The sequence below is a fragment of the Thermocrinis albus DSM 14484 genome, from assembly GCF_000025605.1.
In the GTDB taxonomy this organism is placed as follows: domain Bacteria; phylum Aquificota; class Aquificia; order Aquificales; family Aquificaceae; genus Thermocrinis; species Thermocrinis albus.
In genome coordinates this window covers 1,116,796-1,173,871 of the sequence record NC_013894.1, presented here as the reverse complement: position 1 = coordinate 1,173,871, position 57,076 = coordinate 1,116,796, and the positions used below count along the sequence as shown (strand labels likewise).

Annotated in this window: 56 protein-coding genes (1 of these 56 cut by a window edge); 22 read left to right on the top strand and 34 right to left on the bottom strand. The window is 48.2% G+C overall.

The window, feature by feature from the left end:
* The 3 genes in view from THAL_RS06395 to THAL_RS06385 are tightly spaced (each overlapping or abutting the next) and all read left to right on the top strand, a layout consistent with a single transcriptional unit that may run on beyond the window.
* Positions 1-13 carry the end of a hypothetical protein gene (locus THAL_RS06395; RefSeq protein ID WP_148209101.1) on the top strand. 542 nt of this gene lie to the left of the window's left edge, so the window shows 13 of its 555 coding nt (coding positions 543-555); the start codon falls outside the window, past its left edge; the stop codon is at positions 11-13.
* Positions 10-1,419 carry a GspE/PulE family protein gene (locus THAL_RS06390; RefSeq protein ID WP_012992293.1) on the top strand — a complete coding sequence of 470 codons (1,410 nt, stop codon included), beginning with the start codon at positions 10-12 and terminating at the stop codon, positions 1,417-1,419. The genes THAL_RS06395 and THAL_RS06390 overlap by 4 nt, the downstream gene beginning before the upstream one ends.
* Positions 1,416-2,564, top strand: a complete 1,149-nt coding sequence (locus THAL_RS06385) for a cell division protein FtsA (RefSeq protein WP_012992292.1) — start codon at positions 1,416-1,418, stop codon at positions 2,562-2,564. The genes THAL_RS06390 and THAL_RS06385 overlap by 4 nt, the downstream gene beginning before the upstream one ends.
* On the opposite strand, the gene THAL_RS06380 is transcribed toward THAL_RS06385, so the two are convergent.
* Entirely contained in the window at positions 2,554-3,837 is a 1,284-nt protein-coding gene (locus THAL_RS06380) for an amidohydrolase (protein WP_012992291.1), read from the bottom strand. The genes THAL_RS06385 and THAL_RS06380 overlap by 11 nt on opposite strands.
* Positions 3,838-3,856: 19 nt before the next feature.
* Between THAL_RS06380 and queF the strand changes: the two genes are divergently transcribed.
* The 3 genes from queF to THAL_RS06365 are packed head-to-tail and all read left to right on the top strand — an operon-like array spanning position 3,857 to position 5,308.
* Positions 3,857-4,234 carry a preQ(1) synthase gene (gene queF / locus THAL_RS06375; protein WP_012992290.1) on the top strand — a complete coding sequence of 126 codons (378 nt, stop codon included), beginning with the start codon at positions 3,857-3,859 and terminating at the stop codon, positions 4,232-4,234.
* A 4-nt stretch (positions 4,235-4,238) separates the two neighbouring features.
* The gene (locus tag THAL_RS06370) at positions 4,239-4,880 is read left to right on the top strand and encodes a site-2 protease family protein (protein WP_012992289.1); all 642 of its coding nucleotides are present in this window, start codon (positions 4,239-4,241) and stop codon (positions 4,878-4,880) included.
* Positions 4,877-5,308, top strand: a complete 432-nt coding sequence (locus THAL_RS06365; RefSeq protein WP_012992288.1) for a hypothetical protein — start codon at positions 4,877-4,879, stop codon at positions 5,306-5,308. Before THAL_RS06370 ends, THAL_RS06365 begins: the two co-directional genes overlap by 4 nt.
* Here the strand turns inward: THAL_RS06365 and THAL_RS06360 are convergent.
* Positions 5,300-5,797 (bottom strand): bifunctional nuclease family protein, encoded by a 498-nt coding sequence (locus tag THAL_RS06360; protein ID WP_012992287.1) that lies wholly within the window; start codon positions 5,795-5,797, stop codon positions 5,300-5,302. The two genes, THAL_RS06365 and THAL_RS06360, sit on opposite strands and share 9 nt — an antisense overlap.
* Position 5,798: 1 nt before the next feature.
* Positions 5,799-7,112, bottom strand: a complete 1,314-nt coding sequence (gene miaB, locus THAL_RS06355) for a tRNA (N6-isopentenyl adenosine(37)-C2)-methylthiotransferase MiaB (protein WP_012992286.1) — start codon at positions 7,110-7,112, stop codon at positions 5,799-5,801.
* A gap of 54 nt (positions 7,113-7,166) precedes the next feature.
* Here miaB and THAL_RS06350 point away from each other — a divergent pair, with 54 nt between their 5' ends.
* Genes THAL_RS06350 through THAL_RS06335 form a run of 4 tightly spaced genes read left to right on the top strand, consistent with a single transcriptional unit; the run spans position 7,167 to position 11,086 of the window.
* Positions 7,167-7,667 carry an N-acetyltransferase gene (locus THAL_RS06350; protein ID WP_012992285.1) on the top strand — a complete coding sequence of 167 codons (501 nt, stop codon included), beginning with the start codon at positions 7,167-7,169 and terminating at the stop codon, positions 7,665-7,667.
* Positions 7,657-9,384: a bifunctional 3'-5' exonuclease/DNA polymerase gene (locus THAL_RS06345; RefSeq protein WP_012992284.1), complete on the top strand. Its 1,728-nt coding sequence runs from the start codon at positions 7,657-7,659 to the stop codon at positions 9,382-9,384. The genes THAL_RS06350 and THAL_RS06345 overlap by 11 nt, the downstream gene beginning before the upstream one ends.
* On the top strand, positions 9,384-10,040 hold the full coding sequence (locus THAL_RS06340; RefSeq protein WP_169301985.1) for a flagellar basal body L-ring protein FlgH: 657 nt from the start codon (positions 9,384-9,386) through the stop codon (positions 10,038-10,040). The genes THAL_RS06345 and THAL_RS06340 overlap by 1 nt, the downstream gene beginning before the upstream one ends.
* Positions 10,001-11,086: a flagellar basal body P-ring protein FlgI gene (locus THAL_RS06335; RefSeq protein ID WP_012992282.1), complete on the top strand. Its 1,086-nt coding sequence runs from the start codon at positions 10,001-10,003 to the stop codon at positions 11,084-11,086. Before THAL_RS06340 ends, THAL_RS06335 begins: the two co-directional genes overlap by 40 nt.
* On the opposite strand, the gene THAL_RS06330 is transcribed toward THAL_RS06335, so the two are convergent.
* Positions 11,067-12,389, bottom strand: a complete 1,323-nt coding sequence (locus THAL_RS06330; RefSeq protein WP_012992281.1) for a UDP-glucose dehydrogenase family protein — start codon at positions 12,387-12,389, stop codon at positions 11,067-11,069. The two genes, THAL_RS06335 and THAL_RS06330, sit on opposite strands and share 20 nt — an antisense overlap.
* Positions 12,390-12,403: 14 nt before the next feature.
* Here THAL_RS06330 and THAL_RS06325 point away from each other — a divergent pair, with 14 nt between their 5' ends.
* The gene (locus THAL_RS06325; RefSeq protein WP_012992280.1) at positions 12,404-13,762 is read left to right on the top strand and encodes a 4-alpha-glucanotransferase; all 1,359 of its coding nucleotides are present in this window, start codon (positions 12,404-12,406) and stop codon (positions 13,760-13,762) included.
* Here THAL_RS06325 and THAL_RS06320 read toward each other — a convergent pair.
* Genes THAL_RS06320 through amrB form a run of 3 tightly spaced genes read right to left on the bottom strand, consistent with a single transcriptional unit; the run spans position 13,744 to position 16,799 of the window.
* On the bottom strand, positions 13,744-14,295 hold the full coding sequence (locus THAL_RS06320) for a class II aldolase/adducin family protein (protein ID WP_041434251.1): 552 nt from the start codon (positions 14,293-14,295) through the stop codon (positions 13,744-13,746). The two genes, THAL_RS06325 and THAL_RS06320, sit on opposite strands and share 19 nt — an antisense overlap.
* A 12-nt stretch (positions 14,296-14,307) precedes the next feature.
* Entirely contained in the window at positions 14,308-15,648 is a 1,341-nt protein-coding gene (locus THAL_RS06315) for an MFS transporter (protein WP_012992278.1), read from the bottom strand.
* Positions 15,645-16,799, bottom strand: a complete 1,155-nt coding sequence (amrB, locus tag THAL_RS06310; protein WP_012992277.1) for an AmmeMemoRadiSam system protein B — start codon at positions 16,797-16,799, stop codon at positions 15,645-15,647. The genes THAL_RS06315 and amrB overlap by 4 nt, the downstream gene beginning before the upstream one ends.
* Here amrB and THAL_RS06305 point away from each other — a divergent pair.
* The 3 genes from THAL_RS06305 to THAL_RS06295 are packed head-to-tail and all read left to right on the top strand — an operon-like array spanning position 16,791 to position 19,409.
* Positions 16,791-17,459, top strand: coding sequence for a peroxide stress protein YaaA (locus THAL_RS06305; protein ID WP_041434114.1), 669 nt, complete (start codon positions 16,791-16,793; stop codon positions 17,457-17,459). The two genes, amrB and THAL_RS06305, sit on opposite strands and share 9 nt — an antisense overlap.
* The gene (locus THAL_RS06300) at positions 17,456-18,430 is read left to right on the top strand and encodes a glycosyltransferase family 2 protein (RefSeq protein WP_012992275.1); all 975 of its coding nucleotides are present in this window, start codon (positions 17,456-17,458) and stop codon (positions 18,428-18,430) included. The genes THAL_RS06305 and THAL_RS06300 overlap by 4 nt, the downstream gene beginning before the upstream one ends.
* Positions 18,431-18,455: 25 nt before the next feature.
* On the top strand, positions 18,456-19,409 hold the full coding sequence (locus THAL_RS06295; protein WP_012992274.1) for a LysR family transcriptional regulator: 954 nt from the start codon (positions 18,456-18,458) through the stop codon (positions 19,407-19,409).
* Here the strand turns inward: THAL_RS06295 and mtnP are convergent.
* The 6 genes from mtnP to glgP are packed head-to-tail and all read right to left on the bottom strand — an operon-like array spanning position 19,342 to position 24,828.
* Positions 19,342-20,175, bottom strand: coding sequence for an S-methyl-5'-thioadenosine phosphorylase (gene mtnP, locus THAL_RS06290; RefSeq protein WP_012992273.1), 834 nt, complete (start codon positions 20,173-20,175; stop codon positions 19,342-19,344). The genes THAL_RS06295 and mtnP overlap by 68 nt on opposite strands.
* Positions 20,153-20,899: an ATP-binding protein gene (locus THAL_RS06285; protein WP_012992272.1), complete on the bottom strand. Its 747-nt coding sequence runs from the start codon at positions 20,897-20,899 to the stop codon at positions 20,153-20,155. The genes mtnP and THAL_RS06285 overlap by 23 nt, the downstream gene beginning before the upstream one ends.
* 1 nt (position 20,900) lies before the next feature.
* A complete protein-coding gene (locus THAL_RS06280) occupies positions 20,901-21,713 on the bottom strand; it encodes an NAD(+)/NADH kinase (RefSeq protein WP_012992271.1) in 813 nt (270 codons plus the stop codon).
* On the bottom strand, positions 21,713-22,285 hold the full coding sequence (locus THAL_RS06275) for a D-sedoheptulose 7-phosphate isomerase (protein WP_012992270.1): 573 nt from the start codon (positions 22,283-22,285) through the stop codon (positions 21,713-21,715). The genes THAL_RS06280 and THAL_RS06275 overlap by 1 nt, the downstream gene beginning before the upstream one ends.
* Entirely contained in the window at positions 22,257-23,165 is a 909-nt protein-coding gene (locus tag THAL_RS06270; RefSeq protein ID WP_012992269.1) for a ferritin-like domain-containing protein, read from the bottom strand. The genes THAL_RS06275 and THAL_RS06270 overlap by 29 nt, the downstream gene beginning before the upstream one ends.
* Before the next feature lie 4 nt (positions 23,166-23,169).
* Positions 23,170-24,828 carry an alpha-glucan family phosphorylase gene (glgP, locus tag THAL_RS06265; protein WP_012992268.1) on the bottom strand — a complete coding sequence of 553 codons (1,659 nt, stop codon included), beginning with the start codon at positions 24,826-24,828 and terminating at the stop codon, positions 23,170-23,172.
* Between the two features lie 26 nt (positions 24,829-24,854).
* On the opposite strand from glgP, the gene purC reads away from it, so the two are divergent.
* Together purC and topA are read left to right on the top strand one after the other, a co-directional pair.
* Entirely contained in the window at positions 24,855-25,556 is a 702-nt protein-coding gene (gene purC, locus THAL_RS06260) for a phosphoribosylaminoimidazolesuccinocarboxamide synthase (protein ID WP_012992267.1), read from the top strand.
* On the top strand, positions 25,553-27,172 hold the full coding sequence (gene topA, locus THAL_RS06255) for a type I DNA topoisomerase (protein WP_012992266.1): 1,620 nt from the start codon (positions 25,553-25,555) through the stop codon (positions 27,170-27,172). The genes purC and topA overlap by 4 nt, the downstream gene beginning before the upstream one ends.
* On the opposite strand, the gene THAL_RS06250 is transcribed toward topA, so the two are convergent.
* Genes THAL_RS06250 through uvrA form a run of 3 tightly spaced genes read right to left on the bottom strand, consistent with a single transcriptional unit; the run spans position 27,126 to position 32,653 of the window.
* Positions 27,126-29,318 (bottom strand): penicillin-binding protein 1A, encoded by a 2,193-nt coding sequence (locus THAL_RS06250; protein WP_012992265.1) that lies wholly within the window; start codon positions 29,316-29,318, stop codon positions 27,126-27,128. The two genes, topA and THAL_RS06250, sit on opposite strands and share 47 nt — an antisense overlap.
* 5 nt (positions 29,319-29,323) lie before the next feature.
* The gene (locus THAL_RS06245; RefSeq protein WP_012992264.1) at positions 29,324-29,854 is read right to left on the bottom strand and encodes a thermonuclease family protein; all 531 of its coding nucleotides are present in this window, start codon (positions 29,852-29,854) and stop codon (positions 29,324-29,326) included.
* Between the two features lie 6 nt (positions 29,855-29,860).
* Complete coding sequence (gene uvrA / locus THAL_RS06240; protein WP_012992263.1) at positions 29,861-32,653, bottom strand: excinuclease ABC subunit UvrA; 2,793 nt, start codon at positions 32,651-32,653, stop codon at positions 29,861-29,863.
* A 23-nt stretch (positions 32,654-32,676) separates the two neighbouring features.
* Between uvrA and tmk the strand changes: the two genes are divergently transcribed.
* Positions 32,677-33,276: a dTMP kinase gene (gene tmk / locus THAL_RS06235; RefSeq protein ID WP_012992262.1), complete on the top strand. Its 600-nt coding sequence runs from the start codon at positions 32,677-32,679 to the stop codon at positions 33,274-33,276.
* Positions 33,273-34,361, top strand: a complete 1,089-nt coding sequence (dnaN, locus tag THAL_RS06230) for a DNA polymerase III subunit beta (RefSeq protein ID WP_012992261.1) — start codon at positions 33,273-33,275, stop codon at positions 34,359-34,361. Before tmk ends, dnaN begins: the two co-directional genes overlap by 4 nt.
* On the opposite strand, the gene gcvPB is transcribed toward dnaN, so the two are convergent.
* The gene (gene gcvPB / locus THAL_RS06225) at positions 34,348-35,781 is read right to left on the bottom strand and encodes an aminomethyl-transferring glycine dehydrogenase subunit GcvPB (protein WP_012992260.1); all 1,434 of its coding nucleotides are present in this window, start codon (positions 35,779-35,781) and stop codon (positions 34,348-34,350) included. The two genes, dnaN and gcvPB, sit on opposite strands and share 14 nt — an antisense overlap.
* A 50-nt stretch (positions 35,782-35,831) precedes the next feature.
* Here gcvPB and THAL_RS08415 point away from each other — a divergent pair, with 50 nt between their 5' ends.
* The gene (locus THAL_RS08415) at positions 35,832-36,008 is read left to right on the top strand and encodes a hypothetical protein (RefSeq protein WP_012992259.1); all 177 of its coding nucleotides are present in this window, start codon (positions 35,832-35,834) and stop codon (positions 36,006-36,008) included.
* On the opposite strand, the gene THAL_RS06220 is transcribed toward THAL_RS08415, so the two are convergent.
* From THAL_RS06220 to THAL_RS06145, 16 genes are read right to left on the bottom strand one after another with little or no spacing between them, the layout of a single operon-like run.
* Positions 35,974-36,612, bottom strand: a complete 639-nt coding sequence (locus tag THAL_RS06220) for an MBL fold metallo-hydrolase (protein ID WP_012992258.1) — start codon at positions 36,610-36,612, stop codon at positions 35,974-35,976. The two genes, THAL_RS08415 and THAL_RS06220, sit on opposite strands and share 35 nt — an antisense overlap.
* Positions 36,606-37,994, bottom strand: a complete 1,389-nt coding sequence (locus THAL_RS06215; RefSeq protein WP_012992257.1) for an NADH-quinone oxidoreductase subunit N — start codon at positions 37,992-37,994, stop codon at positions 36,606-36,608. Before THAL_RS06215 ends, THAL_RS06220 begins: the two co-directional genes overlap by 7 nt.
* Positions 37,995-37,996: 2 nt before the next feature.
* Complete coding sequence (locus THAL_RS06210; RefSeq protein ID WP_012992256.1) at positions 37,997-39,472, bottom strand: complex I subunit 4 family protein; 1,476 nt, start codon at positions 39,470-39,472, stop codon at positions 37,997-37,999.
* A gap of 3 nt (positions 39,473-39,475) precedes the next feature.
* On the bottom strand, positions 39,476-41,290 hold the full coding sequence (gene nuoL / locus THAL_RS06205) for an NADH-quinone oxidoreductase subunit L (RefSeq protein ID WP_041434245.1): 1,815 nt from the start codon (positions 41,288-41,290) through the stop codon (positions 39,476-39,478).
* Positions 41,291-41,292: 2 nt separating this feature from the next.
* Positions 41,293-41,601, bottom strand: coding sequence for an NADH-quinone oxidoreductase subunit NuoK (nuoK, locus tag THAL_RS06200; RefSeq protein WP_012992254.1), 309 nt, complete (start codon positions 41,599-41,601; stop codon positions 41,293-41,295).
* A complete protein-coding gene (locus tag THAL_RS06195) occupies positions 41,582-42,112 on the bottom strand; it encodes an NADH-quinone oxidoreductase subunit J family protein (protein ID WP_012992253.1) in 531 nt (176 codons plus the stop codon). Before THAL_RS06195 ends, nuoK (THAL_RS06200) begins: the two co-directional genes overlap by 20 nt.
* Entirely contained in the window at positions 42,112-42,738 is a 627-nt protein-coding gene (locus THAL_RS06190) for a NuoI/complex I 23 kDa subunit family protein (RefSeq protein WP_012992252.1), read from the bottom strand. The genes THAL_RS06195 and THAL_RS06190 overlap by 1 nt, the downstream gene beginning before the upstream one ends.
* Positions 42,739-42,741: 3 nt before the next feature.
* Positions 42,742-43,788, bottom strand: a complete 1,047-nt coding sequence (gene nuoH / locus THAL_RS06185; RefSeq protein WP_012992251.1) for an NADH-quinone oxidoreductase subunit NuoH — start codon at positions 43,786-43,788, stop codon at positions 42,742-42,744.
* 26 nt (positions 43,789-43,814) lie between these two features.
* On the bottom strand, positions 43,815-45,533 hold the full coding sequence (locus THAL_RS06180) for an NADH-quinone oxidoreductase subunit D (RefSeq protein WP_012992250.1): 1,719 nt from the start codon (positions 45,531-45,533) through the stop codon (positions 43,815-43,817).
* 9 nt (positions 45,534-45,542) lie between these two features.
* On the bottom strand, positions 45,543-45,914 hold the full coding sequence (locus THAL_RS06175; RefSeq protein WP_012992249.1) for an NADH-quinone oxidoreductase subunit A: 372 nt from the start codon (positions 45,912-45,914) through the stop codon (positions 45,543-45,545).
* Positions 45,915-45,918: 4 nt separating this feature from the next.
* Positions 45,919-47,364 carry an NADH-quinone oxidoreductase subunit N gene (locus THAL_RS06170; protein ID WP_012992248.1) on the bottom strand — a complete coding sequence of 482 codons (1,446 nt, stop codon included), beginning with the start codon at positions 47,362-47,364 and terminating at the stop codon, positions 45,919-45,921.
* Positions 47,361-48,866 carry a complex I subunit 4 family protein gene (locus THAL_RS06165; protein ID WP_012992247.1) on the bottom strand — a complete coding sequence of 502 codons (1,506 nt, stop codon included), beginning with the start codon at positions 48,864-48,866 and terminating at the stop codon, positions 47,361-47,363. The genes THAL_RS06170 and THAL_RS06165 overlap by 4 nt, the downstream gene beginning before the upstream one ends.
* Positions 48,867-48,869: 3 nt before the next feature.
* Complete coding sequence (gene nuoL / locus THAL_RS06160; RefSeq protein ID WP_012992246.1) at positions 48,870-50,768, bottom strand: NADH-quinone oxidoreductase subunit L; 1,899 nt, start codon at positions 50,766-50,768, stop codon at positions 48,870-48,872.
* A gap of 3 nt (positions 50,769-50,771) precedes the next feature.
* The gene (gene nuoK / locus THAL_RS06155; protein ID WP_012992245.1) at positions 50,772-51,074 is read right to left on the bottom strand and encodes an NADH-quinone oxidoreductase subunit NuoK; all 303 of its coding nucleotides are present in this window, start codon (positions 51,072-51,074) and stop codon (positions 50,772-50,774) included.
* Positions 51,071-51,562, bottom strand: a complete 492-nt coding sequence (locus THAL_RS06150) for an NADH-quinone oxidoreductase subunit J family protein (RefSeq protein ID WP_012992244.1) — start codon at positions 51,560-51,562, stop codon at positions 51,071-51,073. The genes nuoK (THAL_RS06155) and THAL_RS06150 overlap by 4 nt, the downstream gene beginning before the upstream one ends.
* A complete protein-coding gene (locus THAL_RS06145; protein WP_012992243.1) occupies positions 51,550-52,155 on the bottom strand; it encodes a NuoI/complex I 23 kDa subunit family protein in 606 nt (201 codons plus the stop codon). Before THAL_RS06145 ends, THAL_RS06150 begins: the two co-directional genes overlap by 13 nt.
* Positions 52,156-52,238: 83 nt before the next feature.
* Between THAL_RS06145 and murG the strand changes: the two genes are divergently transcribed.
* Positions 52,239-53,294: an undecaprenyldiphospho-muramoylpentapeptide beta-N-acetylglucosaminyltransferase gene (murG, locus tag THAL_RS06140; protein WP_012992242.1), complete on the top strand. Its 1,056-nt coding sequence runs from the start codon at positions 52,239-52,241 to the stop codon at positions 53,292-53,294.
* Here the strand turns inward: murG and guaB are convergent.
* Positions 53,279-54,733, bottom strand: coding sequence for an IMP dehydrogenase (gene guaB / locus THAL_RS06135; protein WP_012992241.1), 1,455 nt, complete (start codon positions 54,731-54,733; stop codon positions 53,279-53,281). The genes murG and guaB overlap by 16 nt on opposite strands.
* Positions 54,734-54,746: 13 nt before the next feature.
* On the opposite strand from guaB, the gene THAL_RS06130 reads away from it, so the two are divergent.
* Positions 54,747-56,252: an AAA family ATPase gene (locus THAL_RS06130; protein WP_012992240.1), complete on the top strand. Its 1,506-nt coding sequence runs from the start codon at positions 54,747-54,749 to the stop codon at positions 56,250-56,252.
* Entirely contained in the window at positions 56,242-56,916 is a 675-nt protein-coding gene (locus tag THAL_RS06125; RefSeq protein WP_012992239.1) for an N-glycosylase/DNA lyase, read from the top strand. Before THAL_RS06130 ends, THAL_RS06125 begins: the two co-directional genes overlap by 11 nt.
* The last annotated feature ends 160 nt before the right edge of the window (positions 56,917-57,076 follow it).

Sequence of the window (57,076 nt, the reverse complement as noted above, 5' to 3'; positions counted from 1 at the left end):
AAGAGGGCCATGAACCTGCTTAAAGACTACCGTCTGATACCTGTGGAAGAAACAGAGGAGTACATAAAACTTTTAGCTCCGGAGGGCTATGACCCACTGGTTCTGGAGGAGATACGTTTCATCACCAACAAAGACCTACGTGTGACTTTCCTCTCTCAAGAAGAGTTCACACAACAGCTTCAGAGGGTTTTATCTCAACAGGAGATTCAGATAGAAGGCTACGACACCGAGAGGGAGGTGACAGATCTACTTCTGGAGGAATCAAGTGGACCTGCGGTGGACTTTGTCAACCAGCTTCTTATAAAGGGTGCCACCACAGGAGCTTCTGACATTCATATAGAACCCTACGAGGGTCAGTCTTACGTCAGGATAAGACTGGATGGAGTCCTTCATGACTATGTTCAAATACCCCTCTCCTTGCATCAGCAAGTGGTGGCCCGCATAAAGGTGTTGGCAGATCTTAACGTGGCCGAAAGGAGGACGCCCCAAGATGGTAAGATGAGGGTGAGGGTTGGTGGAAAAGATATAGACATAAGGGTTTCGGTAATTCCCACTGTTTTCGGAGAGAGGGTTGTTCTGAGACTTCTCTACAGGTCCGAGAAGATACTGAGTCTGGAAGAGTTGGGGCTAAGTCAAGAGGATCTTGCCAAACTTAAGAGGGCTGCCAAAAAACCCTACGGTATGATACTGGCCACGGGTCCTACGGGAGCAGGCAAGAGTACCACTCTGTACGCTCTCCTACTGGAGGTAAAGAACCCCACCAGAAACATTATCACCATAGAGGATCCCCCTGAGTACCAGTTGGAGGGAGTAAGTCAGATACAGGTAAATCCAAAGGTGGGTCTAACCTTCGCTGCGGGACTTAGAGCTATATTACGCCAAGACCCGGATGTCATCATGGTGGGTGAGATAAGAGACTCAGAAACCGCCCAGATAGCTGTCCACGCAGCTCTAACAGGCCACCTCCTTCTGTCCACCCTCCACACCAACGATGCTCCTTCCTCCATATCTCGTCTGGTGGATTTAGGTGTGGAACCTTTCCTTTTGGCATCTTCTTTGGATGTGGTGATAGCCCAGAGATTGGTGAGGAAGATATGTAACCAGTGTAAGGAACCTTACGAACCTACTGAGGAGGAGCTTAGGGAACTCTCTTTGGAGGGACACTATACCTTCTACAGGGGTAAGGGATGCCCTGCCTGCATGGGTACAGGTTACAGAGGAAGAACAGGCATCTTTGAGATCTTAGAGCTGACGGAGGATCTTAAGAAGCTCATAGTGAGGACCCAGGATGCACAGGCTATAAGAGAGGAGGCTGTAAGGAGAGGATTTAGGAGTATGTTGGAAGATGGTGTAAGAAAGGTGATGGAGGGTATCACCACGCCTGAAGAGATAATAAGGGCTGTGAGGACAGAGGCATGATAAAGAAGGTTTACACCGCTGTAGACAGCGGTAAGAGTCTCAGCGTGGAGATCAATTTACTGAGAAAAAGTTGGCGAGTTGTGAAAAAAAGGGGAGAAGAAATATGCGTCATACCTTCCTCCCAATGTTTGGTAAAGGTGGAAGAGGCCTTCACCAAGAAGTACAGAGAGTTAAAAAGTTACTATCGTATGCTGGTAGATTCCAAGTACGGACCTTTTCCTCACCAGATAAGTCTTTACGGTGATACCGTCTTTCTCTGTGTATGTAAAGAAAAACCTCCTTGCCAGCTGGTAGAACCTGAGGTGTTCGCTCTTGCCAGACTGGCATCCCTAATAGCCTCCACCTGTCTTTTGGTGGACATAGGCCAAAGAAAGACCACCTTTGTGAAGGTAGAAAACGGGATTTTAAGAGCTTACCGAGTTCTCATGAGGGGGCAAAACCATCTGGTAGACATCATATCCCATCGAAGAGGTGTATCTCACCAAGAGGCGGAAAATCTTCTCAAATCAAAAGGAACTCAGCTGGAGGAAGCTGCGGAGTTTTACAGAGAACTTATAACCTCTTCTGGTTTTGATATAAACATGCCGGTGGTTCTCACAGGTGGTGGTGCACGCACTCCCGGACTCAGAGATCTCTTCCCCCATCCTTTGGAAAACCCTTACTGTGAACCAGAGCTGGCCTCATGTCTGGGTGCCTGTCTCAGAAAAGTTCTTCCCAATCCTTATCCCGATATGGAGGATAGGGAGATAAGCAAAGAGGATCTTAGGGAGATAGCTGTGTCTTCTGCCGTGTTTTTGTTGCTTTTGGGTGTTTCTTTTTACGTAACAAACATGGCCTTTGACACAGATAAGATAAGGGAAGAGGCAAAACTTCAGTTTAAAAAAATCTTTCCTTCCGTACCTGCTGTGTCTGTGTATCAGCAGGTGAAGGCTATGAGTCTCCCGGCAGATCGGTTTCTCCTCACCGAGAAACTTCAGGAAGCATCCCGTTACACAAAAGAAGGTATGAAGATATACAGTATAGAGTACGATGGTACACGCCTTGTTATAAAGGGAGAAGCTTCCGAGAAGACCCTTCAGGATGTCCCTGTTAAAGCCATCAAAAAAACACCCTCAGGTAACGTAGCTTTTGAACTCAGTTTCTGATCTTTTGGAGGATCTTCTCCTTCCATCTTTTTGCCACAAACTTCACCTCCTCCTCGTCTATCGTTTTCAACTCCCTCTTCTCCATGAGGACACGCCCTTTACACACTACTGTGTCTATATCAGAAGATTTCGCACTGTAAACCAGCTGAGCTATCGGATCGTAGAGGGGCTGAAGGTGTAGGCCTGATGTATCTACCAGTATGAGATCCGCCTCGTAACCCGGTTCTATGAGACCGGCCTTTATGTTAACTGCCTGGAAACCCATCTGTGTGGCTACCTTCAGGGCTGTGGGAGCATCTATGGCACCGGGATCTCCCGTCACACCTTTTTGTAACTTCACCATGGTGCTCATCTCCTCCAACATGTCCAAATTATCGTTGGAGGCCGGTCCGTCTGTACCGAGACACACGTGAACACCCCTCTTCAGGTAATCGCTGACAGGTGCTATACCCGACCCTAACTTGAGATTACTTTCGGGACAGTGAAGCACCTTGGCTCCCCTGTGAGCTATCAGGTCCCTTTCAAAGGGCTCTGTCCAAACCACATGAGCCATCAGGAGGTTTGGTGCCAGAAGACCCAGGTGGTCCAGATAAGCCACGGGTGTTTTCCCGTATTGTTCTTTTATGGACTGAAACTCGTGGAGTGTTTCCGATACGTGTATGTGGATGTAAAGACCCTCCTCATCCGCCAGTGCCTTCACCTTCCTTAATGTGTCGGGACCACACGTGTAAGGGGCATGAGGACAGAGAACAGGAAACACCAGATCCTCTCCCTTCAGATTTCTGGCAAACTCCCTGGCTCTTGCCAGATACTCTTCCTGAGTTTTGGCCACTTTGGTGGGAAAATCCAGTATACCAAACCCAAGCCCTACCCTTATTCCCACCTCCTTAGCCACTTTAGCTATCTCCTCTTCAAAAAAGTACATATCCATAAGGAGAGTAGTTCCCGATTTTATAGCCTCCGCTATTCCCAAAAGAGCTCCATCTCTCACAAACTGGGGAGATACAAACTCACTCTCAAGGGGCCATATGACCTTCTGTAACCAGTCCATGAGAGGAAGATCCGCACCTATACCCCTGAGGAGACTCATGGAGATGTGGGTATGCATGTTGGCGAAGGAAGGAAACAGTAACTTACCCTCTGCTTTTATCGTGTAGCGAGCTTCTTCCTCTATGCCCTCTTCCACACGGATGATGACGCCATCCTTTACACCTACGTCCAAAACCTTTCCTTTCTGAGGTATGTAAGCTCCTTTTATCAAAAGGTCCAGCATGTGGTATATTTTAAATCTCATGGAGAAGAAGTACGGAGAACTGGCCATAGAACAGGCGCAGCTAGAACCGTGGGAAAACCCTTATCCCGATAGGGATTATATGATAGAGATAACTTTCCCGGAGTTCTCGTGCCTTTGCCCCAGATCGGGCTATCCCGATTACGCTACCATAAAGATAAGGTACATACCCGATAAGTACATTGTGGAACTAAGGTCTCTGAAGCTATGGCTCAACAAGTTCAGGAACCGTTATATATCTCACGAAGCGGCCACCAATGAGATCTACAACGCCCTCTACAGTCTACTGAGGCCTCGCTTTCTGGAAGTGATAGGGGACTTTAACCCAAGGGGTAACGTTCACACTATCGTTAGGGTGAGAAGCGACTCCCAATACTGAGGCTATGGATATACAGAGTCTTGTGGTGTCTCTTCCTGCTCTCATGATGGCGGTGGTACTCCACGAGTACGCCCACGGGTGGATGGCCTTCAAGATGGGGGATACCACCGCTTATAAGGAAGGGAGGCTTACCATAAACCCTATCCCCCACATAGATCCCTTCGGTACCATCCTGCTGCCTGCCATCCTCATGCTCTTAGGATCACCTATACTTTTCGGATGGGCAAAACCTGTTCCCATAAATCCTCTGAACTTTAGGGATCTCAGAAAGGGTACCTTCTTGGTATCGGTAGCAGGTATAGGTATGAACTTTCTGCTGGCTGTCCTGTTCGGCGTTCTTTACAGGCTTATAGATTCTGGTTATCTTGACTTCATGGGCAGTAGCATTTTGGTACCTCTTGCCATCTTCTCCGCCAAATCGGTGTTTATCAACTTGGTTTTAGCCATATTCAACGCTGTACCTATCCCGCCTCTTGACGGAAGTAGGGCCGTTATGAGTTTCCTTTCTTTCAGACACTGGGAGCTCTTTTACAGGTTTGAGGTTTACGGATTTCTCGTCATAAGCCTTCTCCTCTTTACAGGTGTGCTTCAGAAGATAATATATCCACCCCTCATACTCCTCTACAGCATAATATTAGGAGCATGAGGTCCTGGAGCTATCTGATACAACTCAGAGGATACACAGAAAGGGGTGAAGCTAAGGAAGCCTCCGCCCTATACGTAGTTTCTGTACCTATGGATGAGAATATTCTCAAAGCTACAGGTATGGAGTGCTACGCCACCCATTACCTTCCTCCCAGCGCCGCTGTCCTTCAGGGTATGGCCTACGCGGTAGGCATAGACAGAGTGCTTCAGAACCCGGAAGAATACAGGATTATGGGCTACAGAGAAGATATGGACCTATACATCTTCAAAGAGGGTGTTACCTTTAAGGAAGGCTTGGTGGAGGTCTTCCGACTACTCCTCGAAGAACTTTCATCACAGGGTGTAGTGGAGGTGATGCCGGTTTTGGATGTAGGATCACCTCCGGAAGATGTGATGATGGAGTGCCTGCAAAAGGCTCTCTCAGCTTAAGCCCTTCTCAAAATCTTCCGGTCGTAGGTTCTCCAACCACTCCCTCAGTTTCCTCTTTTCCTCATCCTCTCTCTCTTCTTCGCCTTCCGGTTTGGGCACCTTAGATTTTTCCAGAACATGTTCTTCCACAAATATGGGTGCTTCAAAGCGAAGAGCCAGGTTAATGGCGTCACTGGGTCTTGAGTCCAACACCAGCAGGTTGTTACCTTGCTGTATGTATATCTCCGCGTAGTAGGTGCTGTCTCTGAGGTCGTTGATGACCACCTTCTCCACTCTACCCCCCATCTCCGTTATGACTTTTTTGAGAAGTTCGTAGGTCATAGGACGCGGAGGTTCCACCTTCTGCAGTTCTCTTGCTATACTGTCAGCTTCAAAGATGCCTATCCATATAGGAAGCATAAGTTCCTCGTTATCCTTACCTCTCAGAACTACTATGGGCATCTGGGAAACAGGGTCCAGTGTTATGCCGTGTACCACCATCTCTATCATGTCAGGCCTCCACCTCTTCTAATATAATCCCCTCCATGCTGAAAGGCTGGGAGCGGGTGATCCTCACTCTAACTGTTTTCCCCAACATATCTTCCGAGCCCTCCACAGATACCCAGCGGTTTGTCCTCGTCCTTCCCACCAGTTTTCCGTCCTGCCAGGATTCTAATAGGACTTCCTGAACTGTACCTTCGTAACTACGCGCTATCTCTGCCAGAATCTCCTTCTGCAAGCTCAAGAGGCGAGACATCCTGTCTGTCTTCACTTCGTCCGGTATCTGTCCTTCCATGTAAGCGGCGGGTGTGTCTGGCCTCGGAGAGTACTTGAAAGAAAAGACCTGTTCGAACCTAACCTTACGCAGTACATCCAAGGTTTCTTCAAAATCCTCCTCTGTCTCGGTGGGAAAACCTACGATAATGTCGGTGGAGAAGGTTATACCCGGTACGTACTCCCTAAGCATATGGATCTTCTCCAGGTACTCCTCCTTTGTGTAGTTCCTCTCCATAAGTTTCAGAATTCTGTTGGAACCTGACTGCACAGGAAGGTGCAGATGCTCACATATCTGAGGTATATCTCCCATAGCTTTAGCTATCCTCTCATCCATATCGGAAGGGTGGCCTGTGGTGAAACGTATCCTCTCTACACCTGGTATTTCTGCAACTCTATACAACAGCTCCGAAAAGTGGATGTTTATGTCCTGTCCCCACGCCGTCACGTTCTGGCCTAAGAGATGTATCTCTTTAACACCATCGGCCACCAGCCACCTTACCTCCTCCAGTATGCTCTCTAAGCTCCTGGATCTCTGCCTTCCTCTGGTTTTGGGTACCACACAGTAGGTACAGTGTTTGTCACACCCCTTCATAACAGTCACATAGGCACAGTAGGCGTTGTCTCTCACTGTCTTGAACTCCCACATTCTGTCCTCGTCCTCTGGAGGTTCTTCCAGTATGGCTATGGCTCTGTAGCCTGCCTGTGCCTGCTGTATGAGTTCGGGAAGGTGATGTATGTTAAAGGAAGAAAACATAAGGTCCACCACGGGAGCCTTCTCCACCAGTTGCCATCCCATCCGTTGGGCCAAGCAACCGCACACACCTATGATGACCTCCGGTCTTTTCTCCTTTATCTTCTTGTACTCACCCAGATGGGAATAAACCTTCTGATCGGGTTTTTCTCTGATGGTACAGGTGTTTATAAGGATCAGATCTGCCTCTTCGGGGGTATCGGCCGGTTTGTAACCCATGTGATGCAATATCCCCTTTATGCGTTCCGAGTCGTTAAAGTTCATCTGACAGCCAAAGGTTTTTATGTAATACTTCATAGATAAGAAATTTAGATTTTCTCGGAAAGAGAGTCAAGGTATAAATTTTTTCCTATGTTTGTCAGAAAAGCCTTTGTAAAGGATGCGCCGGACATATACAATCTTGTCAATCTCTATGCCAGAGATGGGCTCCTCCTTCCCAGAAGTATGAGTTCCATATACGAGGACATAAGGGATTTCTGGGTGTGCGAGGAAGAAGGTAAACTGGTGGGATGTGCAGCCCTGCACGTGGTATGGGAGGACCTTGCGGAGATAAAAAGCCTTGCGGTAGCACCTCATATGAAGGGTAAAGGAATAGGTGGTCTTCTGGTGAGAGCGTGTGTAGAAGAGGCAAAGCAGTTAGGTATAAGGAGAGTGTTTGTACTTACCTATGCGGTAGGATTCTTTGAGAAACACGGCTTTAAAACCATACCCAAGGATAAGTTACCTCACAAGGTGTGGGGTGAGTGTATCAACTGTATCAAGTTTCCCTCCTGCGACGAGACCGCCATGTGGATAGAGTTGGACACTTGTGTAGAGGAGCTCGGTGTAGTGGATCTGAGGCATGAGGTTTGAGTACATAACCTCCCCTGAGGGACTTCTTAAGGTTAAGGAAAAACTATCTCCTGAGGCTGTGCTCTTCTTGGATACGGAGACAACAGGTGACAGACTGAGACTGGTACAGTTGGGAGGCCAAGGAGAGATCTTCCTTCTGGACCTTTTTGAACTGGGAGAAAGGGGTGTTCTGTTTCTTAAGGAGCTTCTCTCCCAGAAAGGTGTGGTGGGACACAACCTGAAGTTCGATCTTAAGTACCTCTACAGGTACCATATAGAGCCTTACGCTGTTTTTGATACTATGGTGGCCAGTCAACTGCTGGCGGAGCTGGACAGACACTCCCTCCAGAGTGTGGCCATGCATTACTTGGGTCAGGTTTTGGACAAGAGCCTGCAGTTGTCCGACTGGGGTAGCAGGGTCCTTACCAAGGCACAACTGGAGTACGCTGCCCTCGATGTGGTGGTGGTAAGAGATCTTTTTCCCATACTTCTTGAAAAACTCAACCAGTGTCCTGTAAGAGAGGAGATCCTTCTGAAGACACGTACTTCCCGTGTGTTCGGTCTTCAGAACCCCGTTGCCATAGTGGAGATGGCTTTTGTACAGGAGGTGGCCAAGCTGGAGCTGAACGGTCTTCCGGTGGATACTCAAGAGTTGGAGTCCGTCTTCAGAGAGTACTCAAGGAAAGTACAGAGAATGATCATGGACTTTATCAGCACGCACCGTGTGGATCCTATGTCACCTAAGCAGCTGGGCGAGTTCCTCACCAGACGGTTAGGTCTTGATCTTCCTAAGACAGAGAAGGGGAATGTGTCCACCGATGACAAAGCTCTGTCGGAACACGCTCACCATCCTGTGGTGAGACACATACTGGAGATAAGGGCCAGTAAGAAGATTTTGGACAAGCTGGAGGAGATAAGGGAGAATCTGAGGGGAAACAGGGTATACCCGGAGTTTAAACAGATAGGAGCTGTGACAGGTAGGATGGCTTCCTCTAACCCTAACGTCCAGAACATCCCAAAGGACCTAAGGAGGATATTCAAGGCGGAGGAAGGAAACCTATTTGTGATAGCAGACTTCTCTCAGATAGAGCTGAGGATAGCGGCCGAGTATGTGGGAGAGATCAGGATGATAAGGGCTTTCCAGGAGGGCAGAGATCTTCACAGATACACCGCCAGCATCCTCCTCGGTAAGAGAGAGGAGGACATCACAAAAGAGGAAAGGCAGCTGGCAAAGGCTGTCAACTTCGGTCTTATATACGGCATATCGGCCAAGGGGCTCTCCCAGTATGCCGCTACTTATGGCATAGATCTTCCGGTAGAGGAAGCGCAGGCTATAAGGGAGAGGTTCTTCAGCTACTTTGAGGGTTTCAGAGATTGGCACAACAGGGTAAAAGAAGAGCTTAAAAAGACAGGAAAGTCTTCCGGACACACCCTGCTGGGTAGAAGTTACGTGGCACACACCTTCCCGGACGCTGTCAACTATCCCATACAGGGTACCGGTGCTGATCTTCTCAAGCTGGCTGTCCTTATGCTGGACGCTGAGCTAAGAAAGGAAGGCATCCCAGCCAAGGTGGTGAACTTGGTCCACGACGAGATAGTACTGGAGTGTCCACAGGAGGTAGCTCAGGAAGTTCAAACCTTACTGGAGAGAGCCATGAAAAGAGCCGGCAGTATAATACTGAAGAGGGTACCTGTGGAGGTGGAGGTTACGGTAAAGGAAAGATGGGAAAAGGAGTGATGTGGCTGATAGGTTTGCTGTTAATGTTAGTCTCATGTGCCCAGAAGGTAGTATCAGTAGAGGAGTATGAAGCAAGAAACCCTTATCCAGGCCAAACTCAACAGGTACATTACTCTTCTATGGGGAGTATAATGCCCTCGGAGGGGTTCGTCTCCCTTTACTCGGACACAAAAGCCAGGAGAGTGGGGGACGTTATCTACGTACTGCTGGTGGAGAGTTTAAACGCCGTTGAGAGTGTCGCAAACCAAACGTCCAGATCGGCCACTTTTAAGGAGGGTGTGGCCAGTCTCTTTGGTATCTCTAAGGACGTCCTTGACCAGCTATCTGCGCAGGGTGGTGGTCAGATGAGTACTAAGGGGAGCGGTAAGTTCCAACAGTCAGCCGTCATCAGCACACGTATGGCAGGGAGGGTTATGAAGGTGTACCCTAACGGGTCTATGCTCATAGAGGCTAAGAAGAACTTTTATTGGAACAACGTAAGTAGAGAAATGGTTCTAAGAGGAGTGGTGAGAGGGGAGGACATAGATGCCACCAACACGGTAAGCAGTGACAAGATAGCCAATCTCGAAGTGATAGTGGAGGGAAGAGGGTTCACGGTGGACGGAGGTAACCCAGGATGGCTGGCGAGATTGTTGGCAAAGGTTTTACCCTTCTGATACTGCTGGTAACTGTTTCCTTTGCCGCCAAAATAAGAGACATAGCCACTGTAGAAGGTAACAGGAGCAACTACCTTGTGGGGTACGGTCTCGTAGTGGGTCTAAAGGGTACGGGAGATGGGAAGAGTACCCTCTTCACTGTAAGGAGTATAGCCAACATGTTACAGAGAATGGGTGTGAGTGTGGATCCAAGGAGAATGACTGTGAAGAACGTGGCAGCGGTCATGGTTACCGCCAAACTTCCCCCTTATGCAAAACCTGGTATGAGGATAGATGTGGAGGTATCTTCTATAGGTGACGCCAAGAGCCTGGAGGGTGGGACATTACTTCTCACCCCTCTGGTGGGTCCCGACGGCCAGATCTACGCCTTGGCACAGGGGCAGGTTGTGGTCTCTGGTTACGAAGCGAGAGGAGCTGCTGCAAGACAGGTACAGAACGTGCCCACCGTAGGTAGGATACCCAACGGAGCTATCGTGGAGAGGGGATTAAGCTATCCTCAGGATGTAAGGGAGATAAACCTTTATTTGGATAATGCCAGTTTTTCCTTGGCCAAAAAGATACAAGATATCATAAACGCACGGTTCCAGGCACAGGTAGCTCAGGCAGTAGATGCTTCCACCGTTAGGCTGAAAATACCGGAAGGTATGGATATGGTGAGTTTTCTAGCACAAGTGGAGGATTTGGACATAGATGTGCCCGCCGTAGCCAAGGTGGTGATAGACTCAAGGTCAGGCACTGTTCTCCTAGGGGGTGATGTTACCATAGCGCCCGTCAGTGTGACGGTAGGTACCCTTACCGTCACCGTAAAGGAAGCACCTGAGGTGGTACAACCGCCTCCCCTTTCGAGGGGGGAGACAGTGGTGGTACCTAGGACGGAGCTGAAGGTGGAAGAAAAGGAGAGGAGAATTATGGAACTTAGGGGAGCTACCGTGAGTCAGCTGGTGGAGTCTCTTAACAGGATAGGCGCCACACCCCGTGAGATAATAGCCATACTTCAGGCTATGAAGGCAGCGGGAGCCCTCAGAGCTAAGCTGGAGGTTCTTTAACACCTCTCCCCATACAGTGGTACTCAAAACCCAGCTGTTTCATAACGGAAGGTTCGTATATGTTTCTACCATCCACCACTATAGGTAGTTCCATGAGCTCTTTTACCCTCAAAAGATCCACATGTTGAAACTCTTCCCATTCGGTGAGGATAAGAAGAGCGGAGGCACCCTCCACCGCTGTGTAGGGATCGGGAGCATACTTTAGATCGTCACCTTCTGGAAACACACGCCTAAAGTTCTCCATAGCCTTTGGATCATACAGCACCAACCGGGCACCCTCTTTCAGAAGGAGAGGAACCAGCTTGGTAGACACAGCCTCCCTTATGTCGTCGGTGTTAGGTTTAAAGGACAAACCCCACACCGCCAGTTTCTTACCCTTGAGACTCCACAGAGAGGATCTCACCTTTTCCATAAATCTCTCAATACGCCTTCTGTTTATCTTCTCCACCTCCCTCAGAAGCCCGAAGTCCACACCGTTATCCTCAGCCATCTTTATGAAGGCCCTCACATCCTTAGGAAAACAACTACCACCCCACCCTAAGCCGGCGTTGAGGAACTCCCTGCCTATCCGTTTGTCAAAACCCATTCCGTCGGCCACCAGTTTTATGTCAGCACCTACCTTCTCACAAAGATCGGCTACCATGTTGATGTAAGAGATCTTCATGGCTAAGAAGGAGTTGGAAGCATGCTTTATAAGCTCGGCTGTAGCCGGATCCGTATAGATTATGGGGCAGTTGAAACCTGCATAGAGCTCCTCAAAGATCTTCCTGGCCCTCTCGCTCTCCACGCCTATCACGATTCTGTCAGGATACAGAAAGTCTCTTATAGCGCTCCCTTCCCTTAAGAACTCAGGGTTAGAAGCTACATCGTAAGGTACGTCCTTTTTCTTTAGGTATCTCTCCACCGTCCTCTTTATGAGCTTGTGAGTGTTTACCGGTACTGTGGATTTCTCTACCAGTAGTTTGTAAGATGTCATCAGCTTAGCTGTTTCTCTTGCCACCTCCTCTACCTGTGATAGATCCGCAGAACCGTCTTCACTTTGGGGTGTTCCCACACATATGAATATAACATCTGAAAACTGAATACCTTCCTCGAGAGAGGAGGTCACACCCAGTCTACCCGCTTTTAAGTTCTCTCTTAACATCTCCTCCATACCTGGCTCGTAGATGGGGACCTCTCCCCTCCTCAGCATATCCACCTTAAGCGGGATCTTTTCTACCAGAAGCACCTCATGACCCAGATGGGCAAAACAGACCGCCGTCGTAAGTCCTACATACCCAGCACCCACCACCGTTATGCGCATGCTAATATTTTACAGTGCGCCGCGCTGGGCTCCTCCTTCATATAACTTCTCTACCTTCACCTTTTGGTATAGGCGATATGGGACCCTCCGCTTACAGCTTCGTGGATTTTCTGAAAGAAGGGGGACAGAGCCTGTGGCAGGTTCTCCCCATACATCCTGTGCTAGCTGAGGGTGATTTTTCTCCTTACTATCCTGCCTCCCTCTTTGCGGGTAACCCTCTCCTCATAAGCCCACAGCTTTTACAGCGTTGGGGGCTTGTTTCCGACAAAACGCTGGAAACCTATAAAAGGAAGCCATCAGGCAGGATAAGTTACCGGAAGGTATGTCTTACAAAGGCTCGCTTACTGGAGGAGGCTGCTTCCAACTTCAGCTGGTGGGAGGATCTTAGGAAGTTTGAGGAGGATAACAGTTTCTGGCTTGAAGACTATGCGGTTTTTGAAGCTGAGAGGATCAGTAAGAAGGTAAGGGAAGAGGATGTACTGAAGGTGAAGATAACCCAGTATCTCTTCTTCCGTCAGTGGTTCATGTTGAAGGAGTATGCCAACAGGCAAGGTGTGCTCATAGTGGGTGATCTTCCCATGTATCCAGCACCCAACAGTGCGGATGTTTTGAGCCGACCTTATCTTTTTGACAACACTCTGGTAGCGGGTGTTCCACCTGACAGATTCAACGAAAGGGGACAGTGGTGGGGAAATCCTGTCTATCGGTGGGAGAAACATCTGCAGGAGAACTTCCAGTGGTGGGTAGAAAGGGTAAGACACGCTCTGCGCCTCTTTGATATACTGCGCTTTGATCACTTTAGGGGGTTCGTAGCTTACTGGGCTTTCCCTGTCAGAAGATGGTTGGAGGCACCCGGCTGGGACCTGATGAAACTCCTCAGGGATGAATTTCCTAACGCCACCTTCATAGCGGAGGATCTTGGACATATAACCCCCGACGTGGAAACCCTTAGGGATGCTTTTGGTTTTTACTCTTCACGGGTTTTGGCCTTTGCCTTCTACCATAAGGACTCTCCACATCTTCCCCACCGCCACACCAACAGGTGTGTGGTATACACCACCACCCACGATCTCAAACCGCTGAAGGACTGGTATTATGAAGATCTGACTCCAGAAGAGAGGAGTTTTCTGCACAGTTACACCTGGTGTACTCAGGAAAACCTGGTGAGTTGTATGTTGAAGATGGCCTACATGTCGGTGGCAGATCTCTGCATAGTGCCCCTACAGGACGTGCTGGGTCTCGGAAAAGAGGCCCGCATGAACGTCCCAGGAACACAGAAAGGAAACTGGAGGTGGTGTTTAAAAAATCTGCCCTCTGAAGAGGTAGCCTCTTATCTAAGGCAACTGTCAGATACCTACGGAAGAGTCTCCTGAAGTATCCTGCAGGATCTTTCTAAGACCGATATCCAGCCATAGGCTTTCATGGGATCTCTGTCCGCTGCAAAAACACCGTGCCCCCTTACCACCACCAGAGAGTTGTCCTGCAGAAGGTTAGCCACCGCCTCCGCGAGAGCCTCACTTCCCGAAGGAAGGTCCTCCACCACACACACCTCCTTCAGAAGTATCTTACCCTCCGAGTCTACCGGTATTATCTTTTCTTCTCTTAAAGACAGAGAAACGGTAGCAGGTGGGTGAGCGTGCACCACGGCCCTGTGAGATGTACGAAGGTATACCTCTCTGTGGACCGGCATCTCGGAAGAAGCCCTCTCCAAAAGTGGGGTAGTACCCAACAGAGGTAGCAGGATAAGATCTTCCTCTGTAAGCTCTCCAAGGTGACTGCCGGTGCGGGTAATGATGATTTTATCGTCTATCCTAAAGGAGATGTTGCCGGCGCGAGCATCCACCAATCCTTCTTGGTAGAGGAGATGAGCCGCTTTCAGTATCTTTCTTACCGCCCATTTAAGCATCTTCATATCAGTTTAACTGATATCTTCCAGAGATCTGCCTCTTGTTTCCTTACCCCTAAGGGTGTAAAGGAAGAAGGCTGTAAAGCCCACCATCCAAAGAGAGGCAAGACCGATGACGCCTAACCTGTAGTCCTGCTGCGACACAGCCACCAAAAGAGGCGATACGAAAGACCCGCTCACTCTACCCACGAGAGACATAAGACCTATAGCGTAAGCCCTTATGGGAGATGGATAGATCTCTGTGGCTAAAACGTATGCTACAGAGGCAAAAGAGTAACCTACGAGGGAGTAAAGGAAAAAGGTAGTCTTAAGATCAAAGATGGGCACCAAGAAAAGGGAGCTGAACATGAGGGAGCAAAAGCTCACAGCAAGACCCATAACCTTTCTACCTATCCTGTCACTAAGATAAGCCACCACAAGACCACCTAAGAGACCTCCCACACTGCCGAACATGAGTACAGAGGGCACGTCGGTACCTTTCAGGCCGTAAACCTCCGTAAGAACTATGGGTAGAAGAGCCTGCATGCCGTAGTAAGTGGTGAGAATAGTAAAGCTCATACTGGCACTGAAGAGAAAGCGCCACCTGTAGCGAGAGAGAATAAGACGAGTAGCATCCCACAGACTCCCTTCGTACACGGGTACCATACACTTTTCCACATTAGGCCTTACACCTGCATAGCTCTCTATGCTGCTCACGATCCTCTCAGCTTCCCACAATCTGCCTTTGGCTATAAGCCAACGGGGTGACTCAGGAACATACAGTCTTACTACAAAGGCCAACAACGCTATCACACCACCCAGCAGAAAAGCCCACCTCCACCCGGTTTCACCCAAGAACCTAAGTAAGTACAGTGTGGTGAGAGAAGCCATGAGACTTCCCAGATTCCACAAAGCCGTTATGGTACCATCCACCTTCCCCCTGTGTCTTGCGGGAACAAATTCATCTATGGCAGACTGTATGGCGGTGAACTCACCACCTAAACCAGCACCCGCCATGAGACGAAACAGAAGGACGCTCCAAAGATCTGTGGCAAAGCCTGTAAGAAAAGTACCACCCGAGTAGAGGAGGAGGGTAAGTAGAAATAACTTCTTCCTCCCCCATCTGTCTGCCAAGTAACCGAAGACCAAAGAACCTAACACTGTACCCACCAGAAAACTACTTATAACTAAAGAAGACTGCTCCTTTGTTATTCCTAAATCTGATGTCATACTGCGCAAAACAGCGGTTACTATCACCACTTCAAAGGCATCGAGAACCCACGTTATACCCAGTGCAAAGAGGAAACGCCAGTGGAAGCTGGTCCAAGGGAGAGCATCCAGCCTACATGTTATGTCGGTTTCTATCTGTTTCATGACACAGGAAAAACTAAGCTGGCGTAAGAAACCACCGAGTCGGTCAGCTCTTCTACGTACTTCCTGTAGTCTAAGAGTCTTCCTTCTGCTGATCCTAGTCTCTTGAGGAGGGCACCAAAAAGATAGTTGGTGTACTGTCCATCTATTCGGGTTATATTATCGGTCTCCCACAGAAAACGGTAAGCCTCCGGATAATAAAGTTTACGCATAAGCTCCAGATATTTCATATCGGTAAGAGAAGGATCGTAAGAGGAAGGATCCCCAAACTTCCTACCTACGTGACTCATATCCACACTGGATATAACAACAAGATCATCTTTGTAAGGTCTCAAGATTACTTCCATAAAGTCTGCCACCTCCTCCATAAACTCTGTGCTTGCATGAGCCACTATCATAGGAATCACCTTAGCCTTCGGCCACAGCATTTTAACATAGAGGGCCTGAAACTCTATGGAATGCTCCTCCACATAGGCCACAGTATCTTCGAAAACCCAGTCTCCGAATCTCTGCACGATCCTTTTAAGAAGGGAGTCTTCCACCTCCAAAATACCGAAAGGTGTCTTTATGCCAACAGGTAGAAAGGATATAGGATGACGGTGAAAGTAATGGGACACACCCATTATGATGACGAGGTGATAAGACCCCTCCAGTCTACCGTAGGCCTGCCAGTAAGTTTCTTTTGCCACCCTTAGGTCCATGTGGGGCACCATTACGCCCAAAGCGCGCTCCTTTGGTTTAATGTCCGCTCCCACCAAGAAGTTTCTGCAGCTGTCCGCATCTTCCGGATAAACTACACCCGCGTGGCTAGGTTCCAAGTAACCCCTGTCTCTTATCTCTGTCTCTATCTGTTGGAGTATCTGCTGTAATCTCCCGTTCTGCAGAAGGAGTGCCCTGTCTAAAGCCCACAGCACATCCCTTAACTCTTCCTCCGAAAGGAGTTTTCCTGTTCTTCGTAAGAAGTCTGCCTTTATATCCAAAAGGTCTCTACTACCGTCCATAAGATGCATAAGGAGAAGAACCGACCCGTTCACCAAAAGACCCTCCCCTAGACCGTAAGCATTCTTCACATAGAATTTATCACCCAAAGGCTGTACCGTGAAGGGAGCCACCTGAGGCTTTAAACCCATCATATAATAATAGTTATGCTCCATCTTCTCCCCTCCACAAAAAAACAGTCCAGAATGATCCTCAAAGACACACCTTCCTTCAGCATACAGGATTATCCTTTTCCACGCCTCAACCCCCAACGTCTGAAGATGATGGAGTGCACCCATGCCAATATGGATAACCTCCTACCCGTGTGGAGAAGGTACAAAGGTCCCTTCTGGGAAAGCTTGGAGTTCTGGGTTCTACCTCCCCCCGTCCAGAAAAGGTTAGCGGAGAGATCTGTTGTTATGTCTCCCCTCTTGGGACTGGTTCATATAGATACACCCATTCCTTACGCTCCCATTGGTTGGAAAGATGTATGTAACGGCAAGAGGGTCGGAGAGCTCTGGAGGTCTTATATCAGAGAACTTACCAAGGAGATATTCTCAGATCAGGTGGTTTTCTCCTTCTTGGGTAGAGAGGAAGAGAAGCTGGTGGACCTTAGCAAAGCGAAGTTGGTGGTTCGGTTCATCTACCGAAAGAAGGGAAGGGTTGTTACTAACTCACAACCCCATAGGGCCTTCACCCTTAGGTACATAGAGGAGAAAAACCTCTCACCAGACCACTTGGAAAAAATAAACTTTTACGACTACAGGGTCACCCATAAGGAACTGAGAGATAACGTACTGACAGTAATTCTTGAAAGTGAGGGAAGGTACATATGATATCGGTGGTGATTCCCGCTTACAACGAGGAGGAGAGCATACCTATACTTTACCGCAAGCTGAAGGAAGTTTTAGAAAAACTGGGAGAAGATTACGAAATACTGTTTGTGGATGATGGATCCACCGACAATACCTTCGCTGTCCTCAAAGAGCTGGCCAGTCAGGATGAGAAACTGAAGATCATAAGGTTTAGGAGGAACTTTGGCCAAACGGCTGCCCTGTATGCCGGCTTTCAGTATGCAGAGGGGGATATCATCATCACCATGGATGCTGATCTGCAGAACGATCCAGAAGACATACCTCTCCTTCTTCAAAAGGTGAGGGAAGGTTACCACGTGGTAAGTGGATGGAGAAAGGACAGAAAGGATCCCTTCCTCTCAAGGCGCCTGCCTTCTATGATAGCCAACTGGATAATATCCAAGGTAACTGGCGTTCATCTTCACGATTACGGCTGCACCCTGAAAGCTTACAGGGCTGATATAGCCAAAAAGCTGGAGCTTTACGGTGACATGCACAGATTTCTTCCTGCATTAACTCAACGTTTTGGTGCCAAGGTTACGGAAGTGGTAGTAAGACACCACCCGAGAAGGTACGGAAAATCCAAGTACGGTATAGGTAGAACTGTGCGAGTTCTTTTGGACATACTTTTGGTTAAGTTTCTAAACGATTATATGACGAAACCCCTCTACGTGTTCGGTGGTATTGGCCTCATACTTCTGACTTTAGGGCTTCTCACACTCCTTTACCTTTTTGGTGTGAAGATACTAGCTGATGAAGACATAGGTAGGAGGCCTCTCCTTCTACTGGGTGTGTTGTTGGTACTGGCAGGGATTCAACTGGCGTCTACGGGAATACTGGCCGAGATGTTGGTGAGGATTTACTACGCAGGTAAAGGAGAAAAACCTTACGTGGTGGAAGAAACCATTAACGTGGAACCAAAAAGTTATGATAGTTACCATACTCAACATTGAGGAAAGAAGGTAAATATTAATATTCATGAAAAACATAGATCTGGATCTTAGGCTCATGGAAATCTTCTGTTGTGTTTATGAGAAAGGCAGCATATCAAAAACTTCTGAATGTTTGCACCTTTCCCAGTCTACCATCAGCTTTCATATGCATCGTTTAGAAAAACAGTTAGGAATAAAGCTCTTTTACCGAAAGGGTAAAGATCTTATACCTACCAGTGTAGCTCATACTCTGTATCCTTATGCCAGACGTCTTCTCGAAGTTAAGCTTGCAGCTGTTGAAGAGATAAAGCTCATGCTGGGTTCCTACGGTGGGCTAATCAAGATGGGAGCCAGCCCCCTACTAGGAACCGTGGTATTAGGGGATCTAGTAAGTATGTACCTCAGGAAGAATCCCCAGAGTAGGGTGGAGTTACATGTAGCGAATTCCAGATTAGTGGTGGAGCAAGTACATGTAGGTAAGCTGGATTTAGGTTTCGTTGGCTTAAAACTTGATATGGAGGATTTGGAGTACGTAGACCTTTGGAAAGACAGGGTAGTGTTCATCGCGAACTCTCAGATGGAAGAGGAGCTAAGTCTAGAGGATCTTCCAAAGGTACCCTTCATCTTGAGGGAAGAGGGATCAAGCACCAGACGTCTTGTGGAAGAAGCTCTACATTCTCACGGTTTATGTGTTGATAAACTTAACGTACTCATGGTGTCTGACAGTGATGAAGTTATACTGGACGTATTAAAGGGGGTAAAGGCTATTAGTTTCACATCCTCCCTCCTGCTGAAGAAAGCTGTGGCGAGGGGATTGAAGATGGTGACGGTTAAAGATCTTAGGCCCATACAGAGAAACTTCTACATGGTTTACGATAGAAAGAGGCCGCATACACCTGCGGTGAGAAACTTCATAGAGGAGACCTTACTTTTCAGACCTCAGCACCTTCTAGAATATTCTGACACCCACAACTTCTTTCTTCAGGAAGAAGCATTATAAAGGTCCTAAGCACGCTCTTTATCTGGGCTTCCCTTTGTGCCATCATTTGGAGTACTTCCTTACTGGTAAGACGATAGCCGGCTATACCCGCTGCAGGGTTGGCCACCACGCAGAGGGAAGCGTAACACATGGTGAGCTCTCTGGCCAAAACCACCTCCGGATAACCTGTCATACCTACCACATCAGCTCCCAAGCTTTCTATCATTTTTATCTCTGCGGGGGTTTCAAAACGCGGGCCTTCTGTACAGGCATACACACCTGACGGGTGAAAAGGCACACCGTGTTTTTTAAGAACCTCCGCCAAGAACTCTCTCATCTGAGGACAGTAGGCCTGTGACATATCCACGTGTACTACTTTGCCCTCCCTCATGAGTTTTGCAGGAAGATCCTCACCCTCTACCTTAGGGGAGTAAACGCCGTTGTAGTAGGTACTTTCCCTACCCTTCGTCAAGTCTATAAAGTCGTTTATAAGGATCACGTCGCCGGGTCTGAAGTTTCTGTTGATACCACCTACCGCGCATACGGAGAGCACTCTTTTCACACCTAACTCCCTCAGAGCCCACAGGTTGGCCTTGTAAGGCACCAGGTGTGGTGGTATATTGTGATCAGGGCCATGCCTCGGCAAGAAACACACTTCTTTACCTTCCAGCTTACCCACCACAATGGGTCCCGAAGGCTTTCCGAAAGGAGTATCTATTTGTAAAACCCTGACCTCCTCAAGACCCTCCAGTTTGTAGAGCCCACTACCGCCTATAATACCCAACATGCAACTCTCCCTCCAGATACTTCACAAACTGCCATGCTGTCCTTCCTGAAAAGCTTCCCCTTTCGGTGGCCCACCTTACGGCCATAGCTCTTATCTCTTCATCCCAAGTTATGCCCTTCAGGGTAAGATAATGTTTCACCACATCCAGATACTGATCCATGCCGAAGGCAAAAAAACCTAACCTTATACCAAAACGTTCCACTAAAGACCACCTTTCTATGGCCGATTCTTCGGGAAACAGTTCTGAACCTTCCACATCTGCCATAAGGTTCCTCCTGTTGGAGGTGGCGTATATAACCACGTTGGGTGGCCTTTCCTCCACATCTCCGTCCATCATGGACTTAAGTATCCTGTAGCTTTCGTCCCCTTTCTCAAAGGAAAGGTCATCAAAGAACAGGATAAACTTGAGAGGTGAGCCCCTCAGGATACCGTAAAGGTCAGAGATGTGCTCTATATCCATCTTATACACCTGTATGATCCTGAGGCCATCCTTGCCGAACAGTCCCAGCATAGACTTCACGAGGGAAGATTTGCCGGTTCCCCTGTCCCCCCACAGGAGGACATCGTTGGCGTGTAGTCCCATAACCAGCTTTTGAGTGTTGCGCTTGAGCTCCTCCTTCTGTCTATCTATGTGGAGAAGATTTTGGAAAGAGGGTATGTGGGGATGTTCCACGGGTTGAAGCTTACCCTCTTTGAACCTGTAAGCTAGAGCTCTCTCCAGCATTTTAGCCCCACCTTAACTTCTCTTTAAGTATATAGAAAAAACTCCTGTTAGGATGAGAGTAGATAAGACATCTGAAGGGTGCTGCTTTTACCTCCACCTCTTCTCCCTGTTTCAGTTGGGTACCCTCTTGTCCGTCCAAGGTAAGATAGGCGTTGGTGGACAGATTCACCAACTTTATCCTACTGTAGGAGGGAAGTACCACCGGCCTGTTGGACAACGTATGGGGGCAGATGGGAACTATCAGAAGCACATCAGCTTCCGGGTACACGATAGGCCCTCCGGCGGACAGAGCGTAGGCGGTAGAGCCAGTAGGGGTTGCCACTATGATACCATCACCGTAAATTCTGGTAACAGCTTCGTCATTCACATAAATATCCATCTCCAGCATACGAGACAGGTAAGTTCTGGAAAGTACCACGTCGTTGAGAACTACTCCTCCTATGCTCTCCGACGATGTTTGGGCCTCTAACATGATCCTCTCCTGAGGCTTGATACTTCCCTCTAAGGCCATCCTGATGATGGTGGGGGCCTCTTCTCTATCCACCTCTGTGAGAAAGCCGAACCTTCCTTCGTTAACTCCTATGATAGGGACTCCGTAAGGTGCCACCATCCGTGCACATGACAGGAAGGTGCCGTCACCTCCTACCACCACGGCCAGATCAAACTCCTCTGCGGATATTCTCTTTTTTTCCTCAGGTACGTTGACAAAAGTAGATACCAGTACTCCTTCTTTGATGAGGTGTTCCGATATGGAGGAGGCTGTCTGTAGGGCCCTGTCGGTGTTCTTCACAAAGAGGAGCACCTTCTTTGGCATCAAGCCAGCCCAAGCTCTCTCTCTACTATCTCACACAGGACGTGACCTAAAGTTATGTGACACTCTTGGATGCGGGGAGTTTCATAAGAAGGCACCACAAAGCTGTAGTGAGCTACATCCACCACTTTTCCTCCGTTCCTTCCTGTAAAGGCCACTGTGAGAGCACCAAGATCGTGAGCTTTTGCCAATGCACGAACCACGTTGGGAGAGTTTCCGGAGGTGGTTATACCTATCACCACATCCCCCGGCATACATAGGGCCTCCACCTGTCTCTCAAAAATACTTTCAAAACCGTAATCGTTGCCTAAGGCGGTAAGAACAGAAGTATCTGTGGTAAGGGCTATGGCAGGTAGAGGTTTTCTATCCTCTTTGAATCTTCCTATAAGTTCGGCCGCTATGTGTTGAGCGTCTGCGGCACTTCCTCCGTTCCCGAAGAGGATCACCTTATTACCGTCCTTTATGGCGGTGGCTATGATGAGACCTACCTCCAGGATACGCTCCGCGTAAAGCTCCACAAAGGCCAGTTTTACATCTGCACTTTCCTTAAAGGCCTTTTTCACCAGATCCAGCATCCTTTTTCCTCAGATCCCCAACCGTTAGTTTTCTCATCCTATCTAAGAACTCCTTCAGCATGTGTTTGTGGTACTCCTCTTGATGTTCTATAAATCTAAGTAGTCTCAAAAGGTCAGGATCCTTCACCGTTTTTATCTCCTGAGAGTAATCCTCACCTGTCTTTTGCTCGTAGGAGAGTTCACCCATCACCTTCTCCTGAAGAGCTCCTCCAGAGTAGAGAGGAACATCCACCTCTATGTGGGGTATGCCACCCATCTTCCCTATCTTCTCACCCAGCTTACCCATATGTACCATACTCTCCACAGCTAGATCCAACATCATGTCCTTATATTGGCAATCCTTAGCATGGAAGAACTCGTGTAGGTACTTCAGTATGGTGCCATACTCCTCTTTTAGAAACCTGTTGAGAAGCTGAACAACCTCTGGATCTTGCTGTGTAGTAGGTCTTTCTTCTTCTGGGGAGTTTTTCTTTATCTGTTCCAAAAGTTGGCTGAACTCCACTTGGTGATCCTCTTCGTCCTTTATAACCCTCTCAAGGAGCCTCTTTACAGAATCGTCTTTTACCAACTCCAGCTGCCGGGAGTATATCTCTATGGCCATTCTCTCCGCATCCACATCCTTGGAGATCATATCTGCCCAATCTGGACCTCCCACCACTATCATGTCTTCCAGACGGTTCAGTACCACACGCCCACCCAGCTGTACCACTTTTTGAGCGAACCACTTGAGGTGTCTCATCTCCTGACGCGCTATGGACTCTATCTCGGAAGTTATGTTGCCGTCTGTGATCAGGAATATGTGATACAGATACTGCACTATGGCCGAGTGTTCCAGTGCCACGTTGTAGAGGAGAAGATCTATAGTTTCCTTTTTGTTCATGATATCACCTCAGACCTAGATGGTACACCTTACAAATATAGTCACTCACCATTCTGTAGGTGTTAAAGAGCGGCCCGATAGTGGCTATACTGTTGAGCATCATCCTGACCCACTGATCTTTGTGATAGTAGTACATGGGGAGTATTATATAGGCTAGCTTGCCGTAAATATCCTCAAGGTCCTCTTCGTCGGAAGACTCAGTCATGTCGGTCCAGGCGGGTTTTGGACCTATCCCCCACCCGTTTACACCATCTATTCCTCCTTCCAACCACCAACCGTCCCACACGCTGAAGTTAAGAACTCCGTTCATACCTGCCTTCATACCACTCGTTCCACAAGCCTCGTAAGGTCTTCTCGGAGTGTTTAGCCACACATCACAGCCAGCCACCAGCATTTTGGCCAGATCCAGATCGTAGTTTTCCAGGAAAGCCACTTTCACACCGCTGTTTTTATCCCTCAACAAACCGGCCTTGTTTACTATGTCCGCTATCATCTCCTTACCCACCGTGTCCTTAGGATGTGCTTTCCCTGCAAAGACTATCTGTATATCACCTGCGTGCCTAGCTATGTAAGAAAGTCTCTCTATATCCCTCAGTATAAGGTTGTTTCTTTTGTAAGCGGTCACACGTCTGGCTACCCCTATAAGTATGGCATCGTCAGAAAAGCTGGCTGGTGTGTTTTTGTTTATAAAACTTATCAGCTCACTCTTTACCTTATTGTGTTTCTTCAGAAGGAGTTCGGATGGTATAGAGTAAGCCTGAGACAAAAGTAGCGGGTTCTCGTCCCAACCGGGAAGGTATTGGTGAAAGAGCTCCGCTATCTCTGAGTGAACCCACCTTTTGTGATACACCCCGTTGGTAACGTAGCTTATATTCTCATACTCTGGAAAGAGTTTGGCAGAAACAAACATATGTTTGTAGGAGACAGCGTTCAACCTACCCGAAAACTTAGCTGCCAGGTGAGACAAGTTCACGTAGCCTTCTTCCGCTTCCTCGTCCCAGTTTATGCCGTCATACTGTTGTAACTCCTCCTTTACCGTATCCACAGGAAACCTGTCGTGACCTACAGGTACAGGGGTGTGGGTGGTAAAAACACACATATCTCTCACCTTTTTGGGATCGCCAAGCTCGCGCAGGAGTTCTATCACCAGGAAGGCGGAGTGACTCTCGTTTATGTGATAAAGGTTTATCTTGTATCCCAGAGCCTTCAGCAGCCTGTAGCCTCCTATACCTAGCAAGATCTCTTGCCTCAGGCGTAGGACACCGTCGTCGGCGTAAAGTCTGTCGTTGAGCCTGCGTATCTCCTGCTCGTTTTCTTTAAGATCCACATCCAGAAAGTACACCTTTACGTCTTCCCTGCCTTTTACAGTGTATTCCCAAGCGGTGAACTTTTGGGTGAGGTTTCCAAAGGTTATGTCCAGTTTTATATCCAGTGGTGTCAGCACCTTTCTGTAATCCCACCGAGCGTCAAAGTCCAGTTGCATACCGTGAGGTGTCAGCTTCTGAAGGGTGTAGCCCTTCTTGTAGAGGAGTGTAACAGCCACGGCGGGTATACCTAGATCCGCAAAGGAAAGGAGGGTATCACCCGCTAAAACCCCCAGCCCCCCACTGTAAGTGGGTATACGATCTTCCAGTCCCAGCTCCATGACAAAGTAAGCTATCATTCTACAGGTATTATAATGAAGACCTTATGGAGAAGCTCTACGAAGGAAAAGCTAAGATAGTTTACAGAACGGAAGACCCAGATAAGTACCTTATATACTTCAAGGACGAGGCTACCGCCTTTGACGCCACCAAAAGATCTCATGTGGAAGGTAAAGGTATCATCAACAACACCATATCCAGCATCCTATTCCAGCTTCTTTGGGAGAAAGGTATAAAAAACCACTACATACAGAAAGTCTCCGATAGGGAGATGCTAGTGTGGAGAGCGGAGAGGTTTGATGTGGAAGTGGTGGTGAGAAACGTAGCCGCCGGTAGTATCACCAAAAGACTGGGTATACCGGAAGGGACAGTTTTTCCCTCACCGGTAGTGGAGTTTTTCTACAAAAACGACCAGCTCCGCGATCCTCTCATATGTGAGGACCATATACTTTTACTCAACCTCCTCCCTAAGGAGGATATAGGTAAGGTGAAGGAGATGGCTCTTGAGGTGAACAGAGTTCTCTCCCTCTTCTTTGAGGAGCACGGTATAAGGCTTGTGGACTTTAAGTTAGAGTTCGGTAGATTGCCTGACGGTTCGGTGGGGGTGATAGATGAGATCTCCCCCGACACCTGTCGTCTTTGGGACATGCGCACGGGTGAGAAACTGGACAAAGACAGGTTCCGTTTTGATCTTGGAGACCTTATAGAGGGTTACCGTAGGGTTCTAGAGAAACTACACAGAGGATGATGCGTCTCTTTTTGGTGGAATCTCCCACCAAAGCCAAGACAATCCAGAAGTATCTGGGAAAGGACTGGAAGGTTCTGGCCAGTATGGGACACATCAAAGACCTACCGGAGGACGAACTGGGAGTTGATCTTAAGACGTTAGAACCTCGTTATGTTTTCGTAAGAGGCAAAAGGAAAGTTTGGGACCAGATAAAGAGAACAGCCCAGAAATGTGAGTCCATCTACATAGGTACAGACCCAGACAGAGAGGGGGAAGCTATAGCTTACTTTCTGTGGAATCTGCTAAAACCTTTAGGTAAGAAACTCTACAGGGTACGCTTCTACGAAGTGAGCAAAGAGGCCATAACCCTTTCTGTACAGAAACCGGAGGATTCCCCCAACATGAACTTGGTGCGCGCCCAAATGGCCAGAAGGGTTCTCGACAGGCTGATAGGATACCTCCTTTCTCCCAAGTTGTGGGTCTACCTTAAGAACAACAGACTCTCTGTGGGAAGGGTTCAGTCACCGGCCCTCAGACTGATAGTGGAGAGGGAAAGACAGATAAGACAGTTTAAGAAAAAGAAGTTTTACTACATAAAGGCAGTGTTTGAAAAGAACGGACATACCTTTCACCTTATCTGGGATTACAGGTTTGAGAAGCCTGAGAATGCCAAACCTTATCTGGAGAAGCTTAAAAGTGTACCCTTTGAAGTAGAAAGAGTAGTGAGAGGGAAGGTGAAGAAAGAACCACCTAAACCTTTCCATACCGCTAATTTGCAGGCTGTAGCCAGCCAGAAACTGGGTGTGGGTGTGGACAAAGTGCAGAAGCTGGCCCAGAAACTTTACGAAGAGGGTTTTATAACTTACCCTCGCACGGACTCTCTAAGGATGGATGAGAAAAAAGCTCAGGAGTTTATGAACTACATTAAAAAAACACTAGGAGAAGAATACGTAGGAACCTTAAGAAAGTTCAAGGAAAAACCTACATCTCAAGGTGCTCACGAATGTATACGTCCCGTCAGCTTGGATAGAAGTCCGACCGGTGGAGTTGAGGAAAAGCTCTTTACCCTCATTATGAAGAGGACACTGGCCTCTTTAGCCTCTCCAGCCCTTTTGGAGAAAACTGATGTAGTGGTGGTGCCCCTATGTGAGCCTCGCATGGAGTTTAAAGGACAGTGGCAGAGAATCCTCTTTGACGGTTGGTTAAGAATAGAGGAGGAAGAACTGGACCTTCAGGAGCCCCCGCCTCTTTCGGAGGGAGAGATCCTATTACCCAAAAAAGTAACACTGGAAGAGAGAAGGACAGAGCCACCGCCTCGGTACACGGAAGCTACTCTGGTAAAAACCTTAGAAAAACTGGGTATAGGAAGGCCTTCCACCTACGCCCAGATAGTGAAGACCCTCAAGGATAGGGGATATGTAACAGAAGAGAAAGGTGTTTTAAAGCCTACACCATTGGGGGAGCAAGTTTTGGATTTCCTTGAAAAGTACTACCCACGACTCGTAGACTACAAGTTCACCGCTTACATGGAGGAAGAACTGGACAGTGTTGAGGAAGGTAAAGATTGGAAAACAGCGGTAAGATACCTCTTTAGGGCTGTGGCGCCTGAGGAGGAGCTTCCTTCTTCCACAAGTTAGGATCCACTATACCTTCCAGCTCATCGTTTTCCTGAGGTTGATTCTGACAAGCCCCTTCTGTACCCTCCACAAACACCATCGGTGTAGGACAGTTAACCACCTTTGTACCCGGCGGTAGGGGGAAATCTTCGTTGGGATACTTGTAGGCAGCTACCGACATGAAGTCTATCCATATGGGAAGAGCCACCCGTGCACCGGCCATCCCTTTCCCCATACTCCTCTTTACATCAAAACCGACCCACACACCGGCCACTATATAAGGCGAAAACCCTACGAACCAAGCATCCATATAGTCATTGGTAGTTCCCGTTTTGCCAGCTACTATCCTACCTAAAGAGCTCGCTGCTACAGCTGTGCCTTCCGTCACGACGGCCCTCAGCATGTCCACCAGAACCCTCGTCTCAGGTGCAGGGAGTACCTGTTGGCATGATGGCTGATTTTTTTCCAGCAGTTCTCCGTTGGGACCCACTATCTTCTCTATGAAGTAAGGTCTACACCACATCCCTAAGGAGGCGAAGGCCTGAAAGGCGGAGGTGAGCTGAAGGGGTGTAACCTCTATACTGCCGAGGGCCATAGAGTAATAAGGTTTCAGTTCTATTCCCAATCTATGGCCTATCTCTATAGGTAGGTCAAACCCTATGTCAGCCAGAAGATTTACGGTTGCGGTGTTTATACTTTTAGCAAGGGCCGTTCTGAGAGTTACGGTACCGTACTCAGCACCCTCGTAGTTGCTGGGTGTCCACTTTTTACCTGTGGAAGGATCATAGAAGCTTCTGGGTGATGCATCTATAGTGGACACCTGAGTGTAACCCTTCATGAGGGCAGCAAGGTAAATGATGGGTTTTATAGCGGATCCTGGTTGTCTCTCAGCATAAACCGCTCTGTTGTAGGAACTCCTCAGATAAGAGTATCCACCCACCATGGCTCTTATGGCTCCTGTTTTTGCATCTAGAGCCACCAAGGCACCCTCCAGATCCGGTAGTACCTCAGCTCCTAACTCTCCCTTTCTTTTGTGAAGTTTTACCAATACAAAATCTCCCCTCTCAAAGGTAAGACTCCCCCTCTTGGCTCTAAAGACTGTGTCCTTAACTCTCACCACGTACTCGTCACCGTCTATGTCATCTATCCTACCTATGAGCACCTTGCCGGGTTTTAACTCCACCTTCTGGTCTTGATATTTTTTCTCCACTTCATAAGGGTCCGAAGGTAGGAAGGGTATACCGTTAGCCTTGGCTACCCTTAAGACACCCCTCTCCAGAACAGTTCTAGCGTGGTTTTGTAGATCTCTGTCCAGTGTGGTGTATACTTTGTAACCTCCTGCCAGTATAGCCTCGCCGTATTTCTCCACAAGATAACTCTTGACGTAATCTATAAAGTAATCCATACCGTAATATCTGTTCTCCAGCTTAACCTTCACCGGCTTTTCTACATAACGTGCGTACTCCTCTTGAGTTATGTATCCGTCTTCCAACATACGCTTGAGCACGTAATCTCGTCTCTCCTTTACCAGTTGTGGGTTTCTGAAGGGATTGTATTTGCTGGGAGCTTTTGGAAGTCCTGCCAGCAGGGCAGCCTCGTCCAAAGTGAGATCCTTCACCGATTTACCAAAGTAGATACGGGATGCAGCCTCCACACCGTAAGCACCTTGTCCAAGATAGATATAGTTAAGGTACATCTCCAGTATTTTGTCTTTTGAAAAAGTCCTCTCTATCTTGATGGCTAGTAAAGCCTCTTTGATTTTACGGGTAAGGGTACGTTCGGGAGTAAGGAAAAGATTTCTGGCCAACTGCTGGGTTATAGTGGAAGCTCCCTGTCTTACCTCCCTGTGAAGTAAATTAGCTACCAAAGCACGCGCTATGGCTATGGGATCTACACCAAAGTGGCGGTAAAAGTTTCTGTCTTCGGCTGCTATGAAAGCTTCCTGAACATACTTGGGTATGTAACTGAGGGGAACATAGTAGCGCCTCTGTATAGCCACATCTCCTATTGGTCTACCCTTGTAGTCGTATATAGTGGTTGCTTCCGGAGGTTTCCAGTTTTTTAGGGTCTCCACACTGGGAAGATCTGTGGCTAAAAAAGCAACCCAGATGGATAGCAGTACCACAAAAGCCGCCAAAGGGTAGAGGAGGTACTTAAAAAAGGACATACACGTTACCTCCACATGCCCTTCTTCTGCTGGACAGCCTTTCTTTGGGCAGCGAGGAGGATATCCTGATACTTTACGTTAGGAGGCACGGTGTATACCTGAGCATATCCTTCTTCTACCAACACCTTGTTAAGCATCCTACCGTCCTCTAACCAAACGTAGGCTAAAAGCCTACCGTACTTATCCCTTTTCTGTACATCTGTTTCCAGATAAACGGTTGTACCTTTCTTGAGGATGCTCTGGGTAAAGGCCTTCGCCTCTTTACCCATAGATATAATCTCCTCCAAAGATCTACCTGACCTTTCCGCATCTCTGTGTGCTTTCTGGTTAGCAGAACTTTCGGGAGTGTCTACACCTATGAGTCTTACCTTCTCTTCTTGTCCGTTCTGTAATTTACACACAAAGGTGTCACCATCCAACACCCTTTCCACCACACACGGTTCTCCCTTCCTTTCTGTCTGTGGTGGCGGATTTTTGCCACAGGCCAGTAAAAGAGCTGTCAACCCAACAAGTAAGTAAATGATTCTCTTACTCATAGTATCTTACATAATAACAAAGTTCCGCTGAAGGTATCTCTTAAGGTATTCACCGGTATAGGAGTTAGGGTTCTCCATAACCTCCTCAGGAGTTCCAACAGCCACCACATATCCTCCTCCTTCACCTCCCTCCGGACCGAGATCTATTATCCAGTCGGCACACTTTATAACATCCAGGTTGTGTTCTACAACCACCACTGTGTTACCCCTATCCACCAGTCTCTGTAGGACATCCACCAGCTTCTTCACGTCGTCCATATGAAGACCGGTGGTAGGTTCATCCAACAGATACAAGGTTCTACCTGACTCTTTTTTGGATAGTTCTCTGGCCAGTTTTATCCTCTGAGCCTCCCCTCCCGAAAGGGTAGTGGCGGGTTGGCCCAGCTTTATATAACCCAACCCCACATCTCTCAGAAGTTCCAAACGCCTCCTTATGGTGGTGTGATGGTAAAAGAACTCATAGGCTTCGTCCACCGTCATGTCCAGAACATCCGCTATGTTCTTACCTTTGTAGTATATCTCCAAGGTTTCTCTGTTATAACGTTTGCCTTTACACACATCACAGGTTACATAAACAGGAGGAAGAAAGTGCATCTCCACCTTGATAACACCTTCACCTTCACAGGCTTCGCATCTTCCACCCTTCACGTTGAAGGAAAATCTGCCAGGTGTGTATCCTCTTGCTCTAGCCTCCGGTGTACTGGCAAAGAGATCCCTTATAGCGTCAAAAACTTTGGTGTAGGTAGCCGGATTACTACGTGGAGTTCTGCCTATAGGAGACTGATCCACGTTTATGACCCTGTCAAAGTACTCCAATCCCTCTATCCTGTCAAAGCCCTCCACTTCACCGTATCCTCCGTAGAACACCTGTCTGGCGTACTCCCAAAGTATGTCGTACACAAGGGTGGACTTACCGCTACCCGAAACTCCCGTCACACACACCAGTAAGCCTACGGGTATCTCCACGGTGATGTTTTTCAGGTTGTGTTTTCTGGCACCTACTATCCTCAACCATTTACCGGTGGGTTTTCTTCTCTTTTGGGGAACTGGTATCTGAAGTCTTCCCGACAGGTAGGCTCCCGTAAGAGACTCTGGATGGTTCATTATCTCCTCTGGTGTACCTGTGGCCACCACTCTTCCCCCCTCTTTACCCGCACCAGGACCCATGTCTATTATGTAATCGGCTGCCAGTATGGTTTCTGGATCGTGTTCCACCACCAGCACGGTGTTACCCAAATCCCTAAGGTCCCTCAAGGTCTTTATAAGTTTGTCGGTATCGCGCGGATGTAGGCCTATGGATGGCTCATCGAGAACATAAAGAACCCCCGTCAGTTTGGAACCTATCTGGGTAGCCAGTCTTATCCTCTGCATCTCTCCCCCTGAAAGGGTGGTGGCGCTGCGCGCTAGGGTAAGGTATTCGAGCCCCACATTTACCAGAAAACCTAACCTGTCTTTTATCTCCCTTATAAGTCTTTCTCCCACTATGCGATCCTTTCCAGTGAGTTTTTGCTGCAGTCTCTCAAAGAACTGAAGCTCCTCCTTCACCGACATAGAGCACACTTGGTATATGTTCTTACCATCCACCAGTACCGCGAGGGCCTCCGGTCTTAGTCTGGCACCGTCACAGGCAGGACATAGTTTCTCTTTTATAAACTCACCTATCTCCTCCCTTATACGTTCCGAATCATCCTCCAGAAACCTTCTCTCCAGATGGGGTATAACACCCTCGTAGGAGGTGTTGAGAAACTTACCGCCGTAGAGTATCAGCTCTCTCACACTCTGTGGAAGGTCCCCGAAGGGGGTTCCAGGATCGTAACCTAATCTTCTGAGGATGTTGAGAACACTGTAACGAATGTACTCAAAGTAAGAGTTCTGAGTTATACGGATGGCTTCCGTGGCTGGAGCCTTTTCGTTGATCAGCATACGGGGGTCTATCTCCCATTTTACACCCAAGCCCTTACACGTAGGACAAGCTCCGTAAGGTGAGTTAAAGGAAAAGAGACGGGGCGTGAGCTCGGGTATAGAAAAGCCATGATCCGGACAAGTGAGACTTTCGCTGAATATCTCCTCATCTCCTGTGTCGGCATCCTCCACCTTCACCAAACCCATTGACTCGGCCAGTGCCTTTTCCAGAGCGTTCAGTAACCTAGGTCTTTCCTCCTCCTCTACGGTAAGTCTGTCTATGACGAGATCAATCTCGTGTCTCTTGTTTTTCTCAAGGGGAGGTACCTCCGGAATCCTCATGTATCTGCCGTCCACCTTAACACGGGAGTAACCCTTTCTGTCCAGTTCTCTTAAGAGTTCCTTAAACTCACCCTTTTTACCTCTCACGAGAGGAGCAAGCACCGTTATCCTCTTACCCAGATAGCTCTCATACACTTTCTCCAGTATCTGGTAAGGAGATAGTCCCTCCAGCAACCTACCACAATGAGGACAATGGGGTTTACCCACGTTGGCCCAAAGAACCCTCATGTAGTCGTATATTTCTGTGACGGTTCCTACCGTGGAACGAGGATTCTTAGAGGTAGTCTTCTGATCTATAGCTATGGCAGGAGAAAGCCCTTCTATCACATCCACGTCAGGCTTCTCCATAACACCCAAGAACTGTCTGGCGTAAGAGGACAGAGATTCCACATACCTCCTTTGACCTTCGGCGTATATAGTGTCAAAGGCCAGAGAAGATTTGCCACTACCGGAAGGCCCTGTTATCACCACCAGCTTGTTTTTGGGAATCTCTACGTCTACGTTCTTTAGGTTGTGTTGTCTCGCACCTTTGACTACTATCCTATCGTAGGCCATAAAATGATATAATATCCCCAACTGTGCTCATAAGCATAGAGGGTATAGATGGATCCGGAAAGACCACCGTTGCCCATGCTCTCGTAGACTTCCTTCAGAAGGAAGGTTATCCAGCTGTTCTCTTCAAGGACCCGGGGGACACACCTTTGGCAGAGGAAATACGCTCATTACTTTTCAAGTACGAGATGGATCCCATCACAGAGTTGCTTCTCTTTGAGGCCGCAAGATCCAGCCTCACGTGGGAAAAGATCCTTCCCGCCCTCAGCGAGGGTAAGATAGTGATCCTGGACAGATTCATAGACTCCACCGTAGCGTATCAAGGTTACGGAAGGGAGATAAACCTTGGAACCGTCAGTATCCTCAACCATATAGCCACAAGAGGTATAAAACCTAACCTTACTCTTCTTCTGAACGTCCCACTGCACGTAGCCCTCAGTAGACTTTCGGACCGCAGTAGGTTCGAAAGAGAGGAATATCTGAGGAAAGTGAGGGACGCTTACATTCTGCTCGCCCATCAGGAAAAGGAACGCATAAAGATAGTGGATGCTTCTAGATCTTTTGAGGAGGTTTTTGAAGAAGTGAAAACTGAAGTGCTCAGTGTGCTGTATAATAAAGAAACATGAGATTATACGTGGACAGGGAGGAGCTGGCGGAAGTTCTGAAAAAAGCCCAGGCAGCTACCGAAAAGAAGTCTGCGCTTCCGGTGCTCAACAACTTCAAGATAAAGGCCGAGGATGGCCATCTGGCTGTTTATGCCACAGACCTGGAGAACTTCCTCTTCCTACACTTGCCCGCAAGGGTGGAGGAAGAAGGCACTCTGGCCGTTAACGCCAAGAAGTTCACTGAAGTGATAAGAAGCCTTACTTCAGCAGAGGTTTACCTACATCTTCGGGAAGACAAACTGGTGGTGAGTGGTGGAAGATCCACCTTTAAACTGGCGGTGGCTGATCCTGAGGAGTTTCCTGAGTTTCCTGAGATTTCAGGTTCTGCTGCTCAGATAAACGCCAGCACCTTATTGAAAGCGATAGATAAGACAGAGTATGCCATATCCAAGGAAGACAGTAGGTACGCACTTCAAGGCCTTTACCTACACCGGGTAGAGGATAAGATACACTTCGTGGGATCCGACGGCCACAGATTGGCTCTTTTCTGGACTTATTCCGACGCGGACGTGTCTGTCATACTACCCCGCAAGAGCCTTAAGGTACTGGAAGGCTTTCTGAAGGAGACGGTGGGAGGTGTTTCCATCTTCAAAGATGAGAACTTTGCTCATGTGAAGGGAGAGAACTGGACCCTTTCGGTGAGGTTGCTGGAAGGCGAGTATCCTGACTATCTGTCCGTCATACCCCAAGACTTTCAGACGCAGGTGGTGGTAGACAGAGATTCTTTGATAGCTAGTATAAAGAGGCTTTCTGCTATAGCGGAAAGCTCTGCCTTTCCCGTAAAGATAAGCTTTATGGAGAACTTGGCGGTTTTGGAGATAACGGAGCCCGAGTTTGGCGAAGGGAGAGATGAGGTGGAGGTGGAGCTGGAAGGCGAACCTGTGGAGATAGGTTTTAACGGCAAATATCTCCTGGAAGCTTTGGACAGTTTTGACGTGAGAAGGGTTATTCTGAAGGCTGTGGATCCTGACAGCCCTGTACTGATGGAGAGTGAGGATCCTGAAAAGGATCCCTATCTCTGTCTTGTGATGCCTATGAGGCTCTGAGAACAGGCCTTCTGTTGGCCTCCGCCTCCTTTATCCTGCGTACGGGTGTTCTCTTTGGTGCCTCCTTCAGAGCATCCGGGTTCTCCTTTGCTGTTCTCACTATACTTCTTAAAGCTTCGGCGAAAGCTTCCAAAGTCTGAGGGCTCTCTGTCTCCGTAGGCTCTATCATGAGAGCTTCCTTTACCGTTAGAGGAAAGTACACGGTAGGTGCGTAAAAGCCCATATCAAGGAGAGCTTTTGCCACATCCATGGCTCCCACACCGTACTTGTTTAGGTTGGCGGCCGAAAGAACCATCTCGTGCATACGGGGAACGTGAGGGTAAGGATCTACAAAAAGATCCTTTATCAGGTGATGAAGATAACGAGCATTGAGAACAGCATACTTGGCCACCAGATCAATGTTGTTACCGTAGGAGAGGATGTAGGCGAGGGCTCTCAGAGACACGGCGGTGTGACCGTAAAAGGCCAGAACCTTACCTACAGATTTAGGGATGTTCCAGTTAAGGTAGTAACGCTCTCCATCGAACTCCACCTGAGGTACCGGTAAGTAGGGCCGGAGCTTTTCCGACACACCTACAGCACCACCTCCTGGACCACCTCCACCGTGAGGTGTGGAAAAAGTTTTGTGAAGATTGAAATGCATAACATCCACTCCCCAATCTCCCGGTTTTGCCACTCCTACGAGAGCGTTGAAGTTGGCACCGTCCATATAAAGGAGGGCATCCATACTGTGGAGAGCATCTGCTATCTGTTTTATCCTTCTCTCAAAGATACCAAGGGTGTTAGGGTTGGTGAGCATCAAACAAGCCACGTCATCCCTCAGTTTACTTTTAAAATCGTCCCAGTCTAACTCTCCATCTTTGTTGCTTTTAACGGTAACCACCTCAAAACCGCATATAGCCGCAGAGGCCGGGTTCGTACCGTGGGCTGTGTCAGGCACCAGTACCTTTCTCTTGTGGTGGTTCCCTCTATCTCTGTGGTAGGCCAGTATCATGAGGAGTCCCAGAAACTCACCTTGTGCGCCTGCGGCAGGTTGTAGACTGACATCGGCGAAGCCACCCAGTTCTTTAAGAAGTTCCTTGAGCTGATACAGAAGTTGGAGAGTCCCTTGTACCGTTTCTTCCGGAGCCATGGGATGCACGTCTCTGAAACCTTCCATCTGTACCAGCTCTTCGTTAATACGAGGATTGTACTTCATGGTGCAAGAGCCAAGGGGTACCATGGTGGTATCTATAGCGTAGTTGAGCTGGGAGAGTTTTGTGTAATGTCTTACCACATCCAGCTGAGAAACTTCCGGCAGAGGAAGATCTTCTCTGTAAAACTCCCCCAGATACCCCTTTAGATCTACCTCCGGGACATCCAGAGGGGGCAGGTGATAACCCCTTCTACCAGGCGAAGATTTCTCAAAAATGAGCTCCATGATGGGTATTTTAACATTTTCTTAACCATTTACAGATATATTGATACTCCATGAGAAAGGTGATAGTAGTAAAGGATAGGAATGTGGAGAGAAGGTTAACCAGCAGACTCCTCAGGAGAGGAATGGTGGTAGCTTTGGTGGAGAAGGAGGAAGATATCCACAAGAGTGAGTTGGTGGAAAGAGCCCAGGTTGTCATTGTGAGAGGATCTGACGCAGCAAAGGGTTGAACACCTTTTCGTGACCTAGAGTAGTCTCGTCGTAGTGCCCGCAAACCACCAGAGTATCATCAGGAAGTTCTTCCAGAACCCTACGTAGGGACCTTCTGAGAGCATTAAGATCGCCTCCCGGTAGGTCCCACCTCCCTACGGAACCTTTGAAGAGAAGATCCCCCGCTATAAGGACACCTTCTTCCTCCGCGTAAAGACAACAGAGACCAGGTGTATGTCCTGGAGTGTGAAGAACCCGTAGGGTTTTCTTTCCCAGTTTTATCCTCATTCCATCTTCTAAGTACACATCAGGTGGTGGACAAGGAAGCTGTGCACCTATCTGTTTATCAAATCCTGGCCAGATGGGATCGTTGGAAAGGGGGATATCCAGAGGGTGCATGTAGAAGGGTACATCCAGAAGCTCCTTGAGGGTTTTCACTTGCCCCACGTGATCAATGTGACCGTGGGTAGCTACGATACCAACAGGTTTTAATCCTTCCAGCTCTCTCATCAAGAGATGGGACTCAGCTCCGGGATCCACCAGTAACACCTCACCACTCTCTTCATCCACCAGCAAACTACAGTTGACGGAGAGAAGACCTACTGGGATTACCTTTATCACCATAAGGCTCTCTGTATGAAACTAAATAAAGTTTGAGGGAAAAGACCCAAGTACAGTACCGAAAGACCGCACACCAGTAAGGTGAAAGCTTCTCCTGCCGATACGTGAGGCAGACTCTTCCTACCCCCCTCTTCCATAAACATATGCACTATCACCCTCAGGTAATAACCGGCAGATATTACGCTGGCCACGGCAAAGGCTAAAGCCAACAGTGAAAAACCTTTACCCCACAGACCCATAAAGAGGGCCAGCTTACCCACAAAGAGAGCCATAGGAGGTATTCCTATAAGAGCAAACAGGAAGAGGGCTAACAGGGAAGCCAGCACAGGCTTTTCCCGCCAAAGACCGTTGAAGTCCGCTACATGGTGAGAAAAACCTTCCTTCTTCTCCAAAACACTCAGCACCACAAAGGCACCCAATGTGGCAAAGGCATATACGGATGCATAAAAGAGAAGCGCAGAGGCGAGGATCTTGTCGGATAGAACCACCCCCATCAAAAAGTAGCCTGCGTGAGCCACCGATGAATAGGCCAAAAGCCTCTTCACCGATTTTTGAACATAGGCCACCAGGTTGGCGTAAAACATAGACAGAAGGGCTATCACCGAAACCATCACCATCCATACCTTCACATGGGAAAGATGCGTTGCCAGCTGTACCAGAAGGAAATAAAGGGCCACTTTAGGAACAGTAGAAAGGTAGCCTGTAACGGGAGCAGGCGCACCTTCGTAAGCGTCGGGAGTCCAAAAATGGAAAGGGACAGCGGATACCTTGAGAGCCAAGGCGGAGAGTAGAAGTAAGACAGCCAAGAGAACCAAGGAGTTTTCAGAGACGGGCACGGTGATACGCATACTGCCGGTGGCACCATAATAGAAGACGCTACCCATACCGAAGCTGGCCGTTCCTATGGATCCTATGACGAGATACTTAAAAGAGGCCTCCTTGGACAGATAATCTCCCTTCAGGAGCGCCACCATTATGTACATGCTTATAGAGGCCAGCTCAAGAGACAGGAACAAAACAGGCAAGGTAGAAGAGGAAAGGAGAAGAGACAGCCCCAAGGTGGCGGAAAGCATCAGATACACCAGCTCACCGTATGGAGATGTTTTCCTGAGGAAATAGTCGTAAGAAGCAAACAGAGCCAAAGATGTTAGTAGGTAAATTACAGCCTTACCTACCAAACTTACCGAACTGACACTATAGGATTCCATAAAGATAGGAACGTTCACAGGCACCCAGAATAGGGAGAAAAAGGACAAAACGGGTACTGTAGCACCCAACAGGGTTAGAAACTTAAAGTGCCTTTTCCCTAAGAAAAGTTCCAGAACAAAGATCACCAGTATACCCAGTATCAAAATCAGGTCTGGTAGAAAAACGTCCCATTTCATCTTTAACTCCCCAAAATCATCCTAGAGGTTTGTTCCATGAGCTTTACGAAAGGTAGAGGATAAAGACCTAAAAGTAAGGAGGAAGCTATCACTATCAAGAATCCTACCCAGTGGTGGAGCTCAAGATCCCTAAGGTGAGACCATTTTTCCCTCCTGTACTCGGATATAGTTTCCTCCTCCAGCATCGTCCTCTTGTAGAGGTAAAGGAAGTAGGCAGCACCCAGTATCATACCTGTACCTGCAAGAGCCGCCCACAGAGGATACTTCTGGAAAGTTCCAAATAGGATGAGAAACTCAGCCACAAAGCCTGCCAAACCAGGGAAGCCTATACTAACCAGTCCCACCAACATAAACACAACCGCCAAGTTGGGTATGTAACGGGCCAGTCCGCCCAGATCATCCATATGGTAGGAGTGTACACGGTCGTAAATGAAACCAGCAGCCATAAAGAGTCCTGCAGAGGCTAAACCGTGAGCCACCATCATGTATATAGCACCGTTGAGAGCATCCATGTTCCCGGCAAAGGTGCCCAAGGTCACCATGCCCATATGGCTTATGGAGGAGTAGGCTATCAGTTTCTTAATATGGGTCTGAGCTATGGCCATCATGGCTGCGTAGATTATGGCCACCACACTGAGGAAAAACACCAGAGGCATGAACTCCTTACTGGCTTCTGGGAACATAGGCAAGGAGTACCTCACAAAGCCAAATGTCCCCATCTTAAGAAGAACAGCGGCCAGTATGACGGAGCCTGCAGTGGGAGCCTCTACGTGAGCATCTGGCAGCCATGTATGAACAGGCCACATAGGTACCTTAACGGCAAAACCTATACCCCACAGTAGAAAAGCGATCATCTGTAACCAATGGGGATACTGGACTTGCGAAAGGAAGAGGTAATCAAAGGTCATTTGACCCGTTATGTGATAGGTGTACACCACCACACTGGCTATACCCAAAAGCAGAAATATGCTGCCGAAGAAGGTGTATATGAAAAACTTGTTGGCGGCGTATACTTTTCTGTCGTGTCCCCACAGACCTATTATGAAGTACATGGGTATCAGCATGCCTTCCCAGAAGAGGTAGAAGAGGAAAAGATCCAGTGCAGAGAACACACCTATACACGCTGTTTCCAAAAGCATGAAGAGAGCATAGTAAAGGTTAGGTCTGTCTTCTACCTTTAAAGACCAAACAGTTACCACCACAAACATCAGAGCAGTGAGCACTACAAGAGATATTCCCATACCGTCCAGACCTATGTGGAAGGAGATACCCAGAGGTTCTATCCAGTTTAGTCTGAGGGTGTGTTGAAACTGGTGTTCCTCCCACCTAAAGTTAGCCAAAAGAATCAAACTGAGAACAAAAACCACCAAACTGGTTATCACGGAGATAACTTTAGAGAAGGTTTCTTTCCTAACGATGGCTATAAGACCGGCGGTTATAAGGGGAAGAAATATGCTCAGCGCCAGTAACTCTCCCATTCTTCACCTCCACAGTATCGTTATGAGAACTAAGAGGGCAAGCCCTGCATATATTCCCAAAACATACATGTTCAGCTTACCTCTCTGAAGGAGATTTATAACACCTCCCACAGACCTAAACAGAGGGTAAAAACCGTTCACAACACCGTCTATCAGGAGGGTTTCCACTGTTTGGTGCATTACCTTGGACCACAGAAGATATCCTCCCGCTAAAGTTTTGTGGTAGAACCTTTCCGTAAAGAACTGCTCTCTGAAGGTGGTGTGAAGTGGCCTGAGCACCCTATAAAGCTCCTCTGCACTCAACCACCTTCTCACATACACACCATACGCCACACCTATACCCACAAGGGCTATCACCAACGACAGTACCACCGTATCACCGTGTATGTGTACCTCCTTACCCATGAGACTACCGTACCACCACACACCAAAACCCGCAAACACAGACCCTAACATCAATACCGCCATGGGTAGTATCATCACCCCTTCACTCTCGTGCGCACCTCCTTTCCTCTCCTCCCCGTGAAACATCACAAACCCTTCCCTGAATATGTAATAGGCTGTCAACACGCTCACTACACTCACCAACACACCTATGCCAAAACTAGCCTCGTACGCCCTCCCTAAAATCAACTCCTTACTCCAAAAGCCAGCAAAGGGAAACACACCAGCTAATGCTAAAGCCCCTACCATAAAGCTTAGATAGGTTACAGGCATCTTATTCCTTAAGCCCCCTACTTCGTATATGTCGTGTACCTTATGGTGAAAGGTGTGTATCACCGATCCTGCTGCTAAAAATAACAGTGCCTTGAAAAAGGCATGGGTTATCAGATGAAAACTCCCCGCCAGCTTATCCTTCAGTCCTAATGCTATGAACATGAGCCCCAACTGGCTCATGGTGGAAAAGGCTATGATCTTCTTTATGTCCGTATGGGATGTGGCAGCTAATGCTGCCATAAGGGCGGTTACGCTCCCTACCAATACAATGACCTTCAGAGCTGTGTCACTGGCTTCAAATACCGGATGTAGTCTGGCTACCATGTACACCCCAGCAGCTACCATGGTGGAGGAGTGGAGTAGTGCAGATACGGGTGTCGGACCTGCCATGGCGTTGGGTAGCCAGGTGTGTAAAGGTACCTGCCCCGATTTGCCTACCGCACCACCAAAGAGTAAAAGACATGCCCAAGACAACATGAGAGGGTCTACTAAGTGGGCTTTCTCCCACATCTCCTGATAACGGATGGATCCAAAGGTGATAAAGCTCATGAGAATCCCCAAAAGAAACAGCCAGTCCCCTACTCTGTTCATAACAAAGGCTTCCAGCGCTGCGTTGGTGGCTTTCCTCTGCTCATGGAAGTATCCTATCAGAAGGTAAGAGGCTAGTCCTACACCTTCCCAACCAAAGAAGAGAAGAAGAAGATTGTCAGACAGAACTATCAGAAGCATTGAGAAAAGGAAGAAGGACAGGTAAGCGTAAAACTTGTAGGTCCACTGACCGAAGAGGTTCCTCATGTAGCCTATCGAGTACAGGAAGATAAAGGTGGCTACGAAGGTGACCAGTGTGGCTACCACCGATGAAAGGGTGTCAAAGAGAAGGCCCAGCTCAAGGGGTTTAGACTGTAGGAGGATGAAGGTGTAAAGGGGAACATGCACTGGGTTTTTGATGGCCTGCAGTGCGGCATAGAGGGAAAACAGAAAGGACAGAGAGGATGCCAGTACGGTGATGATGGCGGAAGGAAAGTCTCCCAGTCTCCTTCCCAAAAGCCCCACCACCAAAAAGGCTACAACCGGAAAGATCAGTACCAGTAGGAATTCCATCATCATCCCCTCATGTCTGTTATCTCATCGGTGGACTCCACCTTCCTGAGTCGAAAGATGGCTATTATTATACCAAGCCCCACCGCAGCTTCAGCTGCAGCAAGAGCTATTATGAAGAGAGCAAATATCTGTCCTTCCACCATACCCAGATGCACATCTGCACCCACGAGAGCCACATTGACGGCGTTGAGGGCCAACTCCATACTCATGAGGACGGTAACCAGATTACGCCTCGCTATCATTCCCAAAAGCCCGAGCCCAAAAAGCAGAAAGGAGAGTATCAAATAGGCCTCAAGGGGAATCGTTCTCATAGACTCTCTCCTCCTTTCTTCCTATCAATATGGCTCCCAGCATACCTATTAGTAGAACCAAAGAAACTAGCTCAAAGGCTAAGAAGTACTTACTGAACAGGATAACACCCACCGCCTCCGTGTTGGTAAGATCCTTCAGAATATTCCTTATCTCCCCTTTGGGAGAAACAGAAACACCCAAAAGGAAGGTGACGATAACCTGTCCGTAAAGGAGCAGTAGAAGGGGAAAAGTGAGAGCACCTTCTACCCTGTAGTGGCTGTCTTTCTTTAGAGCCTTCTCCCACGGAACAGCAGTAAGCACAAAAACATAGAAAACCGTTATGGCAACAGCGTATATGAGCAGCTGGAGGGCACCTACCAGTTCTGCACCGGCTACGAAGAACACACCTGCTATAGAGATGAGGGATGCCAAAAGGGAGAGGATAACGTATATGGGATTAGGGAGAAGAACGACACCCAGTCCAAACAACAGGGCAGACAGAGAAAAGGCCCCGAAGGCCGCCCACTGCATCAATTTTCCTTCACCTCCGGTAGTTTTAACTGGTTCTCATACCACAACTTCATTCTCTGTTCATCGTCTATCCAAATTCTGTCTGGTTCATTCTCTCTCCTTCTCTGCCAATCTCTACCTATTCTTTCCAAAGTCTCCAGATCTAAGACAGCATCCTTCCTACTGTAAGATGCCGTTTCGTGAATATCACTTTGGAAAAGACAGTCCACAGGACACGCATCTACACAGAAACCACAGAAGGTGCACAGCATCATGTTCATGTTAAACACACTGACCCTTCTCTTCCCGTTGGGCAGTTTCTCACCCTCTATCTCAAAGAGTTGGGGAACGGGACAAGCCCTCTTACAGAGCAAGCAAACCACGCACCTACTTCTGCCGGGTACCACCTCTATCTTGAAGCGTTCTACCCACTCGTCAAAAGCAGGTTGTGGCTCTCTACCGTCCACCACCTTATGACCAAAGAAACCTCTGAACCGCTTGGGAGGGGTCAGCTTTTCATAAGGGTAATGTGTTGTTATGGTACGGCGAAAGGCGTGCCTTATGGTGATGGAAAGCCCTCTGATAAAGTCCAGAAATAGGATCCTCTCCAGCCACGTAAGGGGTTTCTCAAAAACTTTCCTTATCATGTTTTACCTCCACACCAGAGGTGCTATCACTGCGGTAAACACAAGGTTGATGAAGGTTATGGGAAGCATCACCTTCCAGGCAGTTTCCGTGATCTGGTCTATTCTGTAGCGAGGGAGCGTCCAGTGAAGCCAAAGGACAAAGAGGAAAAGCAACGTTACCTTCAGTATGAACCAGACAAAGGGAGACAGGGGACCCAAGAAAAACAAAGGATCCACGAATCCCAGAAAAGGTATGTTTATAGGAGACCAACCACCCAAGAAGAGTACCACCGCTATAGCTGAGAGAGACAGTACTTCTACGTACCATTCCACCAAGGGGAATATGCCAAACTTCATACCACCGTACTCTACCGTAAAACCTGTGACCAGTTCTGCCTCAGCCTCCTGAATATCAAAGGGGACTCTTCCTGTTTCTGCCAACATGGCAAACAGGTAAACCACGAAAGCCAAAGGCTGTAGCCATATGTACCAAAGCCCCTGCTCTATCTGTTTTTGGACAATATCGTAGGTGGAAAGAGTCCCGGCCAGTATGACAGGTCCCATGACGGCGAAGGTGATGACCACTTCGTAGGACACGATGATACCCGCCTTTCTCATGGAGCCTATAAGAGCGTATTTGGAGTTGGAAGCCCATCCTGCCAACGCTATAGCGTACACCGCCATAGAACCAAGAGCGAACACCAAAAGAAGACCCACGTTTACATCTGTCAGTATAGGCTTTACCTTAACTCCCAGTATCTCCACCTGGGGACCGAAAGGTACCACCGCAAACACCAGCACCGCTGGCACCAAAGCCATGACTATAGCTAAGTTGTAGAGGAACTTGTTACCGTATCTGGGAAAGAGATCCTCCTTGGTTATAAGTTTCAGCCCATCCGCCAGAGGTTGTAAGAGACCATGCCATCCCACCACCATGGGACCGGGTCTTCGCTGAATGTGAGCTGCCACCTTTCTCTCCACCCACGTAAGGTATGCACCCACTCCCAACACTACCCCCAGTATTACCAGAATCTTGATAGCTATCACCAGTAAGCTCACACCTAGCTCCATGTCTCACTCCGGCCTGCAGTATTTTATCATCTGTCTATCTCACCCACCACCGGATCCAAACTGGCCAAGATGGCCACGGCATCTGCCACCACCCTGTCTTTCATGAGCTTGGGATACACGCACAGGTTGTACATAGAGCCCGGTCTTATCTTAACCCTGTAGGGTTTTACACCTCCGGTAGAGTAGATGTAAAAGCCCAGCTCTCCCCTAGGATTCTCACCGGAGGAGTATATCTCACCTTCTGGTACCTTAAGACCTATGCCGTCCAGCGTAAGTTTCAGCTTCTTTGGATCCGGAGACTCTGCAAAAAAGGGTGCATCTTTAGGCATCTTTTCCAGCTTTTGGACACATTGCTCAATGATTCTTACACTCTGCCTCATCTCTTCGAGGCGCACCAGATACCTATCGTACACGTCTCCCACCTCTCCCACCGGTACATCAAATTCCACCCAGGGGTAAGCATCGTAGGGTTCTAGCTTTCGCAGATCGTAGGGGACGCCGGAACCACGTGCCACAGGACCTGTAAGACCGTAGTAGTAAACATCCTCCTCCGTTATCACACCTATGTCTTTGTTTCTTCTCAACCATATTCTGTTTCTGCTGAGGATCGTCTCCCACTCCCTCAGTTCATAAGGGAGACGCTTTATGAAAGCCTTAATCACCTCTAGCGCTCCTTCGGGAAGGTCCATGCGCACACCACCTATGCGAGGGTACGTTATGGTGAGACGTGCACCCGTAATACCCTCTATGATATCCATTATCTTCTCTCTTTCCTTAAAGGCATACAAGAATATAGTGAGAGCCCCGATGTCCAGTGCGTAGGTACCTAACCAAAGAAGGTGGGAGTTTATTCTTTGGAGTTCCGACATCATAGTCCTTATGTACTTGGCCTTTTCAGGCACGAGATCTTCTATGCCCAGCAGGCGTTCCACAGCCACCACCCACGCTTGGTTGGAACAGAGAGCAGATATGTAGTCCATCCGGTCGGTGTAAACGAGAAACTGGTTGTACATTTCGTTCTCGGCCAGCTTCTCTACACCCCTGTGTAACTGACCTAAGATAACATCACACTGCACCACACGTTCCCCCTCTAGGTCAAAGAGGAACCACATGGTGCCGTGTGTTCCAGGATGGAGGGGTCCCCAGTTGAGGACTAACTGAGCTTTCTTCTGTAGTCTCTTCTTCTCCGTTATCTCTAGGTCCTCTAAGGTAGGCACAGGTGTGTGCATCCTATCGTAGTTCATAAGACCCTGCAGGTTTTCTCCCAAAAGAACTTCGTTGAGGGACGGAAGGTATTCCGTGGCATAACCCTCAAGGGGAAAGTCTTTCCTCAGGGGATGGTAGGGATAGGTCTCCCACATGAAAGCTCTCACCAAGTTCTCATGTCCCTCGTACTTTATACCGAACATATCGTAGCACTCTCTCTCTGCCCACTTACCTGCAAACCATAACTTCTCTATACTGGGAAGGACTCCGTCCGTCCAGGTTTTTACCACAACCCTCTTCCTATCGTGTACGTTGTACAGTATGTAAAAGGCCATGAAACGAGGTGAACGATCTGGAAAGTCCACCACCGAATGATCTATGAAGAGTTTATAACCCTTCTCCTCCTTAAGGGTCTTCAGAAGGTCTAAAAGTTGCGACGATGGTACCCATATCTCCGTTATGGTGGATTTTGCCTGTACCTTTACATCCCTGTATCTTGGGATAAGATCAATGAAATCTTCTTCCTTTGCCCACGGCATGGCTACACCTCACATGTACTCTTCTTCAAACTGCCAGTCAAGGGCACCCTTTCGCCAGGCGTAAAGCAAACCGTAAGTGAGGATGAGGAGGAAGAGGAGAAACTCCACGAAACCGAACAGTCCCAAGTGTTTGTACACCACCGTCCACGGAAAGAGGAAGGCAGCTTCTATATCAAACAGGAGCAAGAGAAGTCCGAGAAGGTAGTACCCTTGGTGAAAGGTGGACTGGGCCGTTTTGTCGTAGAGGGGGACACCGCACTCGTAAGGGTAATCCTGCAGGGGTGAAGGTGTTTTAGGTCCAAACAGGTAGTTAAGACTTATCATGACGAGGGCTATCACCAACATCACCAAAGCCAGTATGACGAGACCCAGGTACTCCATGTTCTCACCTCTTGAAAAGGATTTCGGCAGAAGGACTCACCAAGCTCCATAAAAATATAGGCACAGCACCCAACAGTACAACCAACACAGACAAAAATACCAGTAGAACCTTCTCCACAGGAGTAATCCGGAATTCTACACCTTTAACAGGCTCCTTCATGAACATAAGAGCTATCAGTCTGAGATAGTAACCCGTAGATATGCCTGTAGCCACTATCATCACAAAGGCTACCCACCAGAGTTTTTCATAGGATAAAGACAGGAACACCAAAGCCTTTCCTACAAAACCCACCGTAGGAGGAACACCCAAAAGGGCCAGAAGCACCAACATGAAGGCAAAGGCGAGCCAAGGCATGTGAAACCTGACACCAGAAAACTCCTCCAGATACCCACGCCACTCCTGTGATCTTTCCAAAACCGCCAAGACCAGAAAACCTGCTACTCCCATAAAAGCGTAAGCCACAAGGAAGTAAAGGACCGCCTTGAGACCTATCACCTGGGCTACCGCTATACCCGCCATTATGTACCCAGAGTGAGCTATGGAAGAGTAAGCCAGCATCCTCTTGACGTCTCTTTGCACCAAAGCTACAAGATTACCGTAGAGCATGGTGAGAACCGATATAATGCTCACCGTTATGACCCACGTGTTGGCAAAGTGTTCCTGCACCAAAGGCATTATTCTCACTACGGGAGCAAAGAAGGCCAGCTTACCCACGGAAGCCATGTAAGCGGTGACGGGAGTAGGAGCACCGTGGTAAGCATCAGGTAGCCAAAAATGGAAGGGAACGGCACCTATCTTTATGGCAAACCCCATCAGTAAGAGGACTAGTCCAGCCACCAAAAGTCGGGTATCTTTGTGATGGAACGCCAACACCTCCCTGAGATCCAGAGAACCACCGTACAGGTAAAGAAAAGCTGCTCCGTAAGAGGCTAGCGCTATACTGAGACCACCCAACACCAGGTATTTGAAGGCACCTTCCTTGGATAGAAAGTCTCCTTTCAGGAGGGCCGTCATAACGTAGAAGCTTATGGACACCGCTTCCAAGGCTACGTAGAGCACCACCAGATTATAGGAGGACACTAAGAACATACCTCCGGCGAGGGCAAAGGCGAGAAAGTAGTAAAACTCTCTGTATAGAGATCCCCTGTGTTTTAAATACTGCTGAGCGAAGGGAAGAACCATCATGGTGAGGCCTATCATAACAAGTTGGAACAGAGAGGACATGGGATCTCTCACGTAAAGCCCGTAGAAGGTACTTCCCGTGGCAGATATGTTAAAAAGAAGATACAGAAAAGCAATCAGATAACCCACGAGACTCAACCATAGGGCCACCCAGTGAGAAAGCCGCCTGTAGATGAGATCCAAAGTGAAAAGAGCAAATCCTGTTAGCAAAACCACTATCTCCGGTATAAGAAGGGAGAGGTTAGGATACTCTACCACCATGTTCATGGAGCACCTCCAGGCCTTAAGAACAAGTAGGACAGCAGCGACGTTATGTAAGGATCAAAGAAAGCAAAGAAGAGGAAAGGAGTAAGACCTACCAGTAGCGTGGGTAGTACTACCAGGAGAAAAGCAAAGAGTTTGTAGCCCCTCATGTCGGAAAAATGCACCAGTCTGCTCTCCTCCTTGGTGTCAAGATAGAGGGTTTTGAGAAGATAAAGCATATACAAGACACTGAAGAAGGCACCACCTAATACAAAGAGAGCCAGCCACAGGCTGTACTCACGGGCACCTGCGATCGTTAGGAACTTACCCCAGAAGGAGGAACCACCGGGAAGACCCATGGAAGAGTAAGCTGTTATAGCTACCAGAAAAGCAAAGACCGGCATAAACTTTATACTACCCTTCAGGGCATCCATGTTGAAGCTGTGGAGTCTGTTGTATATGAACCCCGCCATCATAAACAGTGCGGAGGATGTAAGACCGTGAGCAAACATCTCCATTATGCTAGCTCTCAGTCCTTGCTGGTTGAGGAGAAACATGCCAGCCACCACAAACCCCATATGGCTTATTGAAGAATAGGCTACGAACCTCTTGACGTTGTTCTGACTTATAGTAAACCAAGAAGCAAAGACAATACTAGCTATGCCCCACAGTACCATAAAGGGCATCAGAAACTTGGTGGCTTCCGGAAAGAGACCTATGTTAAAGCGAAGGAGAGCATATGTCCCCATCTTGAGAAGGAGAGCCGCCAGTACTACCGAACCAGCGGTGGGTGCTTCACCGTGAGCATCGGGAAGCCACGTGTGAAAAGGCACTACGGGAGTTTTCACCGCAAAGGCAATTAAAAAGAGGACGAATAAAAAGATCTCTAAACCTAATGGGTAGTGATTGTTTATGAGATCAAAGTAGAAGAAGGAGAACTTACCGAACTGTCTGTAATGCTCTACAGCTACAGTTACTATACCCAGCAGAAGAAACAGAGAGGATACAAAGATGTAGATAAAGAACTTGTAAGCCGAGTAAAGCCTCAGCTTATAACCCCAGACACCTATGACGAAGAACATAGGTACCAAGGTCAGCTCATAGAAAACGTAGAAAACTATCAGATCCAAGCTACCAAAGACACCTACGAGGAGGCTCTCCGTGAGGAGAAAGAAAAGATAGTACTCTTTGAGACGATGAGTGATTTGGTGATCCCTCAAGGACCAAAGTATGGCAGCCAATGAGACAAGGGTGGTGAGTAGGTACATAAGATAAGAGAGCCCATCAAAGGCAAAACTTAGGGTAATTCCCAGCTCAGGCAAGAGAGGCCTGTGCCAGTAAAACTGCATCGTTTGGGCTTTCTTAAAATCAAAGAGGGGAATAGACATTAAAGACAGGAGGAACACGAGTGACGAGAGGACAACAGCCATCCCCTTGGTGTACCTTTCGGGCAGAAAGATTATGAAGAAGGCTCCCACGAGAGGCAACAGCATACTGGTAGGTATAAGAAGATTCACCAAGTCCATGCTTCACCTCATGAACTTTATGATGATACCGAAGATAAAGACCATACCTGCAAGGAGGAAGGCCACATAATGGTTCAACAGACCTGTCTGAAAGTTTCTAACGGTCCTACCCGTCTTGAAGGTAAAGCGCGCCACTCCGTTTACCAAGAGGTCTACCACCATTATGTCCAGTTTCATCCATAGGAACCTAACTAATTTTACGTACAACAAAGCCAGAAGATTTATAAAACCGTCTATAAGGACCCTCTCCCACACTGTGTGAAGTCCTTTAGATATCCGCATATACCCTCCCGCTAAAGTTTTGTGGTAGAACCTTTCCGTAAAGAACTGCTCTCTGAAGGTGGTGTGAAGGGGCCTGAGCACCCTATAAAGCTCCTCTGCACTCAACCACCTCTTCACATACACACTGTACGCCACACCTATACCCACAAGGGCTATCACCAACGACAGTACCACCGTATCACCGTGTATGTGTACCTCCTTACCCATGAGACTACCGTACCACCACACACCAAAACCCGCAAACACAGACCCTAACATCAATACCGCCATGGGTAGTATCATCACCCCTTCACTCTCGTGGGCACCTCCTTTCCTCTCCTCCCCGTGAAACATCACAAACCCTTCCCTGAATATGTAATAGGCTGTCAACACGCTCACTACACTCACCAACACACCTATCCCAAAACTAGCCTCGTACGCCCTCCCTAAAATCAACTCCTTACTCCAAAAGCCAGCAAAGGGAAACACACCAGCTAAAGCTAAAGCCCCTACCATAAAGCTTAGATAGGTTACAGGCATCTTGCTCCTTAAGCCCCCTACTTCGTATATGTCGTGTACCTTATGGTGAAAGGTGTGTATCACCGATCCCGCTGCTAAAAATAACAGTGCCTTGAAAAAGGCATGGGTCATCAGATGAAAACTCCCCGCCAGCTTATCCTTCAGTCCTAATGCTATGAACATAAGCCCCAACTGGCTCATGGTGGAAAAGGCTATGATCTTCTTTATGTCCGTATGCGATGTGGCAGCTAACGCTGCCATAAGGGCGGTTACGCTCCCTACTACCACGATGACTTTCAAGGCTGTGTCACTGGCTTCAAATACCGGATGTAGTCTGGCTACCATGTACACCCCAGCAGCTACCATGGTGGAGGAGTGGAGTAGTGCAGATACGGGTGTCGGACCTGCCATGGCGTTGGGTAGCCAGGTGTGTAAAGGTACCTGCCCCGATTTGCCTACCGCACCACCAAAGAGTAAAAGACATGCCCAAGACAACATGAGAGGGTCTACTAAGTGGGCTTTCTCCCACATCTCCTGATAACGGATGGATCCAAAGGTGATAAAGCTCATGAGAATCCCCAAAAGAAACAGCCAGTCCCCTACTCTGTTCATAACAAAGGCTTCCAGCGCTGCGTTGGTGGCTTTCCTCTGCTCATGGAAGTATCCTATCAGAAGGTAAGAGGCTAGTCCTACACCTTCCCAACCAAAGAAGAGAAGAAGAAGATTGTCAGACAGAACTATCAGAAGCATTGAGAAAAGGAAGAAGGACAGGTAAGCGTAAAACTTGTAGGTCCACTGACCGAAGAGGTTCCTCATGTAGCCTATCGAGTACAGGAAGATAAAGGTGGCTACGAAGGTGACCAGTGTGGCTACCACCGATGAAAGGGTGTCAAAGAGAAGGCCCAGCTCAAGGGGTTTAGACTGTAGGAGGATGAAGGTGTAAAGGGGAACATGCACTGGGTTTTTGATGGCCTGCAGTGCGGCATAGAGGGAAAACAGAAAGGACAGAGAGGATGCCAGCACGGTTATGATGGCGGAAGGAAAGTCTCCCAGTCTCCTTCCCAAAAGCCCCACCACCAAAAAGGCTACAACCGGAAAGATCAGTACCAGTAGAAATTCCATAGTTCAGTCCCTCAGGTGCGTTATCTCAGAAGACCCCTCATAACCCTTAAGGCGAAATATGGACACCACCAGCCCTAAACCTACGGCCACTTCCGAAGCGGCTACCGCCAGTACGAAAAGGGAGAAAACCTGTCCTTCCACACCACCCACCATCCTGTCCATCGCTACAAACCCTAGGTTAACACCGTTCAGCATAAGCTCCGTACTTACCAGAAGGGTTATGAGGTTCTTCCTTATGATAACACCCAAGAGACCGGAAAGGAATAAAAAAATGCTTATAAGCATATAAGCTTTTTCTATAGTCAATCCTCCTTCCTCCCAAGCAAGATGGCTCCCACCATGGCTATCAAAAGTATAACAGAAGCCAGCTCAAAAGGAAAGAGATAACTGGTGAAGAGGACCTTTCCCACATCCCTCACGTTGTCCCCCGAAAGAGGGAAACCCTTCGTAGCGAAGGACCCGCTCCATGCCAAATAAGACAACGCCACCACGAGAAGGAGGAAGAAGGGCACCGCCAAAAGGAACTCCCTCAGATAGATACCCTCAAACCTCTTCACCTTTTCCCATGGTATAGTGGTCACCACCAACACGTAGAACACTACTATGGCCACAGCGTATATTATCAGTTGAAGACCCGCCAAGAGTTCTGCACCCAAGTGCAGGAATATACCTGCTGTGGCCAAAACTACCGAAAGGAAGGAGAGAACCACGTGAACCGGGTTTTTGAGGAAAAGGACCCCTAAAACAGAGAGTATCAACCATAGGGAAAGTATACCAAAGATCACCCACTCCAACTTATCTTCCCCCAGAGCTTTTCACGATGCTGGTCATCTATCCATATCCTATCGGGTTCTTGTCCCCTTCTCTGTTTCCAGTCTATGGCGTTCTTTTCCAACTGTTCCATTCTTAAAACGGCGTTTCTGCGGGAGTAACCGGCTAGTTCATAGAGATCTGTCATGGTGAGACATCCCACCGGGCATGCATCCACACACAGTCCACAGAACAGACAGTTAAGAAGGTTCATGTCAAATCTCACCACTTTTTTTGTACCATCAGGCATCTGAACAGCCTCTATCCTGAAAAGGGTAGGCATAGGGCAAGCTGTCTGACACATATAGCAGGCCACACACCTACTTTTGCCCTTCTCAAAACTCATAAACTTCTCTATAGCCTTCAGGGAGTTTGGTTCCGTACCATCCCACACAAAGTGTCCGTGAGCTCCCCTAAAACGCTTTGGAGGCGTGAGTTTCTCTAAGGGATAGTTGGTGGTTATAGGTTTCTTCAGCAGGTTCTTGAGGGTTACCGACAGGCCCTTTATGAAATCCACAAACAGCACCGTCTCCACCAGATTAAGAAACGCCTTTCTGTCCACCTTCTTTATACCCATGGCTCACTATATTTTAAGCCATTCAAAGGCGCGCAAGAAAAGATATGATATGAGTCATCTAAAAAGGATGGTAAACTGGTTTTATGAGTCGTTTCCTCATATCGGGGGGTGGAACGGGTGGTCACTTCTTTCCTGCTCTCGCCCTCACAGAGTGGCTTGTGAAGAGAAACTACAAGACTATCTTTGTGGGTTCCGTCAGAGGGATAGAGTTTTCACTAAAAGAACTTTTACCCTCTGAGGCCATCTTTCTGACATCTTACCCCTTTGTGGGTGTGGCTTGGCACCGTAAACTTTACGCCCTTGTCCACATAGCTGTGTCTTCGCTGCGCCTTCTGAGACATATAGAGTCCAGGGATATAAGCGTGGTCTTTGGAGGATACGCCAGCCTACCTTTGGGTGTAGCCTCTGTTGTGAGAGGTGCTCGCCTCTTTTTGCACGAACAGAACTCGGTACCCAGTAGAACCAACCGCTTGCTCTCTAATAGATCCGAAAAGATCTTTGTAACCTTTGAGTACTCTAAGAAGTTTTTCCCTCTCCATAAGGTGGTGAAAACAGGCCTTCCTGTAAGGGAGCAGATTCTCCGACATCTCTCCCTTTCTAAGGAAGAGGCAAGAGAGAAACTGGGCCTTATGACAGACAAACCTGTTATTCTTGTGTTTGGTGGAAGCCAGGGAGCACAGTTTCTCAACACTGTAACGGTGGAGCTTCTTTCCAACTTACCTTTTCAAAGCATCCACGTTACAGGAGATAGAGACTTTCCGAGAGTCAAGGAGCTTTACCGGGAAAAAAAGTTAAGGGGTGTGGTGTTTTCTTTCTTTCACGATATGGGCCTTCTTTATAGAGCCAGTGATCTGGCCATATGCAGAGCAGGTGCTTCCAGCATAACAGAACTCTCCCTTTACGGTCTACCTGCTCTTTTTGTACCCTATCCACACGCTGCGGACGATCACCAATTTTACAACGCCAAGGAGATAGAGGATCTGGGAGGTGGTATCACGGTAAGGCAACAAGAAGCCACTGTAGAAAAACTGAGAGAGGCCTTGGAAAAGATCCTCTCCGATAGGGACAGGTATTCGGAGGGTATAAGAAAGTTCGCCCTTCCGGATGCATGCGAGAGGATCTTTCAGTCCACCCAATAGTTGGGAGCCTCTTTGGTGATTATTACGTCATGCACATGAGATTCCCTGTAGCCTGCCCACGATATTCTCACAAACTTGGCCTTTTCCCGCAGTTCTTTTATATTTCTGGCACCTACATAGCCCATCCCTGATCTCAAACCACCCACCAACTGAAACACCACCTCGGCAAGTCTACCTCTGTAGGGAACCCTACCTTCTATACCTTCTGGTACAAACTTCTCCATCTTATCCTGTCCGTACCTGTCGGCAGACATACGGTTACTCATGGCACCTAAAGAACCCATACCTCTGTAGCTTTTATAGGCCCTGCCTTGGTAGTATATGACCTCTCCAGGAGCTTCTTCTGTACCTGCCAGTAGATTGCCCAACATTACCGCATCAGCTCCCGCTGCCAGAGCTTTCACTATGTCACCCGAGTATCTTATTCCCCCGTCCGCTATGACCGGCACATCGTACTTGGAAGCCACTTCATAGACCCACATGATGGCAGATAGCTGAGGAACACCTACGCCTGCCACTATTCTGGTAGTGCATATGGAACCTGGCCCTACACCTACCTTAACGGCATCCGCTCCTGCCTTTATGAGGTCCTCGGCACCCTCCCCTGTGGCTATGTTACCTGCTATAACATCCACGTTGAAGTTGGACTTTATCATCTCCACCGTCTGGAGTACTCTTTTGGAATGACCGTGAGCTGTGTCTACCACTATCACATCCACACCTGCCGATACAAGGGCTTCCACCCTGTCCTTTGTATCGGGTCCGGTTCCTACAGCGGCACCTACCCTCAGCCTTCCTAAGGGATCCTTACAGGCGTTGGGGTACTTCCGTCTTTTGGTGATATCCTTGATGGTGATAAGACCCACCAGTCTCCCTTCCTTGTCCACTATGGGGAGCTTTTCCACCTTGTGCCTTTGCAAAATCTCTTCAGCTTCTTCCAGTGTTACAAGCTCCTGGGCCACTATAAGGTTTTCCTTGGTCATAAAAAGGGATACTGGCTTATCGTAATCGGTGGGCTTTATAAACCTCAGGTCCCTGTTGGTGAGGATGCCTACCAGCTTGTTACCGTCGGTCACTACCGGAACACCCGAGATCTTGTACTTACTCATTATATCAAGAGCGGTGCGCACACTGGTGTCGGGAGTTACCGTCACGGGTTTGAGGATCATACCACTCTCTGATTTCTTTACTTTCTCCACTTCCTCAGCCTGTTCCTGTATACTCATGTTCCGGTGGATTATGCCTATACCACCTTCCCTGGCCAAGGCTATGGCCATACGGGACTCAGTGACGGTGTCCATAGCTGCGGAGACTATGGGTATTTTGAGAGATATGTTACGGGTAAGGCGCGTGGATACATCCACCTCGTGAGGTAAAACCTCCGAGTACTGGGGTATCAAAAGAACGTCGTCAAAGGTGAGACCTTCTACCAAATCCATATATTAATTATATATGCTCCTGAGGTTGAGCATAGAAAGTTTCCGTCTTCTGAAAGATGTAGAACTTAACTTTTCACCGGGACTCAACGTCATAACGGGAGAGACAGGAAGCGGCAAGTCTATGACCTTTTCAGCGGTAAGGTTCTTGGCAGGGGATGAGGAAGAGTCCCAAGAAGGCACAGCGGTGGAGATGGAACTGGAGTTGGAAGAGGAGGAGTATGTGATCCGAAGGGAGATAAGGAGGGGTAGGAGTAGGTACTACCTGAACGGTATGGGAAGCACCGCTAAGGTGGTGAAAGACATCCTACTCAGGGCCATACTTCTTCAAGGACAGAACGACAGACTGAGCTTCCTAAAATCCCACTATCAGAGGGACATATACGACACTCTGGCCGGCACCCTTCCTCTCCGTAAGGAGTATCAGGATCTTTACGACAGGTATAGAAAGATAAGGTCAAGGTTTGAGGAACTCTCCCATCGTAAGAAGGAAAAAGAGCTAAGGACCAAACTGCTGGAAGAGGAGATAAGAGAGATTGAGAGCATAGGCCTTTCGGCGGAGGAGTACGAAAGGATAAAGGAATATCTGGAGGAACTGTCCAGAAAGGAGAAGATCTGTAGGTTGGCGGAGGAAGGGGTAAGGTGCATAGATGATAAAGTGCTGGAGGGACTGAGCACCCTCAGAAAGATATGTAGGGACATAGGCATAAAAACGGAGGATCTGGAGGAGTTTCGCGAGAGGCTTATCCAACTGAGGAGTGACCTTCTCTCTATCATAGAGGACTGGGATCCTCACCAGTTGGACCTTCTCAACGAGAAGGTGTATAGGGTCCAAAGACTTGAAAGGCGCTATGGTATGAGCTACAGACAGATACTGTCCTATCTTAATGATCTCAAGGAGGAGCTAACAGTTCTCAGTTCCTTAGAGGAGGAACTGCAGAGCCTACAAGAGCAGTTGGAAAACCTCCAAGAAGAACTGACAAAAAAGAGAGAAAGGTTGGCTCAGGAGAGAAGACGTGCCAAAGAAAGAGTTCTGTATCAGATAAACAGCCTTCTTGCAGATATAGGTCTTACTGATAGATACCTTGACGTGGTGCTGGAGGAGGATGAAGATCCCAGGTTTCTCCTCAGAGGTAGCGGGTCAACTGGGGTGGATTTTGCCCGTTTTGCTTCCGGAGGTGAGATATCCAGAGTAGCACTGGCTCTCTTTCTGGTAATACCCGCCAAAGAGACTTATCTTCTGGACGAGATAGATGTAGGAGTGAGTGGACATGCTTCCCTCAGGTTAGCTCGTTTTCTTAAAAAGCTGTCTAAAAAGATGCAACTGGTAGTTATCACCCACTCACCCGCCGTGGCAGCTGCTGGAGACACCCATTTTGTTGCTGTCCGGGAAGGTGATCAGGTGACCATAAAGGAGGTAGGAGAGAGGAGGTTGGAGGAGATAGCTCGTCTCATGGGTGTGGTAAGTCCTACCACTCTGAAGGGTGCCAAAGAACTGCTGGAGAAAGTTCATGCAGGATGAACTGTTACTGATCAAGGAAAAGGTTGGACAATACGTGGATAGGAGAATAGGGGAGTTTGAAAGACTGGGCAGAGAAGGAAGAACCCACTATGACTTCAGGCCTTTTCTAGACGTGGATATGGATACCGATATATTCTCAGAGCTCTGTTTCTGTATACTGACCGCCAACTCCTCTGCCGTGCTGGGGATAAAACTGCAGAAGGAGATAGGCCCGGAAGGTTTCATGAACCTATCTGTAGAGGAACTCACAAGAAGGATCGCGGAGAAAGGACACAGGTTTGCAAGGCAAAGAGCAGAACGCATAGTGAAAGCAAGAAGCAAATGGCCGTATCTGCAGGAGCTTTTAGCCTCAGGAAGGAAGGGTAGAGAAATCAGGGATCTTCTCAGCGATCCGTGTTCCCCTTACAAGGTGGAAGGATTTGGGCTTAAGGAGGCATCCCACTTTCTGAGAAACATAGGTTTTAAGGACTTAGCCATAGTGGACAGACACATACTCAGTTATCTAAGGGAGAGAAATCTCGTTCCTCAGAACAAAACACTGACAAGAAGAATGTACCTGCAGGCGGAGCAGGTACTGGAGAGAGTTGGAGAAAAGTTAGGTGTAACGTTGGCAGAGCTGGATCTTTATATCTTCTACCTAAAGACCAGTAAAGTCCTCAAGTGAACTACCCCGCATCAAAGATGCGGAGCTTCGTGGTGGGTCTGGACACTTAAGGTATCCCTTACCACCACGGGCGGGTTCACACCACCCCTACTCCTGCCTATACCGCTATATGGCGGTATAGCGGAGCTACTTTTAGCTCTTCTACTTTACCTATACCCCA

Coding starts and splice junctions, on each gene's coding strand:
- THAL_RS06390 (WP_012992293.1), top strand. CDS start 10: ATGAACCTGCTTAAAGACTACCGTCTGATACCTGTGGAAGAAACAGAG.
- THAL_RS06385 (WP_012992292.1), top strand. CDS start 1,416: ATGATAAAGAAGGTTTACACCGCTGTAGACAGCGGTAAGAGTCTCAGC.
- THAL_RS06380 (WP_012992291.1), bottom strand. CDS start 3,837: ATGCTGGACCTTTTGATAAAAGGAGCTTACATACCTCAGAAAGGAAAG.
- queF (WP_012992290.1), top strand. CDS start 3,857: ATGGAGAAGAAGTACGGAGAACTGGCCATAGAACAGGCGCAGCTAGAA.
- THAL_RS06370 (WP_012992289.1), top strand. CDS start 4,239: ATGGATATACAGAGTCTTGTGGTGTCTCTTCCTGCTCTCATGATGGCG.
- THAL_RS06365 (WP_012992288.1), top strand. CDS start 4,877: ATGAGGTCCTGGAGCTATCTGATACAACTCAGAGGATACACAGAAAGG.
- THAL_RS06360 (WP_012992287.1), bottom strand. CDS start 5,797: ATGATAGAGATGGTGGTACACGGCATAACACTGGACCCTGTTTCCCAG.
- miaB (WP_012992286.1), bottom strand. CDS start 7,112: ATGAAGTATTACATAAAAACCTTTGGCTGTCAGATGAACTTTAACGAC.
- THAL_RS06350 (WP_012992285.1), top strand. CDS start 7,167: ATGTTTGTCAGAAAAGCCTTTGTAAAGGATGCGCCGGACATATACAAT.
- THAL_RS06345 (WP_012992284.1), top strand. CDS start 7,657: ATGAGGTTTGAGTACATAACCTCCCCTGAGGGACTTCTTAAGGTTAAG.
- THAL_RS06340 (WP_169301985.1), top strand. CDS start 9,384: ATGTGGCTGATAGGTTTGCTGTTAATGTTAGTCTCATGTGCCCAGAAG.
- THAL_RS06335 (WP_012992282.1), top strand. CDS start 10,001: ATGGCTGGCGAGATTGTTGGCAAAGGTTTTACCCTTCTGATACTGCTG.
- THAL_RS06330 (WP_012992281.1), bottom strand. CDS start 12,389: ATGCGCATAACGGTGGTGGGTGCTGGGTATGTAGGACTTACGACGGCG.
- THAL_RS06320 (WP_041434251.1), bottom strand. CDS start 14,295: ATGCTTAAATGGGCGGTAAGAAAGATACTGAAAGCGGCTCATCTCCTC.
- THAL_RS06315 (WP_012992278.1), bottom strand. CDS start 15,648: ATGAAACAGATAGAAACCGACATAACATGTAGGCTGGATGCTCTCCCT.
- THAL_RS06305 (WP_041434114.1), top strand. CDS start 16,791: ATGCTCCATCTTCTCCCCTCCACAAAAAAACAGTCCAGAATGATCCTC.
- amrB (WP_012992277.1), bottom strand. CDS start 16,799: ATGGAGCATAACTATTATTATATGATGGGTTTAAAGCCTCAGGTGGCT.
- THAL_RS06300 (WP_012992275.1), top strand. CDS start 17,456: ATGATATCGGTGGTGATTCCCGCTTACAACGAGGAGGAGAGCATACCT.
- THAL_RS06295 (WP_012992274.1), top strand. CDS start 18,456: ATGAAAAACATAGATCTGGATCTTAGGCTCATGGAAATCTTCTGTTGT.
- mtnP (WP_012992273.1), bottom strand. CDS start 20,175: ATGTTGGGTATTATAGGCGGTAGTGGGCTCTACAAACTGGAGGGTCTT.
- THAL_RS06285 (WP_012992272.1), bottom strand. CDS start 20,899: ATGCTGGAGAGAGCTCTAGCTTACAGGTTCAAAGAGGGTAAGCTTCAA.
- THAL_RS06280 (WP_012992271.1), bottom strand. CDS start 21,713: ATGCCAAAGAAGGTGCTCCTCTTTGTGAAGAACACCGACAGGGCCCTA.
- THAL_RS06275 (WP_012992270.1), bottom strand. CDS start 22,285: ATGCTGGATCTGGTGAAAAAGGCCTTTAAGGAAAGTGCAGATGTAAAA.
- THAL_RS06270 (WP_012992269.1), bottom strand. CDS start 23,165: ATGAACAAAAAGGAAACTATAGATCTTCTCCTCTACAACGTGGCACTG.
- glgP (WP_012992268.1), bottom strand. CDS start 24,828: ATGATAGCTTACTTTGTCATGGAGCTGGGACTGGAAGATCGTATACCC.
- purC (WP_012992267.1), top strand. CDS start 24,855: ATGGAGAAGCTCTACGAAGGAAAAGCTAAGATAGTTTACAGAACGGAA.
- topA (WP_012992266.1), top strand. CDS start 25,553: ATGATGCGTCTCTTTTTGGTGGAATCTCCCACCAAAGCCAAGACAATC.
- THAL_RS06250 (WP_012992265.1), bottom strand. CDS start 29,318: ATGTCCTTTTTTAAGTACCTCCTCTACCCTTTGGCGGCTTTTGTGGTA.
- THAL_RS06245 (WP_012992264.1), bottom strand. CDS start 29,854: ATGAGTAAGAGAATCATTTACTTACTTGTTGGGTTGACAGCTCTTTTA.
- uvrA (WP_012992263.1), bottom strand. CDS start 32,653: ATGGCCTACGATAGGATAGTAGTCAAAGGTGCGAGACAACACAACCTA.
- dnaN (WP_012992261.1), top strand. CDS start 33,273: ATGAGATTATACGTGGACAGGGAGGAGCTGGCGGAAGTTCTGAAAAAA.
- gcvPB (WP_012992260.1), bottom strand. CDS start 35,781: ATGGAGCTCATTTTTGAGAAATCTTCGCCTGGTAGAAGGGGTTATCAC.
- THAL_RS08415 (WP_012992259.1), top strand. CDS start 35,832: ATGAGAAAGGTGATAGTAGTAAAGGATAGGAATGTGGAGAGAAGGTTA.
- THAL_RS06220 (WP_012992258.1), bottom strand. CDS start 36,612: ATGGTGATAAAGGTAATCCCAGTAGGTCTTCTCTCCGTCAACTGTAGT.
- THAL_RS06215 (WP_012992257.1), bottom strand. CDS start 37,994: ATGAAATGGGACGTTTTTCTACCAGACCTGATTTTGATACTGGGTATA.
- THAL_RS06210 (WP_012992256.1), bottom strand. CDS start 39,472: ATGGGAGAGTTACTGGCGCTGAGCATATTTCTTCCCCTTATAACCGCC.
- nuoL (WP_041434245.1), bottom strand. CDS start 41,290: ATGGAATTCCTACTGGTACTGATCTTTCCGGTTGTAGCCTTTTTGGTG.
- nuoK (WP_012992254.1), bottom strand. CDS start 41,601: ATGAGAACGATTCCCCTTGAGGCCTATTTGATACTCTCCTTTCTGCTT.
- THAL_RS06195 (WP_012992253.1), bottom strand. CDS start 42,112: ATGCAGTGGGCGGCCTTCGGGGCCTTTTCTCTGTCTGCCCTGTTGTTT.
- THAL_RS06190 (WP_012992252.1), bottom strand. CDS start 42,738: ATGATAAGGAAAGTTTTTGAGAAACCCCTTACGTGGCTGGAGAGGATC.
- nuoH (WP_012992251.1), bottom strand. CDS start 43,788: ATGGAGCTAGGTGTGAGCTTACTGGTGATAGCTATCAAGATTCTGGTA.
- THAL_RS06180 (WP_012992250.1), bottom strand. CDS start 45,533: ATGCCGTGGGCAAAGGAAGAAGATTTCATTGATCTTATCCCAAGATAC.
- THAL_RS06175 (WP_012992249.1), bottom strand. CDS start 45,914: ATGGAGTACCTGGGTCTCGTCATACTGGCTTTGGTGATGTTGGTGATA.
- THAL_RS06170 (WP_012992248.1), bottom strand. CDS start 47,364: ATGAACATGGTGGTAGAGTATCCTAACCTCTCCCTTCTTATACCGGAG.
- THAL_RS06165 (WP_012992247.1), bottom strand. CDS start 48,866: ATGGACTTGGTGAATCTTCTTATACCTACCAGTATGCTGTTGCCTCTC.
- nuoL (WP_012992246.1), bottom strand. CDS start 50,768: ATGGAATTTCTACTGGTACTGATCTTTCCGGTTGTAGCCTTTTTGGTG.
- THAL_RS06145 (WP_012992243.1), bottom strand. CDS start 52,155: ATGGGTATAAAGAAGGTGGACAGAAAGGCGTTTCTTAATCTGGTGGAG.
- murG (WP_012992242.1), top strand. CDS start 52,239: ATGAGTCGTTTCCTCATATCGGGGGGTGGAACGGGTGGTCACTTCTTT.
- guaB (WP_012992241.1), bottom strand. CDS start 54,733: ATGGATTTGGTAGAAGGTCTCACCTTTGACGACGTTCTTTTGATACCC.
- THAL_RS06130 (WP_012992240.1), top strand. CDS start 54,747: ATGCTCCTGAGGTTGAGCATAGAAAGTTTCCGTCTTCTGAAAGATGTA.
- THAL_RS06125 (WP_012992239.1), top strand. CDS start 56,242: ATGCAGGATGAACTGTTACTGATCAAGGAAAAGGTTGGACAATACGTG.